This window comes from Siminovitchia terrae, assembly GCF_003605405.2.
GTDB lineage: Bacteria > Bacillota > Bacilli > Bacillales > Bacillaceae_C > Siminovitchia > Siminovitchia terrae.
Window position 1 is genome coordinate 1 of record NZ_QYTW02000015.1, and the last position, 57,250, is coordinate 57,250.

A 57,250-nucleotide genomic window follows, 5' to 3' on the forward strand; every position below is an offset into this window, starting at 1 on the left:
TTTCGTTTCGTTCAGTTTTCAAAGATCAAACTTTAAGTTGCTCTCTCGAGCGACTCCTCTATTTTATCACATTCGTTTTCGGTTGTCAACAACTTTTTTTAAATTGTTTTTCAACCTCTTTCGAAGCGACCTTTATAGAATAACATGTGTCCTGATAATCTGTCAACAACTTTTTTTAAATTGTTTTTAATGACGTTTAACTTCTCTATCGGACAGGTAATAATATATCACAGTATTTTAGAAGATGCAATAGTTTTTTAGAAAAATATCTTTTCATCTTCTGCAAAATCTGCACATAAATATAATAGCAGACATCTATTCATTTGGGAAGGTGATTATCATTTTAACTAGTATTGCTCTTACTATTTCTTTCTTAATGGCTCTTTATCTTTTTTGCTATTCTTACATTGAAGCAATTCGGATCAGTAACTCAGATGAAAAGGTTGAAGCTGGGACTTTCATTTTCATGTCTTGTATGGCATTTGTTTTTTCAGGCTTTACGTATGTCTTCATATAACCATTTATCTTCTTGTACCCTCGATAATAAATAGAGAGACACTTAAAATGATGATAATGCCCCCTGCTATTTGTGTAAAGAAAACTTTTTCTCCGAGTATGATATGAGCAAGTATTGTAGCACCAACGGGCTCAAATAATATAGCCATTGAAATGACAGTTGTACTAATCCATCTCAAGGCCCAGTTAAGTACAGAGTGCCCCAACAGGTTTGGTAAAATAGCCAGCAGCAAAAAGTAGATCCATTCTGAAGTTGGATATGGATACAACGGCTCTTGTATAATTAATACATATCCGGTTAAAACAATCGCACTGAAAAAGTAAACGATAAATGTATATGTCATCAAAGAAAGCTTCTTCCTAATCATCTGTCCAATCAGCAAGTAAGCTGTAATGAGAGCACAGGCTGCTAATGCCAGCATATCTCCAAACAGAGCGCTTCCGCTTATACGAAAGTCTCCCCAGCTAATAATGATGCTCCCAATGACAGCAATAGTAGCTGAAACGATTGCCTTGTAGGAAAACCTCTCTTTGAAAATAATGAACGTACCAAAGAAGGCGAAGAGCGGCTGCAATGTAACAAGAACTGTCGAACTTGCGACTGATGTGTATTCAAGCGATTCAAACCAAAGAATAAAATGAAATGAGAGAAAAATTCCTGCCAATGCAGAATAAAGCCACTCCCTTTTTGAAACTTCCTTTAGCTCTTTAACATATTTCAGGAAAAAGATCGGTGCCATAATCAAAAGTGAAAACCACATTCGATAAAAAGCAATCACCCCTGCCTCAGCTGTAGACAGCTTAACTAAAATGGCGGAGGTTGAAATAGAAATAACGGCCAGAATGACGGCTACATATGGATTGATTTTCGATGTTTCCATGTCGCATTGTTCCTTTATGTATTTAATTTGTATGATAAAGTGAGTTAACAATTATCTTTCTCATTTCCAAATCCATTCATATAAAAGATAGGAGAGATGATAATGGAAATGATAGACGTAGACCTACTAATAAAATTATGTATATCAGCGGCTCTAGGTTTAGTAATAGGGCTGGAAAGAGAGCTGAAAAGAAAGCCTTTAGGTTTGAAAACCAGTCTTGTCATTTCAATCATAAGCTGCCTTTTAACAATTGTCTCTATTGAATCAGCCTATCTTTTTCCTGGAAGCGATGATGTCAGAATCCAGATGGATCCGCTCCGACTAGCTGCACAAATCGTTTCAGGTATTGGTTTTCTCGGTGCTGGCGTCATATTGAGACGTGGGAATGACCATATTTCCGGACTTACTACTGCCGCAATGATCTGGGGAGCTGCAGGTATCGGGATAGCTGTAGGAGCCGGATTTTACATTGAAGCTTTTGCAGGTGTTATTCTACTCATTATTAGCGTAGAATTGATCCCTTTCGCTTTAACAAAGATAGGTCCGAAAAAACTTATGAAAAGAGACCTTCTTATTAAGATTAAAGTAAATGAAAGGAAAAGTATTGAGCACGTTCTTTTAAAATTGAAAGAAGAGAAGATCCACATCACCCACACGCGCATCAAAGATTTACAGGAACAATCCGCGCATTTATTAGAGTTAAAGACACGGGTTAACGCAAAGAGATCAATCACAGATATCTATTATACGATCTCTGAAATGAGTGATGTTCTCGAAATTGAGATAATCAATTAAAAATTCCTCTTGCACTTTTTATAAAAGTTTATATAATAGATAATGTGTTCAATTTTAACGGGGCATTAGCTCAGCTGGGAGAGCGCTTGCATGGCATGCAAGAGGTCAGCGGTTCGATCCCGCTATGCTCCATCCTTCAAAACGCTTGATCCATAAAGGATTGAGCGTTTTTTTTTTGCAAAAAATTTCTTCGTATGTTTCTAAGTGTCCCAGAAATAATATCATTCGAAAGGAGACATGAACATGGAAGAACAAAGTTTTACAAAAGCAGCATTGCAGGAATATAAGGATGGTATTGGTTTATTTACGAAAAAAATGCCTGAAATTGCAAAAGCGTATAATCATTTTACACAGGCCTGTTTCGAGGAAGGCAATCTTTCACAAAAAGAAAAACAAATGATCGCTCTGGGAATAAGCATTTATGCACAGGATGAGTATTGTATCATTTACCACACAAAGGGATGCCTTGACCAAGGATGTACCGAAGGAGAAATCTTGGAAACAATCGGTGTTACTGCTGCATTCGGAGGCGGTGCGGCAATGAGCCAAGCTGTCACACTCGTTCAACAGTCAATGGAAGAGTTACGCAAATCAACCCACTAATACTTGGAACTCATTAGGAAAAGCTGCCCTTATTAAGGACAGCTTTTTTTATTACTATTTAAATGCCGCAGGATAAACGGTCAAATCCAATCCCCATAAAACAGGAAGAATGAAGAATACGAATGCGACAATTAACATCAACACGAATATATTAACCCAAAACCCAACCCGGATCATTTCAACGATCTTTAATTTTCCAGTTGCAAACATAATCGCGTTAGGCGGAGTTCCTACTGGCAGCATAAATGCACAATTGGCTGCCATGGCAGCTGGAACCATTAGAGCAAACGGGTGAATGTTGATTGCAAGAGCCAATGAAGCCAAAACAGGCAAAATCATTGTAGCTGTCGCGGTATTGGATGTAAATTCTGTCAAGCCAAGCACAAGCGCCGTTGAAAGCAGGATAATCAGAATGAAATGAACTCCTTGCAGGACAGTCAGCTGGGTTCCTATCCATTCAGCCAGACCTGTATCAATAAAGCCGCCAGCTATTGATAAGCCGCCTCCAAATAATAGCAAAATTCCCCATGGAATCTCTTTTGCATTATCCCACTCAAGTAAACGTCCTTTCCCCCTTTGTGAAGGGATCAAAAACAATATGATAGCAGCAAGAATAGCAATTAATGTATCTGAGAGTGTGGTAATGCCTAAGACGTTCTCCCAAAGAAACGTTCTTGTAATCCACATGAACGCTGCAAATAAAAATAAAAGCAATACCATTGTTTCTTCAAAGCTGATTTTACCTAATGCTGTTTTTTCATCTTCAATCAGTTCTTTTCCGCCTGGCAGTTCCTTCAGTTTCACTGGAAAAGCGACCCTAGTGATATATAGCCAAGTCGAAATAATCATGATAATCACCACTGGTGTTGCAAACGCCATCCAACTCGCAAAAGAAATTTGAGCACCAAAAAGCTTATTAATTGTCGCTGCCAAAATGATATTCGGCGGTGTCCCAATCAATGTTCCAAGCCCGCCGATCGTTCCGGCATAACCAATTGCCAAAATGATGGCCTTTTCAAAATTGCGGTTATCATCAGGGTCTGTCTTTCCGCTTCCTTTCATAGCAGCAGTAGCCTGGTACACAATAGCGGTTCCAATCGGAATCATCATCATGACTGCAGCAGTATTAGAAACCCACATTGATAAAAATCCGGTTGCCACCATAAAGCCCAAAACAATTCTTCGTACGTTCGTCCCAATTAAAGAAATGATCGTCAATGCGATTCGCTTATGAAGATTCCACTTCTCCATGGCAATGGCTATAAAGAAACCACCTAGAAATAAAAAGATAATCGGATCACCGTATGAAGCGGTTACATCGGAGCCAGCCATGGCCCCTGTCATTGGCAGCAGAACAATCGGGAGCAATGAAGCCGCAGGAATCGGGATGGCTTCAGTAACCCACCAGGTTGCCACCCACAGTGTAACAGCAAGGACTGATTTCCCTTCCGGACTCAGTCCTTCAGGTGAAAAAAACAATTGCGTCAGAATAAATAATAACGGGCCTAGCACTAAACCGATTTTTTGAGGCGTTTTATAAGAACCCGGACCTTTTCCATCTCCTCTCTGTTCCCCCGCCGTATCATTTTGTTCTGATCTTCGAGAATATTTATCTGCAGCTTTTTTCCTTGGCATTGTAAACATCAAGAGATCCTTTGTCCGCTGATGCGCTTTCCACAGTGCCTCCCATGCAGATAGTACATGTGATCTTTCCATCGTCAACGTCTCTCCTTTAAATTAATAAAAAAAGCGCTTTCACTAAATCCAGGATAATCTTACATGCATTATCCCCATTAATGAACCCTGTTAAATTAATTTAAAAGTTTTGTAAGTAAAGTAAGCGAGACGTTACTTACATATACTGACTAATTATTTCCATATTCTCTTTTCGCAGACAATATTTGTTTGCAGGACGCCCCATTGTTCCATAATCTACCTTTACATTCAAAAATTGAATCTCCGATAAAAAAATTAAGTACTTCCTCATGGAAACCCGCGAAATTCCCACTTCTACAGCAAGCTCTTCAGTAGAGAAGAAGTGATTATTTTTCTCCAAAATCTGTATAATGATCTTTTTTAATGTCGCCTTTGTCAATCCTTTCGGGATATCAGTAAAACCGGACTTGTTTCCCTCCCGCTTAAATAACTGGTCGATTTCAGCCTGTTGCAGCTTTTCCTTACGCTCATTTAATAGTTGTTTGTTTTTCTCATATTTCCTTAATGAAGCCTGGAATCGTTTAAACTCGAATGGTTTGATTAAATAGTCAACAACCCCGAGATGAAGAGCCGATTGGATCGTATCAATATCACTCGCAGCAGAGATAATGATCACATCAATGTCTTTTCTGCTCGCCCTAATTTGCGACAAGAGCTCCAATCCCAATTCCCCAGGCATATAGATATCCAATAATAACAAGTCAGCATCACTCCTTTCCAACACTTTCAATGCTTCTTCTACATTCGCAGCAATTCCAGAACATGAAAATCCAGACACAGCTTCTAAATATCTTTTATTTATCTCTGCTACCATCGGGTCATCTTCTACGATTAAAACACTACTCAACATCATCCACCCTCTTCTTTATACGGAAACCTCACCATGAATGAAGTGCCTGTTTCATCCGAATCAAATGTGATTATTCCTCCCAATGCTTCAACGCTTTGCCGAACATTATATAGTCCAAACCCTTTATCCGGACCTTTTGTGGATTTGGCTTTTTGAAAAATAGTCCCTCTTATGTCCCCTCTAATCCCTTTCCCGTTATCTTTGATTGTAATCGTACAATGGGAATCATCGTATTCAATATTAAGAACAACCCTTTTTTCGACATTTTTCCTTACCGCATCAAACGCATTATCAATCAAGTTTCCTATAATCGTAATCAAGTGATGGGAGATATTTGGATCCGCTGATTCCGGTAATGGCTTATTTGCTGAAAAAGACAGCTTGACCTGATTTTCTCTCGCGTAGCTTCCTTTGCTCAGCAAAAAGCCAGCCATCACCGGGTCCTTAACAATATTGGACACCGATCCTGTTTCCGCTTGAAAAAGCTTCGTTTGTTTTCGCAAATAATTCTCCAACCCGTCATACTCCTTGATATGCAGCATACCAGTGATGACATGAAGGATGTTCATGAATTCATGAGTTTGGGCACGCAATGCCTCCGCATATGTCCGAATACCTGTGAGTTGTTCGACCAACGTCTTCAATTCAGATTTGTCGCGAAAAGTGGAGATAGCGCCCACAACCTGACCGTTAACAGTAACCGGTACGCGGTTCACGAGTATAGGCAGACCATTAATATCGCTTTCCTGATCATATTCCGCTTTATTGGATTGTAAAATTCTTATCAAACGGCTGACAGGCAAATACTCATCAATCTTCCTTCCTATCGGGTCAGGCGGAAGGCCGGCTTTTTGAAAAATCCTTATTGCCTCAGCATTGGCCACCACAATGTCATACTCGGGATTTACAGCGATAATGCCTTCCCTGACCGATTCAAGCATGGCGTTTCGTTCCTCAAGTAGATTAGCAATTTTGTAGGGTTGCAACCCAAATAAAATCCGATTGATTCTTCTTGCTAAAAGAACTGCACCGACAACTCCTATTACTATTCCAACACCCATCCCGGCATAAATAATATAATTGCTTTTATTGACGGCTTCCTTCACGTTTTTCAGGGAAATCCCTACTGAAACAGCCCCAATCTGTTTCCCTTGATCATTATAAACGGGATGAAAAGCACGCAGAGAAGGACCTAACGTCCCCTCGGCAATGGACGTGTATCGCTTTCCTTTTAAGACCGGAAGTTCGTCCCCTCCAACGAACTCCTTCCCAATTAACTTGAAATTAGGGTGGGTCTTTCTCTTTCTATCCATATCCATGACCACGATAAAAAGCATATTTGTATCCTGTCTAATTTTTCTTATGAAAGCCTGAACATCCTCTGTTTGTGCATCACCTTCCAAAGATTGTTTGACAATAGGAACTTCACTGACCGTTTGCGCTATTCCCATCGCCTTTTCAGCCTGATGCATTTCAATATTATGAGCAGTTGTATTAGCCAACAGGATCCCAGTTACTGATAACGCAACAACTACAACGGTTACAACAAAAATGATAATGGCTGATTGAAGTGATATATATTTTTTGCCGAAGTTCATGATCTTTCCCCGCTTTGTCGTAAAAATAACTGCCTAATGATGCGATTTATCCCTTAATCTAAAGTTTCGAAAAAGTTAGTTCTCCAAATTAGTAGCAGGACAATGCTTAGCTTAGCAAGCTAAAGCCAAATCACCTAAAAAAAAGCCCTTCGCTTCCCGATTTTTCCCATGGAAAAGGCCGGCAAACGACGCCGGCCTTTTATTTCTATTAAGCTGAATGCCTAACTTTCCTTTTGGCTTGTCCTCTTTTGTTCACCATATATCCCGCCAATAGAATGAATGCAGTGATTCCGATAGTTACAGAATAAACCTCAAACTTATCCGATATATTCGTAATGCTTTGGATGTATTGATCCTTCAGGATCATTTCTCCAGCAGTCCAAGCTAGGATTCCCGATCCAATATATGCGATCCACGCGAACCTTTCCATTGCTTTTACAATAAAAACTGATCCGTATATCATAACCGGTATGCTGATGGCGACTCCAATGGCCACCATTGCAATCTGTCCATTTGCCGCACCCGCAACTGCCACCACATTGTCCAGACTCATGATAACATCAGCCAATATAATGGTCCCTACCGCATTTAAAAAGGAGCTATGGGCCGAAACTGTTGTCGCGTCATCTCCACCAACAAGCACTTTGAATGCAATCCAAAGAAGAAGCATTCCCCCTACAAGCTCAACAAATGGAATTCTCAACAGCCAGACAATGATCACTGCAAATAATATTCTTAAACCCACAGCGCCTGCAGTTCCCCACACAATCGCCTTATTGCGCAGTTCCCTCGGAAGATTCCTTGTTGCCATGGCAATGACAACAGCATTATCTCCCGAAAGCACGATATCAATGGCGATGATCTTCAATAAAGCAATCATGGCGGCCGATGAAATTGTGATACCGAATATTGTTGTGGCTATTTCCATAATGCTTCCTTCTTTCTTTAACATGTTCTACATAATCCATTTATTATAACACAACCTTATATAGGCGTAATCCGACAAAGATAAGATTACTACTAGACTATATTGTTACAAAATGTTCGTTTTCATCAGAGTATTTGTCCAATCAGCTAGCTTAGTACATCAATATATTAATAACAAAAGGTTAAAAGCCTTTAAACTAATATAAGGAGTGGTAAATGTGCGCTTTGAAGTAGGTGATTTCGAATTGGAAGGATCACGTAGACATAGGAGAAGAGACGAATTTTGCGATTGCGGGGATGTGAGATGTGATTGGGATTGGGGTGATGATTGTGATTGCGATCGTGACGAGCGCCATGAGCATCATCACGAAGGAAAACGCGAGCACAGACATTGCAGAAGCTGCATTTGCGATCGAATCAGAAGATTGGAGTTTAACGAGAGAGTGACTTTGTTTTTAAAGAGTTCAAGCAAGATTGAAAATGTAAGATTCGTCTGCTTTAAAGAGAAAGATTGCTGTGCAGAATTTGTAAAACATCATGAAGGCCACGATGAACTGTTTTTAGTTAAGTGCAAAGATATTGAGGCAATTCGAATTAAATCAAAACATTAAATCTGTAAGTATTCATAGGGTGTGCTTTCCGTCGCCACCCTCTCAATAATTACTCCCACATTCCTGATCGGAAAGCTTGCTCCATGCTTTTTCAACGGGGTAGTATATACCTCGTTCTTTTGTTTTTATATAAAAGGTAGCAAGCAAAAATACTGGACCTTTCGGGGGAGGGCATTCCTTTCTTCCCTGGGAGGTTCACTTAAATAGAAAGCAGTGTTTCCAGATTTCGTACAAGCTCTTTTCCCTTTTTAATATACTTATCATCCACTGCCCCATCCGGATCCTCCGGCTCAGCAAACTGATTGAAAGAAGCTGTCATATTTCCTGGATCAGGGCCATCGTCCAGACCTTCTTGATATACGTGATTAAGTACAAACGGCTTGCCCAGTTCAACGACGGCACCACTTTTATCAAGCTGGCCGTCGACAGCCGTAAAAGGGATACGTAAAAATTGATAGCCATCATCATTTGCCATTTTATAATCAAAAAAACCTTTATCATAGTCCCAATTCCCACCAATCGTATAACCACGCGGTTTGAGCAGTTGCTCCAATTTATACAGGTTAAAGCGTCTTCCCTCAATTGCAGAGTCAATTTGGATCATTATTTTCACTCCCATGGTATGTTTTATATTATTGTTCCTAAGAGTGGGACAGATATACTAAAAAGACTGCCGATACAAATATGCAGCGGCAGTCTTTTTGAAAAAATGTATAGTTTTTACACCCATCCCCTGAAGCGGGACGCTTCAGCAACATTACGAAGTCCGAGCATGTACGCTGCAAGGCGCATATTGACTCTGCGGCTTTGGGAAAGGTTGTAGACATTGTTAAATGACTCAACCAACTTCTCCCTTAATCTTTCATTGACTTCTTCTTCTGTCCAGTAGTAGCCCTGGTTATTCTGCACCCATTCAAAATAGGATACTGTAACCCCACCAGCGCTTGCAAGCACATCCGGAACAAGCAAGATTCCACGCTCGGTCAGAATTTTTGTTGCTTCTTCTGTTGTCGGGCCATTGGCTGCTTCCACCACGATGGATGCCTTGATGTTTGGCGCATTTTCACCAGTGATTTGATTGGCTACTGCAGCCGGAACAATAATATCACAATCAAGTTCGAATAATTCCTTATTCGATATTGTATTTTCAAATAAAGTAGTCACTGTACCAAAGCTATCTCTCCGGTCAAGCAAGTAATCGATATCCAGTCCGTCCGGATCATGCAATGCACCGTAGGCATCGGAAATGCCGACAATTTTTGCACCAGCATCATAAAGGAATTTCGACAGGAAACTTCCTGCATTACCGAAGCCCTGAATAACAATTCTAGCATCTTTCAAATCGATGCCGCGTTTCTTAGCGGCTTCTTCAATACAAATGGTTACACCTTGAGCGGTAGCTTTTTCTCTTCCTTGAGACCCGCCCAGGACAATTGGCTTACCTGTAATAAAGCCAGGAGAATCATTTTCACGGAGACGGCTGTACTCATCCATCATCCAAGCCATGATTTGGGAGTTTGTATATACATCTGGTGCCGGAATATCTTTTGTTGGACCGACAACCTGGCTAATCGCCCGAACATATTCACGGCTGAGGCGTTCAATTTCGCCCATTGACATTGTGCGCGGATCACAAATGATACCGCCTTTTCCACCGCCATATGGCAAATTTACAATTCCACATTTGATGGTCATCCATAAGGACATCGCTTTTACTTCTTCCTCTGTCACTTGCGGATGATAGCGTACCCCACCTTTTGTGGGACCTACAGAATCATTGTGCTGTGCACGGAAGCCGGTAAAAACTTTGACTGACCCGTCATCCATCTTTACAGGTATTCTGACAGTAAGCATTCTAATTGGCTCTTTCAGCAATTCATACATTTCCTCGCCAAATCCAAGCTTGTTAAGGCTTTCTTTTATAACCTCTTGTGTTGATGTAAATAAGTTCAGATTTTCTGCCATCGTTTTTTCTCGCCTCTTTGTTTTGTAATCAACTAACATTATAACACTAGGACAGGACTTTTTTAATACGCTCCAACGCCCAATCTGCTTCTTCCCGGGTTATAACCAGCGGGGGTGCGAATCTAATGACATTCTCATGAGTTTCCTTACACAAAAGACCTTCGTCTTTTAACGCCTCGCAATATTTTCGGGCTCCCTCATGCAATTCCACTCCAATGAACAATCCTCTCCCTCTTATTTCCTTTATTATAGAATTATTAATCTCTCTTAATTTTGACACAAAATAGTCACCAAGTTCAAGTGAATGATCAGAAAGATTTTCATTTTCAATTACTTCAAGAGCAGCGACCGACACCGCACATGCCAAAGGGTTCCCTCCAAACGTCGATCCATGTGAACCTGGATCAAAAACTCCCAGTATATTTTCATTGGCACAAACGCATGAAATCGGAAATACTCCGCCGCCCAGTGCCTTCCCTAAAATATACATATCAGGATCGACTCCCTCCCAGTCACAGGCAAACATTTTTCCGGATCTTCCAAGGCCCGCCTGAATCTCATCCGCTATGAATAACACGTTACGTTCTTTACACGTATCATAAGCATCCTTTAAAAATCCTTCAGGCGGAATCACTACCCCTGCTTCGCCTTGAATGGGTTCTATTAGAAATGCAGCGGTATTTGGAGTAATAGCCTCCTTCAAAGCCTCTAAATCTCCGTATGGAACCAGTTTGATTCCTGGTAACAACGGGCCAAATCCGCGTTGGTACTCTTTTTCCGAAGAAAGAGACACTGCTGTCATCGTCCTGCCATGAAAATTCCCTTCACACGCGATGATCTCCGCTTGGTTATCAGGTATTCCTTTAACATCATAGGCCCAGCGACGTGCCGCTTTGAAAGCCGTTTCCACTGCCTCTGCACCAGTATTCATCGGTAGTGCCATTTTTTTGTTAGTCAGCTTTGTAATTTTTTCGTACCATCGTCCCAGCTGATCATTGTGAAAAGCTCTCGAAGTCAAAGTGACCTTATCCGCCTGGTCCTTTAAGGCCTGAATTATTTTGGGATGTCGATGTCCTTGATTGACTGCCGAATAAGCACTCAGCATATCCATGTACCGATTGCCTTCCGGATCATGGACCCACACACCTTTCGCATCCGATATGACAATTGGCAAGGGATGATAATTCCGTGCTCCATATTTTTCAGTCTGCTCAATAATCTGATCTGTTTTCTTCATGATCTCAACCCCTTAAAAATATTAAGAAAAACACAAGCGCAAGACGATTCCTAAGAAAGCAGCTTGGAAACAACTTGATCCTTTCCAGAGTTAGGCCTTAGACCTGAACAAAGCACATACGTATTATTTATTAAAACTCTTAAGTGAAAGCCCAGCTGTATAGTCTCTCGATAACAAATTTCAATTCTGATTTTTTCCATGTTTCGGAAGTTGCAGGAGTACTTTCCATAGCCTTATGAGCTAGTTCCCTGGCAGCTTTTATACATGTCAAACAACATTTTTTCTGTCCGCCAAGTTGACGAAGATAATTTTATCAACAGTCGTCTTTCAATTTTCCCTGATTACAAGAAGATTAAAACCCGTAAAAAATCAAATTATTCCCTCTCTATAATTATTTTATTAGGTTGCCTAATAGCTTGAGATATAATCGCAGGAATTAATGTTAGACTCTTACACATATAAGGATGAAGAAAGTGATGGTATTTTTCAAGCTGTTTGATCGTTAATTTTAAAAATTTCAAAAGTTTTTTGATAAAGATTTACTGGGCCCAAGGCTCAAAGGTGTTACATCAAGCCGAGCATAGCAAAATATAATTTTCCTAAGCCTTGCTCATTTATCCACAAAAAAGCTGAATCCCTATTGGAACTCAGCTCGCTTAGAAATTGTTATTTTTTAATTAAATCATCACGCTCAGATTTATCAATCCACTCTTGTAACTTGTCTTTTAGTGTATTGAATCCTTCCTGATCCACTTCGTCAAGCTTGACGCTGCCCTGTCGGCGCGCGCGTGGCTTCTTTGTTGCTTCTGCAGGAGGTTCCTCTTGCAATGCTCTGATAGAAAGGCTGATTTTTCCTTGCTCTTCGTTGATTTGAAGGACTTTTACTTTCACTTCATCCCCGACAGAAAGCACATCATTAATGTCTTTGACAAATCCGTGTTTAATCTCTGAAATATGGACAAGGCCTTGAGTCTCCTCGTCGAGCGCTACAAATGCCCCATACGGTTGAATGCCTGTCACCTTTCCGGTCAGTAGGTCACCTTGTTTATACTTTACAGTCATGAAAACACTCCCAATGTATATTTGATTTTCTCCTATGAACGCAATTGAAAATATTAACATAAAACAAAAAAAAAAGCAAAAATTGACTATATCTTCTACTTTCCCCAAATTGAACAGGATCAACTGCGCCTTGGCGTATTTGCGCCCAGATTTTATCGAGCTCCGCTCGATAAATTTCCTCTGAAAATCTGATGCATCCGCCGGAGGCTTTAACTTTATTCAGCCGGGGTTTAAACCCCCACTGATTGGAATACCAATAGGCATTCATCTCACCACTTACTGAAGTGGGTGACTTCTGCTGAATGAAGTTAAACTTTCAAGAAACATGAAATCATGTGTTTAAAATAACTAAATAGGGGCAATACTTAATGTAGGACATTCCAATATTCCCCCTTTTTTATTAAATGGTCGTGGCTTTTTCAAGCCACGAATTTTTCTTTGTTAAAAAGCAGGTTCGACATACAGAAAGTACAATTGAAGCAGTCATCCAGACTTCATTTGCGAAAGCAGCTGAAAATTTGCCACATCAACATTTACCTCGCGTTTTTTCTATTTTCGTGGGCCTATCAAGGAGGGAACTAGTTTGCAAGGAAAAAAAGTATGGATCAACGGCATACGTCTGTATTATGAAGAAAGTGGAAGCTCCAGCACTGCACAAACAATCGTTCTTCTACACGGCTTTTTATCATCCGCCTTCAGTTTCCGCATGCTTGTCCCTTATTTAGAAAAAGACTTTCATGTTCTTTCGATAGACCTCCCTCCTTTTGGATACAGCGACAAAACAAAAAAGTTTCATTACTCCTATAAAAACATGGCAGCGACAGTTTTACGGCTGCTCGAGGTAGTCAATGTGGAGCGTTTTTCAGTGGCTGGACATTCGATGGGAGGACAGATTGCCCTGAACATGATACTACAGTCACCAAAAAACATCGATAAAGTCATCCTTCTTTCAAGCTCCAGCTATTATTCACGGGCAAAAAGGCACCATATACTCGCTTCTTATCTACCTTTTTTCCCCATCTTCATCAAGCATTACTTATCAAAAACGGGTGTGATTGGTAATCTTAAAAGTGTTGTCTATGACCAGACTTTAATCGACAGCTCCATGATCGAAGGTTATGCACAGCAATTTGAAGATACGAGGATTTTTCCTGCACTGGCCAGACTACTCAGACATCGGGAAGGCGATTTGTCAATAAAGGCTCTTCAGAGCATCCAAACACCTTGTCTATTAATTTGGGGAGACCATGATAAAATTGTTCCCTTAAACATCGGAAAAAGGCTTGCACGGGATTTGCCACATGCTCGGCTCGTTGTTTTAAAAGAAACAGGACACCTCGTTCCAGAAGAAAGACCAAAGGAAGTTTATCAAGAAATCCAATTTTTTCTCAATTTGAGTACTTGATAGCTGACACTCTTGCTACAAATAGCTATAATTGGGGCTAAAATGAGCAGGAGAGGTGTTCGACGATTGATTAACTTTAATGAAAACATCGACCGAAAAAATACTCGGTCCCTAAAATGGGACGGCATGAAAAATCTATTCGGCAGGGAAGACCTTCTCCCCATGTGGGTAGCAGATATGGATTTCCGCCCACCAAAGGAAGTTAGTGATGCTTTAAAAGAGAAAGTGGATCATGGAATATTCGGCTATACAATCGTCACTGAAAGTTTAAACGAAGCAATCTGCGATTGGACAAACACACGCCACGACTGGAGCATCAAACCTGAGTGGCTGCTATACAGTCCCGGCGTCATTCCATCCGTACATACAGCCATTCAGGCATTTACTGAGCCCGGCGATAAAATTCTGGTCCAGTCACCTGTGTACACACCTTTTTTCCATATGATTGAAAGAAATTCAAGAGAGGTGGCTATTTCACAGCTTATTTTGAAAAACGGACGCTATGAAATTGATTTCGACGATTTCGAAAAGAAACTCGGAAGCGGAGTGAAAATGTTATTATTAAGCAGTCCGCACAATCCTGCTGGAAGAGTTTGGGAAAAGGAAGAATTGATCAAAATAGCAGAGCTTTGCAAGAAATATAATGTATTGATCGCTTCTGATGAAATTCACGCTGATCTTGTCCCAGCACCTCATAAGCATATTCCAATTGCTTCATTAGATGAGTCATTTGCCGACATCACCTTGACATTCATGGCTCCGACAAAGACCTTTAACCTGGCTGGAGTTCAGGCTTCTTTTATGGTGGTACCCAATAAAACACTGCGAACGAAAATAGCGGCTGTTCAGGCAAGCGACGGCTTTTCCATGCTGAATACATTCGGCTCGATTGCAATGGAGGCCGCATACAGGCATGGGGGTGCTTGGCTTGATGAAGTTTTGGAATATATCCGTTCCAACATTGATTATGTGAAAGAAACAATCAGTTCTCAGCTTCCTGATTTAGATGTGATTGATCCTGAAGGGACCTACCTCGTTTGGATCGACTGCCGCAAACTCGGACTTTCTGATGCAGAACTAAAGAAGCGCATTCTAGAAAAAGGAAAACTAGCTTTGAATTTCGGGCATGCCTACGGTCCTGGAGGAGAAGGTTTTGTCCGGATGAATGTAGCATGCCCTAAAGAAACAGTGATTGAAGGCGTGAAAAGGCTCCAAATGGCATTAGGCAAATAAGTTTGACAGGGGTTGTCAAGAAAATCATAAAAATTGATTTTGTATGACGGCCCTTTTTTATTTTCTAAGAACGTTCTTTTTCCCCATCTTTATTTCGCCGGCTTTTTGTTTTTCGTTATTTCCCCACAGGCTATCCTGTACCCTGAGCTTCCGGCGGGCTGAGACATTCCGTCATCAGCTTGTTCATGTATAACAAGCGAAGTCCCGTCTTTTGTATAAAGAGAGGTTTTCTTTTCCTCAAAGGTGACAGCATTCGCTGTCATATTCACCTTGGCTGTACCGTCCTCGTCCACTATGAGATTCGGCAAATCTCCTGCATGCGATCCCTTTTGATTGAGCAAACCATGCTCTTTTTTATCCGGATTAAAATGGTCTCCTGCTGATTCAAAATCTGGCGGCTCACATGTTCCTTTTTCATGGATATGCATGGCAAGCTCACCCGCAGGCAGTCCTTTTAATTCGCCTTTCAGTTTTATCCCCTTTGCCTGCTCTTCAAAATTGATTTTTCCAATCGAATCGCCATCCGAATTTTTCATATCCACATCAAATTTCTTTGGCGGCTGATTCATACATCCTGCCAAAATAAAAAAAGCAAAGATCATAAAGCCCAGTATTCTCATAGTCTCCCTCCTGCCTCTTTTTTCCCATTCTTTCCATTGCGCAGAAGGTTTATTCAGGGATGACAGAGGGTGTACAGAGTACTCAAAGCCATCTGTAGTGAATAAACTGTACCCTCGTTCAAAGTTCACCTACATTGAAAAACATAAGCAGTTTCTCGTTTTCAAATGAAAACCTCTCCCATTGATTTGGATTGAACAATAGGATACTTTTTATATGCTGGGTTCTCCATGGTAAATAAATTTACCATGGAGGGCTTTTTTATGCCGCCCAATTCGATAAAAAAAAGCACCAATATGGTGCTTATATGTGCTTGTGCTTGCTGTTTCTTTCGCGATTAATCTGTTCTTCGATCTCTTTCGTTTTTAGTTCCTGCTTCTTTGATACTTTTTTGATCACGATAAAAGTCAAAACACAGGCTACGCCAAAAATGGCCATTGAAATAGCTGCTGGAATATATTCCGATTTGTCTTCCGGAAAATATAAAAACGGCATGTATAATACAAATGACTGTAATATGGACAGCACGTTAAACATCCCTTCCTCTTGATTGCATTACTTTCATTATACCCATATAACAGCATCACTTCCAATAGAGGAAAGGTGGCAAAAGTGTGAAAGCCGCCAAGCGGCGGCTTTATCAAAATATGCGTAAAACTTTGGGACAAGCCTCTGCCCTCTCTCAATTGAGCGAAATCTGAGATAATCGTGCGAAATCGCTCATTCGTTGTGCAAACACCTTCCGAACATTATTCTTTAATGATATCGATACTTTCGATTGCAACATCTTCGACCGGCTTGTCTGCCATGCCTGTTTTTACATTGGCAATTTTGTCAACGACATCCATGCCCTCGATGACTTGTCCAAAAACTGTATGGCGATGGTCAAGATGCGGTGTTCCGCCATGTTCCATATAAGCATCGACGATTTCATTCGGAAAACCAGCCCTCTCCATTTGCCCCTTCATTCCAGGATCCATATGGCTGTTTTGGACGATAAAAAATTGGCTGCCGTTTGTTCCCGGTCCAGCATTTGCCATTGAAAGTGCTCCGCGAAGATTGAAAAGGTCCACAGAAAATTCATCTTCGAAAGGTTGGCCGTAAATGCTTTCTCCGCCTCTTCCTGTACCGGTCGGGTCACCGCCCTGGATCATGAAATCTTTGATAACACGATGAAAAATGATTCCATTATAATATCCATCTTTACTGTGCTTTATGAAGTTTTCCACTGTTTTAGGAGCTTGTTCAGGGAACAATTTTATTTTGATTGATCCAAGATTCGTATTCATTTGAACGACTTTCTCATTTTCTGCAACTTCTGTTGTCAATTGCGGGTAAGCAACTTGTTCTGACATGTTTATATCTCCTTTTCTCTTTTCTATTTTTTCTTTTTGGCCACATCCGGCCGCCAAAAAGAAAATTATCCAACAAATCATTAAAAGATTCCACTTTTTCAACTTACAAACCTCCATTGATTACTTTACAGTATATAAGCTGAAAAATCATCATTCTTTCATTTTGACCATATGTCAGCCATAATAGTAACATAGAGGTGATCATTACATGGAAAATGGACAAATTGTCAGAGCTTTTAGAAAAACAGGGGCGTACATAGGAGAACTTACTAAGGTCCAGCAAGATGTCTGTATTGTGCGTGTACTGGCTGTTTTAAAACATCCGATGCAAGGCAATCTCCATCATCCGCGAGAAGTGGAAGTCCCTTTCTTTCATGAAAGGAAAGCCCATGCCTTTCGAGAACAGATCCAGGTTCCATCCAATATGGTTCGGCCATATGAAGATGATATTCCCAAGTACGAAGACAGTTTGCAGGACGCAGTGCAAAAACTCCATGATGAACTGGCCTCCAAACCTGAAAATCCCTTCAGCAAACGCAGTCTTGAAGCCTTAAAAATTTTAATTCCCGAATATGAATTAATGTATGGCATTGAATGGCCGAACATTGCCAAAAGCTGAATCTGTCGATTCGGCTTTTTTTCATGGTTTCGGAGAATGTCCACCCAGCATGCGTCTAAGTTGAATATTTTAACAACTAAAGTATACTATATTTAGATACACGAAATAAATAACAATGAGAAGGTGTTATTATCAGTATCGAGAAACGCAATTTATGGATCATGTGGATCTGCAATTTTATTATTGCGGCCAGTATGACGATGGTATTGCCTTTTCTTTCGTTGTATATCAGTACATTCGGAGACTTCAGCGCCGAATATGTTCAGCGTTGGTCAGGTTTTATTTTCGGAGTTACATTTGTCACAGCTTTTTTTATGTCTCCTATTTGGGGACGAATTGGGGATAAATACGGATTCAAGCCGATTTTGATCATTAACGGCCTCGGAATTGCATCAAGTATTTTCTTAATGGGGTTCATGCATCACGTTCATGGACTTTTTTTATTGAGGCTGGTTATGGGAATTGTCACTGGTTTCATTCCAACTTCCATCGCGCTCATCGCGAAACAAACACCGAAAAAAGAAGCGGGTGAGACGCTCGGAACCTTACAGATGGGGACTGTATCCGGAACTCTTTTCGGCCCCCTTATCGGTGGAGTAATGGCAGATTCATTCGGCTTCCAATATACGTTTATCATCACTTCCTTGTCAATTGTTCTAGCGACGATGGTCGTGATTTTTGGAATTGTTGAAAAGTCAAACGGTTTGAACAAAGTAAAAGAAAGACCTTCTAGAAAAGCTGTCATCCAGCTAATTTTACAGCGAAGGATGCTTGTTAGCGTCATGGCAATTGCGTTCATAGTCCAAGCAGGATTATTCAGCATACAGCCACTCCTCTCTCTTTATGTAAGTCAACTGACAAAAGCGGACAGTGTCGCCTTTTTATCCGGACTTGCCTTTTCAGCAACAGGATTCGGCAACTTGCTTCTCACGAGGAAATGGGGAAAACTTGGCGATGAAATCGGTTTTGATAAAGTATTGATGATTTTGCTCGTACTGTCCGCTGTGCTGATCGTTCCACAAGCTCTTGTCACGGATCTTTGGCAGCTGGTTATTTTGAGATTCCTTTTTGGAATGGCTGTCGGTGGAATGCTTCCATGCATTACGGCTTACATTAGAACCGAAGCACCTTTTGAGCTTCAAGGAGAAGTCCTTGGTTATAATCAAAGTTTCCGATTCCTGGGTAATGTGGTTGGCCCGGTAATCGGCGGTGTTTTGTCAGGATATATAGGCATTTCCTCCGTTTTTTACGTAACCGGATTTTTATTTCTTCTGGCTTTCGGAGTGTTATGGTGGAGCGCTAAACAAAGCGAGGCAAAAATAAAGGAAATATATTAAAGAAAAGCGAAAGGCGCGCAGCTTAGGCGACAAGCACAAGGCGAATTGCGAGGAGGCAGTTCTTCAGCCACCACAGCAATTTGACTTGTGACCTCGAGCCGATGGCGCCTGTAGCTAGACATATTAAACCTTAATGTGAACAAAATATTTCATCTAATTTTATACTTTATTAATTGCTTAAAGAAAAGGGGAGCATCCTAAAAAAAGATGCTTCTTTTTTTGTCAATATATCTGCAATTTCCGGTGAAATTCCCCTTTTTTATTTGTGAACATTTTATGACATTTTCAGATAGTCAGATGCATCTCTACCTATTTAATATCTTCAGAAGCAAAAAAATGCTTTTCAACTGACAGCCATGAAACAGGTAAATAACTACGCTATAATTTCTGTGAGTCAATATTTGTGACATTTCAGGTTTATATGGAACTGAAGGGGGAGATGTTTTGTCACTTTTACATATTGCAATCTTTGCACCACTGCTGTTTGCAATTTTCATTCCGTTTCTATTTAAAAGATTGCGCCTCATACACACAGGCTGGTTCGTCTTCGGTCTATCCATCATCCTATTCATTTATTTTTTGCAGTTTTTGTCAGATATTCGAGACTATGAAATACAAGAAACTATAGATTGGATTCCTTCACTTGGCATCAATTTTACTGCCTATGTAGATGGGCTCAGTTTATTATTCGCCTTGCTGATTACAGGCATCGGCTCATTAGTTGCTCTTTATTCCATTTATTATCTTTCAAAAGAAAAGGAGGATTTGGGGAGTTTTTACGTCTATTTACTCATGTTCATGGGGGCCATGCTTGGTGTGGTTCTTTCGGACAATCTGATCGTCCTTTATACCTTTTGGGAGCTTACTTCCTTCTCTTCATTTCTTTTGATTGGTTATTGGTACCATAAAGAACGTTCACGTTATGGGGCACAAAAGTCCATGCTGATTACTGTTTTCGGAGGATTGGCAATGCTTGGAGGCTTCCTGCTTCTCTATTTGATGACAGGCACCTTCAGTATCAGGGAGATCGTCTCCATGACATCGGATATAACTGCTGATCCATTTTTTATCCCTGCATTAGTTTTAGTTTTATTAGGGGCTTTCACGAAATCCGCTCAGTTCCCATTCCATATTTGGCTGCCAGATGCAATGGAAGCACCAACTCCGGTAAGCGCCTACCTCCATTCAGCAACAATGGTAAAAGCCGGCATCTACCTGGTTGCCCGTTTAAGCCCGATTTTTGCAGCACAGGGAACATGGTTCTGGCTTGTGGCCGGTTTCGGTATTTTCACTTTAACGTGGGCTTCTTTTAACGCAGTAAAGCAAACTGATTTAAAAGCAATTTTGGCCTATTCAACAGTGAGTCAGCTCGGATTGATCATGTCTCTTCTTGGAGTAGGAGCTGCTGCTCTCCATTACAGTTTTTTGGATGACAATTTATATATGGCCGCTACTTTTGCCGCCGTATTTCATTTGATCAACCACGCTACTTTCAAAGGCAGCCTGTTCATGGTTGTTGGGATTGTGGACCATGAAACAGGTACACGCGATATAAGGAAGCTTGGCGGTTTGATGCAGATTATGCCCATCACTTTCACTATCGCATTGATCGGAACCTTTTCCATGGCCGGACTGCCTCCTTTTAACGGATTTTTGAGCAAAGAAATGTTTTTGGCAGCCATGGTGAATGTAATTTCGCTTGATATTTTCAACATGGAAACGTGGGGTGTATTGTTTCCTGTAATTGCTTGGATTGGAAGTGTCTTTACATTTGTTTACAGCATGCTGCTTCTGTTTAAAACGTTCACTGGAGACTTTAAACCGGAAAAACTGGAAAAGAAGCCGCATGAAGCACCATTTGGCATGCTTCTCCCACCTATTATTTTGGGAGCGCTTGTCGTTGTATTCGGATTTTTTCCAAACATCCTTTCGGCATCCATCATCGAGCCAGCGGCTAAAGCCATCGCGCCAGTACTAATTGATGCAGGGCAGGAATACAATTCGCACATCAGCTTTTGGCACGGTTTTACTCCCGAATTGTATATGACAATAGGCATCATTATTTTTGGAGCTTTCTTATATGTGACACTGCCCACATGGGGAAAAATATATAGGCGGTTTCCGGAGAAACTGTCAATTAACTATTTTTATGACCAAGGTCTTATTCGGGCTGAAAGCGGATCCCGCGGTCTGACTAATTCTTATATGAACGGATCCATCCGAACGTACATGATCTATATCCTTATTTCCTTTGTCGGAATACTGACGTTTTCTATCATAAGAAAAGATGCCTTTTCCTTTACGACAGAAGGCTTGGCGCCCATTGGGTTATATGAAGTGGTGCTCGGGATCATTATTTTTGGTGCATCTATAACAATTCTAGTAGCCAAATCAAGATTAACGTCGATTATTGCTTTGGGAGCCGTTGGCTATACTGTCGCACTATTCTTTGTGCTGTTCAGAGCGCCGGATCTTGTGTTAACACAGCTTGTCATTGAAACTATTTCCGTCGCGTTATTTTTGCTCGCATTTTATCACTTGCCAAAAATCAACCGTAAAGAGGAACGGATCGGTTTCAAACTGACAAATGCTCTTGTAGCAGCAGGCGTCGGAGTGATTGTTACGATCATCGCCTTTTCAGCATTAAGCAATAGGCTATTTGAATCAATCTCTCAATACTATGTTGAAAATACCGCGGAAAAAGCAGGCGGATTCAATATGGTCAATGTCATACTTGTCGACTTTAGGGGATTTGATACCATGTTTGAAATTGCCGTTCTCGGCATCGCAGCCCTCGGTATTTACGGCATGATTAAGCTCCGCCTGTCTAGGAGGGAAGACCTGTGAAAACGAATGACATCATCTTACAGACGGTGACTAAAATTGTTTCCTTCATCATTTTGATGTTCGCCCTTCATATATTTTTTGCCGGGCATAACAATCCAGGCGGCGGTTTTGTTGGCGGGCTCCTGACCTCAGGAGCTATCGTTCTACTGCTGCTCGCTTATGATATAAAGACAGTCGCTAACAGCCTGCCAATCGATTTTAAAATAACGGTGGCTGTCGGACTATTGTTCGCGGTTGGAACCGGACTTGGTTCTTTTCTTTTCGATGTTCCATTTCTAACACATGCATTTGGTGAATTAACCATTCCAATCCTTGGCGAGTTACACCTCAATACTGCGGTATTGTTTGATATAGGAGTATATTTAGCTGTCGTCGGCTCAACAATGACCATTATCCAAACGATTGGGGAGGGAGAATAATGGAAATATTCATGTCAGTATTAATCGGCTTCTTATTCGCGAGTGCCGTTTATCTAATGTTATCTAAAAGCCTTCTCCGCATCATCATCGGAACTGGTCTATTAAGCCACGGGGCTCATTTGATGCTTTTGACAATGGCCGGCTTAAAAAAAGGGACTGTGCCTCTTCTTGGTGAACAGGCGAAGGCTTATACAGACCCTATTCCGCAAGCATTGATCTTAACAGCGATTGTCATCAGCTTTGGCGTGACAGCCTTTTTCCTAGTTCTGGCCTACAGAGCTTACCAGGAGCTGGGGACAGATAACATAGACGAGATGAGAGGGACAGAATAAATGATTAACTTGCTCATATTACCCATCATCATTCCATTCGTAGCTGCCGTTATATTAATCTTCTTCAAGAAAGATATTGTTGTCCAACGGTGGATTTCCATAATCGCAGCGGCAGGAGGCCTGGCGGTATCCATTATTCTTATTCGTACGGTTTACAATGAGGGGATCCAGACAGTGAACCTAGGAAGCTGGGAGGCACCTTTTGGAATCACACTTGTATCCGATATGCTGTCTGCTCTTCTTGTGACAGCTACGTCCCTGATTACACTTTGCTGCATCCTTTTTTCGTTTCGGTCCATTGGAAAGGAAAGGGAAAGCAGCTTCTACTATCCTGTTGTCCAATTCCTTGTTGTGGGGGTGAATGGAGCCTTTACAACGGGAGATATATTTAACATGTTTGTCTTTTTCGAGGTCATGCTCATGTCTTCATACGTCCTCCTAGTGATTGGAGGAACCAAAATCCAACTTCGAGAATCGATCAAATATATTTTGGTGAATATTACTTCATCGGCTTTATTTGTCATTGCTGTCGCCTATTTGTATTCCATTGTCGGGACACTGAACATGGCGCATATTTCACAGCGGATTGCCGAAGTGGATCAGCCTGCTATTTTAACGGTCCTTGCTGTCCTCTTCCTCATCGTGTTCGGCCTGAAAGGAGCCATTTTTCCGCTGTTCTTTTGGCTTCCTGGTGCGTATTATGCACCGCCCGCTCCGATTATGGCATTGTTCGGAGCACTGCTTACGAAAGTGGGAGTCTACTCCATTTTAAGGACCTATACACTGTTTTTCTACCATGATACAGGGTTCACCCATGAAATATTGACCATCCTGTCATTAATCACTGTTGTTCTCGGATCGATTGCGGCCATAGCCTATAAAGATATGAAAAAGATTGTTATCTATAACATTATCATTGCCATCGGGGTCATCACTTACGGGATCGGAGCAATGAATGCTGACGCCCTCACTGGCTCTGTTTTTTACCTTATTCATGACATGCTCATCAAGGCAGTACTCTTCCTTTTGGTGGGGCTCATCGTTTTTATTACCGGCTCCACCGATTATACGAAATTCAGTGGATTGATCAAACATTATCCGCTGCTGGGATGGTCCTTTTTCATCTCTGTGCTGGCTCTCGCCGGAATCCCGCCGCTCAGCGGATTTGTCGGTAAAATTCTGATTGTGAGTGGCGGTTTTTCAAAAGGAGATCTTGTGGGAGCCTTGATTATCTTGATGTCCAGCCTGTTCGTTCTCTATTCACTGATGCGAGTGTTCATCAACGGATTTTGGGGCGATCCTTCAGGTAGTATGAAGAAGCCGGAGTTAAAGATCGGAAGCATGTTATTTCCGATTATCATTCTCGTCATATCATCCATTTCGTATGGGGTCTTCTCTGAATGGATGAATATGTACATAACTCAAGCTGTTGAAGTATTGATCGATCCAACTGTGTACATCGATGCTGTTTTAGGAAATGCGCAAGCGCCTTGATCCTTGAAAGAAAACAAGACCCCATTCCCTATGAAGTGAAAAGGGTTAACCCAATTCGTACTGAACTAGGGGCTGGCTAGCCTCAAATCACCACGGCCTGGGGTTTTGGCAGGCTCAGAACGCGACAGTCTGTCACTTCATCTGGACTTCCTGTCAATCGGGGCTCGATCATCATGTTAAATAAATTTCGGAATGACCACGCAAAGGAGGAAGAGTGTCCCTTGGCATTTCAAATACTACTGAACTTTTTGCTTGCTGTTACGTGGATGTTTTTTGAAAGCTCGATGGAATTGTCCACTTTTATCGTTGGATATCTGCTTGGCGCGCTTGTCATATTTTTTATGCGCAGATTTTTTTCATCAAGATTTTATGTATATCGCCTCTTTTCCATTATCAAGCTAATGCTAATCTTTCTAAGGGAGCTGCTATTATCTAATCTGGCTGTGCTGAAAGTGGTGCTAAGTCCGAAGCTCGATATCCAACCAGGAATTTTTGCAATGGAAACAAGGCTGACATCGGATTGGGAAGTCACTTTACTGGCGAATTTGATTACATTGACGCCAGGGACACTTGTAGTGGATGTGTCCTCAGATAATAAAATTCTTTATGTGCACGCCATGGATATAGAAGATGCAGAAGAAGCGATTGAGGATATAAGGAGTTCATTTGAAAAGGCAATTATGGAGGTGAGCCGCTGATGCTGGAAATCATAATCAAAATAGCTCTGTTAGGGTTTGCGGTGTCTTCCTTCATACTATTAATTCGTTTAATTAAAGGCCCCTCAACTCCAGACCGGGTTATTGCATTGGATTCCATGGGAATCAATTTGATTGCTATTACGGCACTCATGTCAATGCTGCTTGCGACAAGCGCCTATCTTGATGTCATCCTTCTTCTGGGAATTCTTTCTTTCATCGGAACAGTAGCTTTCTCGAAATTCCTAGAGAAAGGAGTCATCGTTGAATATGAGCGTAACCGCTGAAATCATCATAGCCGTGTTCATACTGATTGGTATGGTTTTAAGCCTTGTTTCTTCTTTTGGAGTCATGAGACTTCCGGACGTATACACTAGAAACCATGCCGCCTCTAAATCAACAACGCTTGGAGTGATGTCCACCTTGATAGGTGCCCTTCTTTTCTTTTACCACCATGAAGGTGTCATTCATTCTCGCATTTTGCTCGGAATCGTTCTGATATTCGTTACCGCTCCTGTTGCAGGACATGTAATCAGCCGGGCAGCATATAATACTGGAATCAAATTGTCGGAACGAAGTGTACAAGATGATTTGAAAAGAGACAAATAGATATCCCGCCTATAACCGGTAAAAGGCTTATGGGCGGGATCATTTTTTTTATCAAGGCTGCTCCAACAACGAGGCAAAGCGATAAATATTCGCCTCATCGAAAGCTTTTCCGATCAGTTGAATCCCGATTGGAAGTCCAGTTTCCGAAGAGCCGCATGGCATGGATAGACTTGGCAAACCTGTTAGGTTGAACGGACCGGTAAATCGATTAAGTACCTGACTGCTATGAATGGTTGAACCGTTCATAGTGATTTCACGCTGGCCGATATCTACTGGGAGAATGGGGACAGTTGGAGTAACAATGATATCTGCCTCTGTAAAAATCTTCTCAAAACCCCTGATAGCTTGTTTTTTGATTTGCTGTGCCGCTATATATTGTGTAGCATGCGTATCTTGAGCTGTGAACAAACGTGCCCTGACTTCGTCATCCCACTCACTTGAATAATCATGCAACCTTTTTTCATGGAGGGTATAGGCTTCGCTTGTTAAAGTTGTCCTAAATGCAGCAAGTATTTCCTCCATATCAGGAAGGTTAACCGATTTGATTTCTGCACCAGCTTCTTCAAGCTTTTTAATCGCCTTTAGATAATGCTCCTCAACCTCCGAATCCACTCCCTTGAAGAAATCTCCTGAAGGAATTCCTATTACCGCTCCTTTTATGTCCGTTCCGATTAATGCGGTGTAGTCTTCTGTTGGTATATCGATTGAATACGGATCGTTTTCATCATATCCTGCCAGCACATTCATTAAAATAGCATTGTCACGAACGGTCTTACTCATTGGTCCGACATGATCAAGTGTCCAAGCAAGAGGAAAAACACCAAAGTTGCTCACTCTTCCAAATGTCGGCTTCATTCCAACAATCCCGGTAAATGAAGCTGGAATCCTAATAGATCCTCCTGTGTCTGTTCCAAGCGCTCCAAAACAAAACGAAGCAGCTAAAGCAGCTCCTGAACCACTGCTGGAGCCTCCTGTAATTTTATTAGTGTTGTGGGGATTTTTAACAGGTCCTACAAACGATCGGTCTCCCGATGTCCCATAAGCCACTTCGTGCATATTCAATTTCCCTAAAAAAATCGCACCGGCTTCTTTCAGCTTTTTTATCACCGTAGCATCGTGGTCAGGGGTATATTCTTTAAAAATGGCTGAGCCCATTGTAGTTGTAATACCCTCAGTATAGATATTATCTTTTATTGCAATGGGAATTCCATGAAGGGGGCCTCTTAATTCTCCATCCTTGATTTCACGTTCAGCCTTTTTCGCCTGCTCCATCGCTTCTTCGGCTGTCACAGTGATCAAAGAATTGAACCGTCCATCCTCTTCTTTAATCTTTTTCAGCAGCTGATTCGTTACATTAACCGGTGATAGTTGTTTATTTCGGATTGCCTTAGAAAGTGTTGCCAAATCCCTATTTATAAAATCTTCTTCATGTGTATGGGTCAATCCATGTTCCAGTTTCCTCACCCTTACCTCCACCCTTCCAAAAAGCATGTAATTAAATTATATCAAGTGATGAGTTTATTGCTAGGGATAAGAAAAACGCAGGCTCCTTGATCATCGATGTGCAGACTGGAGTGCTTCTTACGAGATAATTGGAGAGTGCCTGCTTATCGCAAAGCTAGACGAGCGCTGCTGAAAGGCGTAGTTTGCCTTCAGCAGCGCTTGGCTTAATCCTTACGCCGATTGCACCCGGCTGGCTCAAGCAGCAACATCCTGCCGCTTCGCCTGCACTAGCACATCCCTGTGCGTCACAGCCAGACAACACGGCGACGATAGGCGCTGGAGCTGGACAACAAAGCACTTTGTTCAAAATGATCAAATGCGCCTTGGCGTATTTGCGCCCAGATTTTATCGAGCTCCGCTCGATAAATTTCCTCTGAAAATCTGTGGCATCCGCCGGAGACTTTAACTTTATTCAGCCGGGGTTTGAACCCCCACTGAATGGAATACCAATAGGCATTCATCTCACCACTTACAGAAGTGGGAGACTTCTGCTGAATGAAGATCAAATGCGCCTTAGCGTATTTGCGCCCAGATTTTATCGAGCTCTGCTCGATAAATTTCCTCTGAAAATCTGTGGCATCCGCCGGAGGCTTTAACTTTATTCAGCCGGGGTTTGAACCCCCACTGATTGGAATACCAATATGCATTCATCTCACCACTTACAAATGTGGAAGACTTCTGCTGAATAAAGTTAAACCTAAAAAACTTATACTTTATCTTTCAAAAAAACCCACTATAAAATGGAAGACTTGTATTGTTAACCATACAGCTGCTCTACTCTCCTATAAACAGCAATCGTATTTGTGCCAAAATGGCACACTCTTTCCCAGACTATAACTAGATTTACATTTTGTGATGTAGCTGGGAACCAAAATGCTGCTGGTGAAAATTCAGCGAAGTCTTTGATTCACTAACTCTCGGTCAATCATCTTTGCCATAACCTAAAATCTGTAATCTCATGTCATAATCCATTTTTCCTTCGTACAGTCTTTTTTAGCATCCAGGGCTAATTCTTACCGTGGCATTGCCTATTCCTGGCTGGGCAGTTCTTTAGGCACGATGGCCACTGTACATCTCGAGATACAAATTAGGCGATTTTCTTCATCCTTTATCCGAATATCCCAAACCATGGTGGTTTTCCCACGATGTACTGCCTCGGCTATGGCTGTCACCAGACCGCCCCTTTTAGGGCGTACGTGATTGGCGTTGATTTCCAAACCAAAGCACACCTCTTTTTCAAGGTCAATCAAGGCAGCAGTCCCAACGCTAGCCGCCGTTTCCGCCAATGCAACAGATGCGCCGCCATGTAAATATCCATAAGGTTGCCTTGTACGTTCATCAACTGGCATTGTTGCTGTAACTCTTCCATCTCCAATTTCAACGAGTTCTATTCCCAAAGATTGATGCAATCCTATATGTCTCATCTGGAGTCCCCCAAATATATTCTCATTCTTAAATTCTATACCGATATAATCCTTTTTTAAAAGAAGAAGCCCTCCGGCTTTTTTACCGATGGGCAAATAAGATATCATAAGACTGCCAATCGACAGTTATAAATCAAAAATATGGGGATCCGAATGGCGCTCCATATCCGTAAGGTGCACCATAGCCAAACGGGGCTCCCCCGTAAGGTACCGGGCCATAGGGATAAAATGGACGGGGCCTGAATATAGCGTTCCCGATACCGGCACCGATACCGCCTCCTATTAAACCGCCGATAAAACCGCCTAGTAAGGGAGCGCCGAAGAAAAAGCGGCTTTCGGCATAAGGGTCCACATTTCGATAGTACATCATACAGGTAGCCTCCTTTTATATAAGAGCTCAAAGCTCCTCTATACTTGTGTATGCGGCAAATGTACAGATGACATGGGCAAATTTCATACAAACAAGCCCGTTCCGTCCATTATCCTTGCGTGTTTTCTCCTATTGCAAGCATGGCGAGAGTCCGTACCATCACTCCGGTAGCTCCTGAAGGCCCGAGATCGCTTTCCCCGTCGGATGTTGCAGTTCCAGCAATATCCAAGTGAACCCACGGAGTATTTTCCACAAATTCCCCGATGAACGCTCCACCCATGATAGCATGCCCTTCCCTACCAGGAGAATTATTCAAATCGGCAATCTTGCTGGAACGTACCCTTTTCTTATCATTTTCTGTGTAAGGCAATGGCCAGATAAACTCTCCAGTTTTGTTAGACGCTTCTTTCACTTCTTGATAAAATTCCTCATTATTCGTGATTGCTCCCGTTTTATCAAGACCGAGTGCAATGATGACTCCGCCGGTCAAAGTAGCCACATCCACCAAGCGGTCCGCACCATGCATTTTCGCATACGTGACCGCATCCGCCAGAACGAGGCGCCCCTCCGCATCTGTATTCAACACCTCAATTGTTTTTCCGTTCATTGATGTGATTACATCGTCCGGCTTGAATGCTTTTTCACTGATCACATTATCAGTGGCTGGAATGACTGCAACTACATTCCTTTCAGGCTTGATACGGCCAATCACTTCCATTGCTCCCAGTACAGAAGCTGCACCACCCATATCCGTTTTCATCCCGACTATTCCATCCTTCGGCTTGATAGAATAACCGCCAGTATCAAATGTTATCCCTTTTCCTACCAGCCCGAGAACATCCGTCCAGTCCGCTTTTCCTTGGTACTTCAATACAATCATAAATGGCGGTTCTTCGGACCCCTGATTTACCGCAAGGAATGCTCCCATTCCAAGCTTCTCAATTTCCTCTTTTTCCAAAAGTTCTATTTCAAAGCCATATTCATCTGCCAATTTAGCAGCGTATGCAGCCAAATCAGAAGGCTGCAACAGGTTACTTGGTGTATTTACAAGCGTTCTTGCATGGTTTACCCCTGTACCGAATACCCATCCTGTCTTCACAGCAGGGTCGATTTTCTTTTTATCTTCATTTGTAAAAACAGTTATGGTATCAATAATAACTTCTGGTTTATTGGATTTTTTCCTATAGCCGGCAAATTCATATGCCGCCATGGTATAGGCTTCACTCACAGTCCAGGCGGCTTTTTCAGCAGAAATGTCTCCTGCGATAAATGTGTCCAAGGCGATGGAAAATGATTTCACTCGTAAATCTTTTAATTTCTTGGAAGCCTTTCCGACCGCTTCCCGCAGCCTTTCAACTGTCAGCTCCTTTTCTTTGCCTAACCCGATAAAAATAAATCGTTTAACAGGAGTATTGCCTAAACTATGTAAGACCGTGACTAATTTATATTTGGCAGAAATATCACCTGTTTTAACAAGCTCTGTCAGTTTCCCCTGAAACGCATCATCAAGCTGCTTCAATCCTTCTAAAAACTTTTCCGGCTGATCCAGCAAACCGATCAACATGCATTCCTGTTCACTCTCATATGGATTTTCATTTGAAATATAAAACATTTGCGAACCACTCCTTTTGTTAAAATTATAGAGGAAACATTCAAGGCTTTCGAGTTTTCTAAAAGGATGATTTCTTTTTAAACTGTTGTGGTAATATAGAAAAAGAATGGTCAATAAGAACAAAAGCGAATGTCACTCGTACAGACTGGAATGCTTTCGACAAGGCCAAGTGATAAGGAAGTGCGAAAGTTACCTGCTAGCTAGACAAGAGCTGAAGAAAGCGTGCTTTGTCTTCAAAAGCCCTTTTATCCTTTGACACTAGACTAGCAAGGACACCCTCGTCCTATCGCTTCACCTGCATTGCCCTTCCTTTGCGTCGCAGCTGGGAACACTCGGCCGCTTCAAAAACCGCATCTGTGGCGTTAAGCTCCGGACGCGACATGCTGTCCGTCAGAGCTAGACATAGCATACATAATAAAACAATCAAAAATATTAGGTGTTTTATTGTTTCCTCAACAAGAAAGGATGTCAATTGATGGATCTGTTTTTAAATTTCCCTCTTTGGTTTGCTCTCACAGCAATCTTCTTTGCTCAATTTGTGAAAGTTCCCCTTCATTTCATCGTTACAAAAAAATGGGATTGGTCCTTGCTGACTTCTACAGGTGGAATGCCCAGTTCCCACTCTGCAGCAGTAGCTGCCCTTTCTACCGGGATTGCTCTCCAGGAAGGACTTGGGTCACCATTATTCGCTGTATCTGCTGTATTTGCCATAATTGTTATGTTCGATGCAACAGGAGTACGAAGACAGGCTGGAGAACATGCGATTGTTTTAAATCAGCTCACTTCTGACTTTCAGCGTTTTATAGAAGAGGCAAAGGATTGGCCTGAAAAACCCGAACATGAAAAAAGGGATGAATTAAAAGAGTTGCTTGGACATAAACCAGTGGAAGTATTTTTTGGAGGATTGACTGGAATCGGACTCGCACTTATTCTTTATTATTTTTTGAACCTGTAATTAAACCTAGGCCACATCACATTACAAGATCATGCAATCAAATGCGCCTTGGCGTATTTGCGCCCAGATTTTATCGAGGTCCGCTCGATAAATTTCCTCTGAAAATCTGCGGCATCCGCCGGAGGCTTTGACTTTATTCAGCCGGGGTTTGAACCCCCACTGAATGGACTACCAATATGCTTTCATCTCACCACTTACAGAAGTGGGAGATTTCTGCTGAATGAAGTTAAATTATCCAAAAAAGAAGAAACTAGTTCCACCCTTTTCAAAAGACACGCTCAAACACAGAAATGGATCTGATTAAAATCAGATCCATTTTTTTAATTAGTAACTAAATTTCTTTTTTTAAATCCTACTGAAATAGTAACGATAATACTACAAATACTAACAATAGTACCTACAACACCAATAACAGTTACCCAAAGACCAGGAACTATAAAACCTACTGGGACAAGAACGATAAAACTAAGAACTATAAATGCTTGATAAATCGCAGAAATAATTTTCACAGCAAGATTATTAAAGAATGATAAAATTAAAGGTGGTAAAAATAGTACTGCTATTATTCCAATAGATAACCATAAAATTGCTGGCTCATCGAACGAGACAGTATTAGGCCCTGTTGGATTTTTAGCGGCTAATAATACAGCGATGACAGCTAATACCATAGTCAAAAACACTATAGAAAACCTTTTAACCATAACAAAACTCCTTTTCAGTTAAAACATAGGTGAAAAATCCTGTATTGACTGATCAAATGCGCCTTGGCATATTTACCCCTAGATTTTATCGAGCTCCGCTCGATAAATTTCCTCTGAAAATCTGTGGCATCTGCCGGAGGCTTTAGCTTTATTCAGCCGGGGGTTGAACCCCCACTGAATGGAATACCTACCAATATGCTTTCATCTCACCATTTATAGAAGTGGGAGAATCCTGCTGAATGAAGTTAATTGTTATAAATCTTGAGATAAGCGGACCATATCTCTGCATTGTATTCCAGATTCAAAAATCTCTTCTGTGTAGCGCCTAATAAAAAAGTCTATATCAACACCAGTAATTCTGAAACCACATTTTTGGTAAAAAGCCAATTGCCCTATGCTTGAGTTTCCAGTACCTACTTCTATTGTTTTGTAACCTTTTGATTTTGCTATTTGAATAGCATTCATCACTAATTGTTTCCCAATTCCTCTGCCATGATGGTCTTCCAAAACGGCAACATTCACTAACTCCACCGTTTCAGGCCTTGTCGGAAGAAGTACATACACCCCAATAGTTTCACTGCCAATCTTGGCTATAAAGCATTCTCCCCTTTCCACATATTCCTGAACGTGTTTTTGAGAAGGATCAGCTAATAACAACAAATCCATGGGGGGTTCTTCATCCATATTTAATTTTCGAATATCCATAATCGCTCCTAGTACCAAAATGTATTTCCTTTTATTTTACCATTCTTTATTGATGAATAAAGCTTGTTCACATCAGCTTTTTCATGGAAGAAAACATAGAGCATTTATACTTTTTGATGTTATGTCCGAGAAAGCACCTCATCCATCATGATTAAGTCGCTCAAATAATGAAAGAGCGGCCGTTGCCGCCCTTATCATTAAAAATTTTTCCACACGGGCTCTTCACAAACTTCAGCCTTCCATCCAGTTCCTGTCTGTTCGGCAAATTCATTTCTATTCCCCTTAATATGTGCCATGTTAAGGGGGCATTGTTATTCAATCCCGCCCTTAACAAAGTACACAATTCTTGCTGTGGAATTGCATCTACCGAAGAACGATGACTAGGGAAATTACCGAAAAAACGGAACTTCTTTGACACCTGCCATACGTGCGTATACAAAAAGTTGACCTTTATGGTGAATCTCGTGATCATACATTGCAGTAAGGTATCTTTTTTTGGGACCTTGAAGTTTCGGATGCAATGAATTATTTTCGTCCTCTAACTCTGCATCAGTCAATAATTCGTATGCAGCCTTTGTTTTTTCTGTGAACGCCTTTACCGTTTCGCGCACGTCTCCCATCGTCTTATATTCAGGAAAGTCTGGCGGGGTTAATTCCTCCGTCTTAACCATTGAAACGAACACATCATTCCATCCTGCAACATGCAATGCTAGTTCACCAAGTGTCATAGCATCTTCCCACGGTATCAAATGCGCCTTGGCGTATTTGCCCCCAGAATTTATCGAGCTCCGCTCGATAAATTCCCTCTGAAAATCTGTGGCATCCGCCGGAGGCTTTAACTTTATTCAGCCGGGGTTTGAATCCCCACTGAATGGAATACCAATAGCATTCATCTCACCACTTATAGAAGTGGGAGATTTCTGCTGAATGAAGTTAAATGAAGTTTGTCGAATAGTACTGGCACCAAAAAGGCTGCGGATTCAATTATCCGTCAGCCCTTCATTCTAGTCTTCTGTTTTCAAATAAGACTGCCTGAACACTTGCATTGTCTCATCCTCATTCAGGGCAGTCAATTCATCTTCCGTTATTTTTCCGGATCCCCTTTTAATGATATGTACATCCAGCGTTCGTTTTCCCCAATTGCTATATACTTCATCAACAGTTTCATAATAAAGATCGAGTTTATTCCCTTTAATGGCTGAACCTGTATCGGCAACGACACCATATCCATATCCCGGAATAAATAAAATGGTGCCAATCGGAAATACCTTTGGATCCGCCGCTACTGTTGAATATAAGTCTCTTTTCACTTTTACCCCTGAGTATGTAATGCCATAAGACGGATGTCCAGGCTGTTTTCCTGTAGATTCTTCTCCCGCTGTATATCCAGTAGCAACAACCTTTTTCGCAGGATATCGAGACCAATCGAATGCCTCCTCCAATGGTCGTGTTTCTTCCTCAGCAAGTTTCCCCACTTGAATGGCATCAGATACTGGCTCATCTTTCAACTTTTTTGAATCTGACAATATCATTTGGGCAGTCGTTCTTAAATCCATGCCCGACAACGATTCAAACGTTGCTCCTATTGCCGCTGTAAACAAAAGCAGCATCAATAATCTCCTGATATATAGGTAACGCGTAAACATTCATTCACTCCTCTCAGGGTTATTGTTTCCCTTTTGAGGAGGTTTATTCATTTAATGGAAAAAGGAAGCCAGTATTCCAGGATACGATTTAAGCGACGAAAGTAGGCCTTTAGGTCAGCTTATCCCAATCAAACACGCCTTGGCGTATTTGCGCCCAGATTTTATCGAGCTCCGCTCGATAAAATCTGTGGCATCCGCCGGAGGCTTTAACTTTATTCAGCCGGGGGTTGAACCCCCACTTAATCGAATACCAACAGGCATTCATCTCACCACTTACAGAAGTAGGAGACTTCTACTGAATGAAGTTAGAAGCAAACAAACGCCTGGATAAAATTCCTGAGGCGTTTGTACAAATTAAAACATTCGATATCCTTTTTTACGCAAAACCCGCATTGTAAAGCCTGCTGCGACAGCTCCTACCAAACCGCTTGACAAAATGATCAAATCAGCTGCGGCAAGATTGGAAATACTTGTTCCCAGACTTGAAAAAGAAGCTGATGGAGATGTGAAATAATCTAGCAATTTCACTTTATCCACAATTAATATGGCGACAAGCGGATAAATAAACGCCATAATCCATGTCATCCTCAGCAGCATATTAAGTAAAAATCCAATCCCAAAAAATAGGACAAAAAATAATAATATTGATATTAACAGGACTGGAAGTGGCATAGCTGTTTTCCCCCTCGATTTCACTTTCATACCAAGTTTACTGAATGGTTGATAGAGCGTCAATGCAAAGACTCGGACGAATTCATGACAATTATGAAGAAATCAGAAGCGTCTTGATTAGCCTGAGCAAATAAGACTATTCGAAGAGTGCAGTTCTTCAGCCATCACAGAAAATGTGGCTTATAGCTTCGGAAGGATTAGAACGAAACTGATCGGACCCTTTTAGAGAAATAATTTATATGTTGTATACCCAAATTGATTGCCCGGGTTAATGGCATTCATCTCTTTTTGAAGAGGTCCGTATCCTCCTTTTATTAGCTCCGTAATCATAACAGAGGTCTGCTTGTCATCAAGAAGACTATCAGGTGTCATCCAACAGGCCTCTTCAAGCTCTTTCTCTTGAACGAGGACCGTTGTATTTTTCGGGTTGCAGGCAAAGATCATCATATTATCGCTGATAGAGGATTGCAATACTCCTGTCCTTACGCCAAGCAGACCAGCCACCGTACACATGATCCCTGTTTCTTCAAGTACTTCTCTTTCAACCGCTTCATCCAGCGTTTCACCAGGTTCGACAAATCCTGCAGGTAAAGTCCACTTTCCCTTGGCTCCGCCGTATTTTTTTTTCACAACAAGCCATCGTCCATTCTGATCAATGACCACTCCACAAACGGCCAGCCAAACCTTTCCTCGGTCTTGGCTCATCCTCATCTCCCCCACACTTTCTATGAAAAGCAATTTCCAGAAACGATACGATTTTCCCCTATGTATTCTCTTAAAAAAGGCAGAATCCAAATAGATTCTGCCTTCATTACTCATTACTTAAGCAAATTGAATTTCCCTTTTTTCATTGTCAGCGGAACACCGCCAATCATATAAAGGGCACGGTTGTCGATCATTTTCTTCATAAATGAAGCTTTTGTTCCTGTAACCTTTTTGCCGAAGACAACACCAATAGCATCATCATCACCAAGGGAACAAACAGTTCCTTTGTTATCAAAAATAAAGTTGTTAACTGGTGTTTTTCCGTTAAGAAGGTTTACCAAATTATTTGCAACAAACTCACCTTGCTGCATCGCAATTTGAGCAGTTGGTGGATAAGGGCGATTGATTTCTTCGTTGATGACGAGCGAGCAGTCGCCAATAACGAATACATCGGATAAACCAGGTGCACGAAGGTCTGGCTCAACTTTTACCCTGCCACGCATATTTTCAATGCCTGATTCCACAATAATCGGGTTGCCGCGCACTCCCGCTGCCCAAACCACTGTACTAGCTTTGATTTCCTCTGTTTCGTCTTCACCTTTAGCAACAACGATTCCTTCTTGAGTTGCTTCTTTGATAGCAGTACCAATACGAAATTCTACATTTTTTCTTTCAAGCAATGCGGTTGCATATGCAACAAGCTCAGGATCGAAGCCAGGAAGAGCTGTAGGAGCAGCTTCCACACAGACTACTTTCACCATATCTTTTTCAATATCATATTCCTTACAAAGTTCAGGAATGCGGTTGCCTATCTCTCCAAGGAATTCAATACCTGTAAAGCCGGCGCCGCCGACAACAATTGTCAAGCGCTCAGGTTTTTGATCAATTTTATAAGTCGCAAATTGATATTCAATATGTTCGCGGATTTGTCTAGCTGTATCTACATTCGTAATCGAAAATGCATACTTATCAAGCCCTTGAATTCCAAATGTTTCTGGAGCTCCACCTAAAGCGATTACGAGGTAGTCATAAGAAAGCTCATTCCCTTTTTCAAGTTGGACTGTTTTAGCTTCAGTATCAACTTTTAAAGCGGTGTCTTTTACGAAATTAACTTTGCTTCTGTCGACAACATTTGCAATATCATAACGGACCTGATCAGGAGACAATGTACCGGCAGAAGCTTCATGCAACCATGTTGTTTCATAATGGTAATCATTTCTATTGACTAAAACAATGTCGGCATCGTTACTTCCGAGCTGTTTTTGAAGACGTGTCACTGTCATTAATCCGCCGTAACCAGCGCCTAATACTACAATCTTTGGCTTTCTCAATCTAATCACTTCCACCTTTTCGTCTTATTATTAAACATTTGTACAGATGAAATGCATATTAGGAAAGTAATAATAAATTATGTGATGCACTTCACGTACACAAGCAAAAAAATGTCACAAAAAATAGACATATGTCTCAATACATCATATGGCTTTTATATTCTTTTTTCAAGCAGTTTTTTGGAAGAATAACAATTCTGAAATTTACAAAATAAAAACTGTTTACACTGCTTTTTTCCGCTGTCCCTAGGCCATTTTATATGACAAGATTATGCATTGTATGGCACAATAGGTACGTGTTAGGATGACATAATGAAGTTGTTTATGAACTTAGGAGGGGTTTTCTTTGAAAGAAGATCAGCAAGTTTTTGATATGACCATCATCGGGGCAGGTCCTGCCGGGATGTTCACTGCCTTTTATGCTGGGATGAGGAATTCATCGGTTAAAGTGATAGAAAGTCTTCCACAACTCGGGGGGCAATTGGCAGCCCTATATCCGGAAAAATATATATATGATGTGGCCGGTTTTCCAAAAATCAAGGCACAGGATCTGGTCAACAACCTAAAGGAGCAGCTTAAGCTATTCTCTCAAACCATTTGTCTTGGACAATCCGTCCAAAATGTTGAAAAGCTGGAAGATGGAACTTTTAAACTGACAACAGACAAAGAGATCCATTATTCCAAATCAATTATCATTACTGCAGGAATCGGCGCCTTCCAGCCAAGAAAGCTTGAAGTGGAAAAAGCTGAACAATACGAAGACAAAAATCTACACTATTTTGTAGATGTCATGAAAAAGTTCGAGGGGCAAAGAGTCGTCATCTTAGGTGGAGGAGATTCCGCTGTTGACTGGGCATTGATGCTCGAACCGATTGCTGAGAAGGTGACACTTGTCCACCGCAGAGATAAATTCCGTGCTCACGAAAGCAGCGTTAACCAACTGAAAGAATCTTCGGTTGAAATCAAAACACCTTTTGCCGCTTCAGACATTATTTGTGATGAAGAATCTATCAAAAAGCTTGTCATCCAGGAAGTCAGAGGCGATGCCGTGGAAGAAATCGAATTGGATGCTCTCATCTGTAATTACGGATTTGTTTCATCACTCGGACCAATTAAGGACTGGGGCATTGAGATTGAAAAGAACTCCATTGTTGTCAACTCCAAAATGGAAACAAACATTCCGGGAATCTATGCCGCCGGCGACATCACAACATATGATGGAAAAGTAAAATTGATTGCTACTGGATTTGGTGAAGCACCGACAGCCGTCAGCAACGCAAAAGCTTACATCGATCCAAAGGCAAGAGTGCAGCCAATGCATAGTACTTCCTTATTTGATAAGTAAATAAGAAAAGCGCAAGCGCCTTGCTCATCGACGTACAGACTGGAGTGCTCTGACGAGATAAAGGATAAGGAAGTGCGAGAGTGCCTGCTTATCGGCGACAAGCATAAGACGGGCGCTGAAGAAGGTGTAGTTTGCCTTCAGCAGCGGTTGGCTTATGTCCTCGAGCGATGGCACTCGCAGCTGGACAACACGGAGACGAAGGCCGCCTCAAGCCGCCGGCTTCGGTGGCACTAGTACTTCCTGTACGTCGGCAGGCTCAGGACGCGACGTCCTGTCGCTTCGCTTGCACTAGTACTTCCTGTACGTCGAAGCCGATGTAGACTACGTAGGAAGAAGCGCGAAGTCTGCTAGTCGATAGGCGCGGGAGCTGGACAACAAAGCACTTTGTTCAAAATGTTAAACCTTTTCTTATCTTGAAAATATAAAGCCTGAACAGAATTTCTGTTCAGGCTTTTTAAAATTAACATTCTTCCGGCGTTCCCGACACTTTAGCAGTCCGGAAGGATGAACCGCACCCACAAGATACAAGTGCGTTCGGATTCTCTATCGTAAAACCGCCGCCCATTAGAGACTGTTTAAAGTCAATGACAGTACCAGCGACAATCGGCGCAGTCTCTTCATCAATGACAACACCTATTCCGTGTTGCTCGAAGAATGTATCCTTTTCGGCTCTTTCATGGTCAAGACTCATGCCGTATGATAAACCACTACAGCCGCCACCATTAATGGAAAAACGGAAATTGGCTCCTTCTTCTCCATTTTCTTTCATCATTTTTTTGATCTGCACTGCAGCTGATTCGGTCAATGTAATTAGATCACTCATGAATCTGCACCCCCTCTTGCGAGAAATGAAGTCCTTCCTTTATTATAAACCTAGAAGGGTCTATTCTCAACCAATCGGTTTCAATCAAATACGCCTTGGCGTATTTGCGCCAAGATTTTATCGAGCTTCTCTCGATAAATTCCCTATGAAAATCTGTGGCATCCGCCAGAGGCTTTAACTTTATTCAGCCAGGGTTTGAACCCCCACTGAATGGGAATACCAATGTGCTTTCATCTCACCACTTACAGAAGTGAGAGACTTCTGCTGAATGAAGTTAAAACATCGGATTATCCTCTATATATTGGTAAATGTTTTTGACCAAATCCTCAGGATTCTCCCCAGTGACCACTTCTCCATTTACAAGTGCATACAAAGTTTCATCGCACAAATCGCAATGATCTAGACAGCCATATTCCATAATGTCCAAGTCCGGATCTTCTTCTAACTTTTGCATTGCTTCATACCCGCCCATGCCAAGGTTACTGATGCAAAATTCTATGATAGGATTCATTTGCTTCACCTCATTACCAGTCCTTATCCTACTCTTTTCGCACGGGTTAGTCAATTTGAAAGGCTTCTTAGTCCAGCTCAACAGACCGAAACATATTAATCCTGTTGTATATCAAGGTAGATTCCGCTATACTGTACGTTGGATATATAACTCATAAAACGACATATTTTTTTGTTTTTTCTTTACTATAGGATAATTAGACGGCAAAAGGAGATTGTTTGCATGAAAAAATTAGTACTGCTGGGCGGTGGGTATGGAAATATGCGGATGCTGCACCGTTTGCTGCCAAATAACTTACCAGAAGATGTATCCATCACCTTGATTGATCGAGTGCCATACCACTGTCTTAAAACAGAATACTACGCATTGGCTGCAGGAACAGTTTCAGATCAGGAAGTCCGTGTACCTTTTCCTGAACATCCGCGCCTTGAATTAAAATATGGTGAAATCACAAACATTGACCTTGAGAACAAACTGGTTCATCTGGATGAAGGAGAGCCTGTCCCATATGATGATCTGGTGATCGGTCTTGGATGTGAAGATAAGTATCATAATATCCCTGGAGCCAAAGAACATACACATAGTATTCAAAATATAGAAAAGGCCCGTGAGACGTATCAAACCTTAAACAATCTGCCAGCTAATTCTGTTGTCAGTATTGTAGGCGGAGGCCTGAGCGGAGTGGAGCTCGCAAGTGAACTCAGAGAAAGTCGCGAGGACTTGGTCATCAAACTATTTGACCGTGGAAAGATCATTCTCTCTGCATTTCCAGAAAGAGTAAGCCGCTATGTACAAAATTGGTTCCAAACAAACGGTGTTGAAGTCATTAATGGAGCGAACATTACAAAAGTGGAAGACCAGACCCTTTTTAATCATGATGAGCCGGTTCATACAGATGTTATTGTTTGGACTGCCGGTATCCAGCCAAACTGGATTGTGCGTGAATTGGATGTAGAAAAGGATAAGCAAGGTAGGGTCGTATTGACAAAGCATCATAATATTCCAGTTGATGAGCATGTGTATGTTGTTGGAGACTGTGCCAGCCTTCCTTATGCCCCTAGTGCTCAGCTCGCGGAAGGACAAGCAGACCAAATCGCTCAAATCCTTCAAAAGCGCTGGAGCGGACAAGAACTCCCAGCAGAATTGCCTACCATTAAGCTCAAAGGTGTCCTTGGCTCACTTGGTAAAAAGCAGGGCTTTGGACTAATGGCGGAGCGTGCTATCACCGGACGTATCGCTCGTATTCTGAAATCAGGAATTCTATGGATGTATAAATATCACAACGGATAAAAAAGCATCACGCACGAAAACCATGGAATAAAAATATAGTCTAATTCATTTTATCCTTAGTCGGAATCAGTTTTTTCTGATTCCGACTATCTATTTATTCTGAGCGATAACCGTATTCTTCCATCTTCTGGTACACATCTTTTAACCGAGGATTCCCCTCTCCAATTATTTCTGCGTCCATCGTTACAACAGGATAAAACAAATCTTCGTCGATTACCCGCTCTGCAAATTCTTTTACTGATTCCTCATCAGGAGGGTTAAAAATATCGATATATCGGATTTTAAAAGGCTGTTCCGGAAATTTTCGCGAAATCGCTGCTTCCAGCCACTCATATGTTTCCATCGAGGATGGCAAGTTAACGCAGCTTGCACAAATCTGCTTAGCCCCGTAAACAAATATTTCGGCTTCTTTCTTCATCGCATCCACACTCCTTTTCATTCATTGTACCCTTTTTAAAGAAAATTCCCAACGAGAGAAGCCCGTTCATAAAACAGTCGAACATTGAAAAACACGCCTGGCCGTACCCACAAATTTCAGAATAGACTCAGGCATTGAAACCGGATTTTGATGTTTCTGCAAATTGATCCTTTGAAGTCTCTCCCTCAATATAGCACTAAACACAGACTTTAATCATGTCCAAACATAGCCATAGATTTTTTTTGCGTTTCTGATTATAATGGGATAAGGAAGGGAGTAGATCTGAATGTCTGAACAAGCAATGTACAGTCAAGTTCAAGAAGTACTCGATAAATTACGGCCTTTTCTTCTTCGTGACGGCGGTGACTGCGAACTCGTGGATGTAGATGAAGGGATTGTAAAACTTCGTCTTTTGGGGGCTTGCGGTACATGCCCAAGCTCTACAATTACATTGAAAGCCGGTATCGAGCGGGCATTGGTTGAGGAAGTGCCTGGCGTCGTTGAAGTAGAACAGGTATTTTAATTCGCGATTCGGATTTTTCCGAATCGCTTTTTATTATGAAGTTAAGCAACATCCTCAAAGCCAATCAACTGCTGGCAGCTTTTTTTTCACCCCCGCCATCGAATAAAAAGAACGAAGAAACCGTTCATAATCCTGCGTATCCCTTAAATATTTGGCCAATGTCTCTTCTAGCTGCTTTTTTCCCGATTGTAAATTTGTATTGTAATATTCCTCCACACACACAAAGTAATGAAGCGGAAATAACAATCTTGCATAGATAAGTCTCCAGGCAAACGGTGATATCGATGATAGAGATTGGTACTCGTTTAAAAAATTTGTCATGTCCGGGTAAAGTGTCCGGCTGCTTCTGAAGTAACGATCTCGAATCCATTCCGAAATGTCCCTTGACGGATGGTCAAAGACCCAATCGAAAGGGTTCCTGATTTCTTGTTCGTCCTTCCATAGATCATCATAAAATCGTTCATGGCAAATCGTTCCATAATCAAAACGATGAAGCTGCTCGTCCAGCTCAGTATCTGTCACGTATTGAATAGCATTCTCGCACAACCCCATATAATATGGGAAAGATTCAATGAACATCTTGTCAAATTCCTCTCTTGGCGGCTCATGAAGCAAACCTGTCCATACTTTCTCCATTTGATCAAGCCTAACAGCCCAATAGTCCTTCCACTCGCCTACTCTATTCAAATTAGTAATGGGAGCCTGCAGGCTTTTTCCCCTGTTATGAAATCTTGCCAGTTGACGACCAGTCTTGAGGTTTCGATTAGCCCCATGAAATTGATTTTGAAGAGCCACATAATCCTCATTTTCATGTGTGACCAAATACTTTCCTTCCTTGCTTGCTACAAACCTTGACACTTTTTTATCTGAATGCTTTGCCATGTGCTCTGACATTTCATATAATTCTATTAGAACCTCCTGTTCCACATGAGTCACAGAAACAATAGTATACAACAAACCGTTTGAAAAAAAGCGGGTTTGTCGTCCAATTCGGATTGATCGATCTGCTTTGATGTCAAAATACTTCTCCAAAATATCCATAAGCATAAAAACATCCCTCTCTTATCACTTTTTCCCCTATATAAGTATATGAGCGAGATTGGTTATTTTGCTGAAGGTTTGTTTTTTACATGGAAATTGCCGGGGAGGAAAAAATGAGATTCAGACAGAACTACATGACATAAAGGGTGAGAAGAAATGACCTCAGAAAGAAAAATGACAAAGCTGGAACAGACTGCACGTCGCTTATTGAATGAGCGCGGCGTTACCATCGAAGATATTGCGGAACTTGTGATGTACTTGCAAAAAAAATACCATCCCGACCTCACAATCGAGGAATGCATATTTAATATCGAGCGTGTCCTTCGTAAGAGGGAAGTGCAAAATGCCATATTGACCGGTATTCAGCTTGATATGATGGCGGAACAAGGGAAGCTGGATGAACCGCTTCAAACTATTATCGGTACAGATGAGAGCATGTACGGAGTAGATGAAATTTTAGCCTTCTCTATAGTCAATGTCTACGGCTCGATCGGGTTTACTAATTATGGTTATATTGACAAGCAGAAGCCAGGCATTTTGGAGCATTTGAACGACCATTCTACAGGAGAAGTTCATACTTTTCTCGATGACATCGTCGGCGCTATTGCTGCAGCGGCCTCCAGTAGGCTTGCCCACAGTGCTAAAGGCGAGGAATAAAGCTATAGAATAGGGGACAATGATGAAAAAAAAGGTCCCAACCTGCCAATAGGCAAGTTGGGACCTTTTTACAATCAAATGCACCTTGGCGTATTAGAGCCTAGATTTTATCGAGCTCCGCTCGATAAATTTCCTCTGTAAATCTGTGGCATCCGCCGGAGGCTTTAACTTTATTCAGCCGGGGTTTGAACCCCCACTGAATGGAATACCAATAGGCATTCATCTCACCACTTACAGAAGTGAGAGACTTCTGCTGAACGAAGTTAAATGTTCCATTCTTCAAGAGTATCCAGTACATGTGTCGGTTGACTTTTCTTTTCCTTTAATGCTTCCCTTGTCGTTACTCCCGTATGAACGAGGAGCGTGTCCATTCCAATATTAATGCCCGCCAAAATATCCGTGTCGTAATTATCTCCAACCATCAGAGTTTTTTCCTTGATAGATCCTAGCACTTTTAAAGCCTGCTCCATGATGATGCGATGTGGCTTGCCTATAAATATGGGTTCCGTTTGAGTCGAAATAGATACGACCGACGTAATTGCTCCGTTACCTGGAAGCAATCCCTTCTCCGTCGGCAGCGCTATGTCCCCATTCGTGGAAAAGAACATAGCTCCTTTCCTAACAGAAAGGCAAGCTTTCGCTAGCTTTTCATACGTTATTTTCCGATCTATTCCAATAATAACCGCTTCTGGATCCTCGTCTGTTAACTTAAGACCTCTCTCTTCCAAGGCAGACATAAGCCCTGTTTCTCCAATCACATAGATTGAAGTATTAGGATGATGATCATACAAATAGTTGGCCGCTGCCATGGAGGTTGTAAATACCTCTTCCTCTTTGGCTTCCATTCCCAAATGATTTAAATGTTCAGCCACTTGCCTAGGGGTTTTCGAGGAATTATTAGTTACAAACAAAAAAGGAATATCTTTTTTTCTCAAGCGAGCTACAAACTGGACAGCCTCTGGAATGCTCTCTTTGCCTCTGTACATCGTACCATCCAAGTCAATCAGATAGCCTTCATACTCCTTCACCGGACATTCCACCCTTCCAAACGTCACTTCTTAAATGCCGATACAGGTCCCAACTCGTTTGTTAAATAATCTCTTACTTTTGGCGCAAATTTTTTAAGGGCACTGATCTCTTCTTTCAACATTGTCTGAACCTGTTCATGGTTAACCTCAATATATTGTTGTACGAGCATTTTTCTAAAGCCAATAACAACCTTAAGGCTGTCGCTCATGTCATCTGTGACAACTTTTTCATCAGTAAGAATATCAATGATATCGTCATAGCTCCCCGGATCTCTCATGATAAAACCATCAATCATAGCATTGCCAGTATCAAGAATGGATTCAATGACGGTCTGTGCAATTCTTTCCAGTGCGGCCTTTTCAATCATTGTCTCCCATTCATTTTTTTCTTCAAAAAACAGTAGTTGTTTTTCCATATACGCCAAAGTTTTTTCTATTTTTTCGCGATCAACAAAGTACACAGTTCTGATTACCTCCATGAGTTGTTGTTACTATCTTATCAAATAAATGGTCTATAGACGAATAGATGCAATGATTGAGGGCATTTTAAACATAAAAAAGGTGGTAGTCGTATGGATGAAACAAACCGGGATCATCTTGATAAAGAGGAAATCACATATACAGATGTATCCAATGTGGAAACCCAAAGAAATTTCCTTATTCCAGAGGAGCTTCCCGAAGGGTCTTTGGGTTCGCCGAGAGGAAAGGTTACACGCGTGGAAAATAAATCCACTCCATGGAAAGAAGGACAGCGCCATTACAGTGCTTTTAACTACGAATTCAAATCAATGCACCAAAACAGACCCCGCAAGTTTCCTGGTGCCCATCCGACACATGATGATCCGAACCAAGACACAGAGCCACCATATCAAGACAGCTAACCCCGTAAAAAAATGGCCAAAATTATTATGCTTGGCTATTTTTTATGGGGTGCGTTGGAATTAACAGGCGTTTTCGCTTTTCTATTGTCAAGCTACAGATGGCTGAGGCTCGAGGTCGCTTCGATCCATCCATTAAAAGTCAAAGGACGACTTCATTGGATGGCTCTCCGACGGACAGGATGTCCTAGTGCCGCCGGCGCCACAGGACGTGGCCACATTAGACGGCCTGCGCTTGTCGCCCCTGCGCGGCCGTCTTCCGCTTTTCTATTGTCCAGCTACAGACGGCTGGGGCTCGAGGTCGCTTCGATCCATCCATTGAAGTCAAAGGACGACTTCATTGGATGGATCTCCGACGGACAGGATGTCCTAGTGCCGCCGGCGCCACAGGACGTGGCCACATTAGACGGCCAGCGCTTGTCGCCCCTGAGCGGCCGTCTTCCGCTTTTCTTATTTATCAATCTTTTTCAATACAAAGTACGCACAGCCGAAGTTACAGTACTCATATAGATATTCCGACAAGGTACTGATTTTTGTATCGAATGATGCCTTATGATTGTCGTCTGAGAAAAAGCCCTTCAGGCGTAGCTGACCATATCCCCAGTCACCAACAATGTAATCATACTTCATCAATATATCGCTGAAGCGGGCTTTCAATGCTTCCTCATTGAAGCCGTCCCTGAATTCTTCAACGAGCTCATATTGCTTATTCTGTATCGCAACCAATTATCTCACCCGCTTAAATTTTTCAACTTCTTCCTTAAATTATAACTCAAACGGCAACAATTTCTAGTAAAAAAACCTTCTTAACGTACATCCTACTAAAGAGGAGGTGTATTTTTGAAAACAGCAAGGGTTGCATCGATTGTCTTAAGTGTCATGATATTGGGTGCCTGCGCAGCTAATGAGCGCCAGACCGCAAAAGATGATGGAGTTTACAAAGAAAGCGGGAACACAATCAATAGAGATGACCGGCACGATTTATATAACCGTTCAAATAACAATCAAAATTATGGCTTTGTGCGTGAAGTTAAAAGCCCTGTTCCTGACGAAACAGCGGATTTCGGACGCGGTGATGCCTTGGATAGGGAAAAGACCGCCAGTATAATCAGCAAAATGACCGTTGCTCTACCGAATGTTCTCGACAGCAGTGTAGTGGTAACAGATGCCGAGGTATTAATTTCCTATAAATTAAGCGAAACGGATAATAAAACGAGATTTGAGACAGCTGACCAAGTTAAGAAAACTGCAATGTCCGTTGTACCACGCTGGTATCACGTATATGTTACAGACGACCCGGCCTTGAAGCAGAACGTTGAAAACATTGGCTCTATGGACCCTTATTCATCAAATAAGGATAATGCAATCAAAGACACCATCCGCATGATGAAAGAGAGTTCACCGCAAGGCCGAAAAGTGAGTGAAACGGAAAATGAAAATGGCGAATCAAAAGAAGATCGCATGATCAATTCAAGATAGCCGTGCAGCATTAAAATTATCGGCCCGTGATTTTTCATGGGCCCTGCTTATTTTTTTACATGTGGCGAAGGAGGTGACAGCTATTTGAGAATAATCTTACTGTTGGCGATCATGATATTTTCTTCCGGAATATCAGTTAAAGCCAACGAAATGACTCAGTCTGAGATGAACGAAAAAAGAATGGAACTTTATAAAAAGACAGAAATAGCTACTGGAGTCCCATGGTTTTATTTGGCCGCAGTCGATCAATATGAGCGGAGCATCCGGAATGTCAGAAAAGATTTGCCGAAACCCAATGGCCTGCTGGGGATATATATTCAGCCAGAACATTGGACTGGTATAACTAACCCTGATAAAAAGGACGTCAATCCAAAATCCATTAGTTTTTTCAACGGACTTGGCCAGGATGGAACTGGTGATGGAATTGCAGACCCAAATCATACAGAAGACGTATTGTTTACAATCGGAAATTACATTGCCCAATATGGTACAGACGATACCAGATTTAGGCTAGCTTTATGGAATTATTACAAAAGAGATAAAACCGTCGGTGCCATTATGTCTAATACACAAGTTTATAGGAAGATGAATCGAATTAACTTGGATGAAAAAGCCTTCCCTATCCCAAAGGGATACAATTATTCTTATCGCGATACTTGGGGGCATCGTCGAGGCTGGGGAGGCCGAAGAATCCATGAAGGCACCGATATTTTTGCTGGGTATGGAACCCCTGTCCGAGCCGTTGCTTACGGTGTTGTGGAACTTAAGGGATGGAATAAATATGGTGGATGGAGGGTTGGCATTAGGGATTTAAATAACACTTATCATTACTATGCTCACTTGAATGGCTTTGCCAAAGGGTTGAAGATTGGGGATGTTGTTCAGTCTGGGGAAGTTATTGGCAATGTCGGAAGTTCTGGTTACGGTCCTCCAGGGACCTCTGGAAAATTCCCTCCACACCTTCATTTCGGGATGTACAAAGACGATGGCATAAAGGAATGGTCATTTGATCCTTATCATTATTTAAAAGTGTGGGAAAGAACTGAAAGAAAAAAATGAAGCTTTGGGATGTGTTCCCAAAGCTTCATTGAAGATTTAAACTTTTCTTTTTGCTTCTTTTGACTTGGAGATGGCCAATGCGACACTCGCTCCAAAGCCGCCCCAAATAATGATAACACCGATAATCATCATTGCAATCGCGCTGCCGCCCATTATCCTACCTCCCTTTCATCAACTGAAGACTCATAATCAAGATCCTGATTTTTCCATGGTTTTAAGGACATCAGAATACCAAAGAACATGGCTCCAAGTGCAACAGTCCATCCGTATTTAAACAGGAATTCACGTGGGTAGTCTCCGCCGCCATAATCTCCGACTAGATTTTGGCGCAAATTATCAAACATCATATAACCAAGAACAATTGGAGTGATGACTGATAATGAAATTCTCCACCAGACTCCAAGTCTGATATCTGAAACAGAATCTGCATAAGATTGAAGCGGTTTCAACTGTTTGGCAAACCATGCGATAAAGATTACCTCAAACAGGCCAGCCATCGCAACTCCAAATTGGTTTATGAAATAGTCAGCAACATCAAGCAAGTTCAAACCGTTTTGTGTTGCGAAGACAAGGGAGACGATTGCTGTCAACCCGCCTCCGAATGTAACTGCCTTTGTTCTGGAAACATTGAATTTTTCCTGAATACCAGCCATATATGTCTCAACAATGGAGATCAGTGATGTCAACCCGGCAAGTGTCAGTGATATGAAGAACAAAATACCAAAAATTTGCTGGAACCCAGGTAATTCATTGATGATAGTTGGAAAGACTGAAAACGCAAGAAGCACTCCGCCTTGTACAACCTCATTGACACCAACACCTTGTTGTGCTGCCATGAATCCCAAGGCCGCAAATATGCCGAAACCGGCGAGCAGCTCAAAACCTGAGTTCGCAAAACCTGTAATAAAGGCGCTGTTTGTGATGTCATTTTTCTTTGGCAAATAACTTGAATAAGTAATCATAATGGCAAAACCGATTGATAAGCTGAAGAAAATCTGTCCATATGCCGCAACCCATACTTTTCCGTTTCCGATCGCACTCCAATCAGGTTTAAAGAATTGATTTAATCCTTCAACCGCCCCATCTAATGTAAGGGCACGTATGACAATTACTGTGAACAGAACGACAAGCAATGGAATCATGATTTTGTTTCCTGCTTCAATACCTTTTTTAACACCTGCAAATAAAATTCCCAATACAATGACCCAAACTAAAATGAGAGGAACTAGGACTCCGGGAACAAAGCTGCCGAAGGAAGCCGTGTCGCCCACTTTCAAATAATCGGCGACCAAGAAGTTCGTTGTATCACTGCCCCAGTCCAATTTAAAGGAAAAATAGGTATAGGCCAATGCCCATGCAATGATGACCGAATAATATGTTGCAATAACAAATGAAATACCGATTTGCCACCAACCGATCCACTCTCCACCTTTTCTGATCCTAGCCAACGCAAGTGGTGCCGATCCCCGGTATTTATTACCGATGGTAAACTCCAAAATCAGCAATGGGATTCCTGCTGTCAGCAAGGCAAACAAATAAGGAAGAAAGAAGGCCCCTCCTCCATTATCATACGCAACGGCCGGAAAACGCCAAATATTGCCCAGTCCAATCGCTGAGCCAACAGCAGCAAAAATAAATCCAGCTCTTGAACCAAATTGCGCACGATTCTCCATTTAAATCCCCCCTCTTTAAAAATAGTAGTTTTTTGCAGAAAAGTATGAATATTAATTAATTAGCATAGTTACTCATTCTTATTTTGTCAAAATGGAGTTATGCGTAAATTCTATAAAAAATTTAATTGAAATTATTTAAAAATAAATAAAAGACAGCCGAAAGCTGTCTTTTATCTCCCTGGATTTTCTTCCATCACCGTCTGTTTTTGTGAAACCTTATTTTTTCTTGTAGTCAGAGCGAAAATCCCCAGTAGTATGGCTACTGTAGCTAGTCCCAGCAATCCATTGTCCGTCAATCCCATTACAACAAACCCGATACCTGCAATCAATGCCGATGTCAGAGCATATGGAAGCTGGGTGATCACATGATCCATATGATTACATCCTGCACCAGTTGATGAAAGAATCGTGGTATCCGAAATAGGCGAACAATGATCTCCAAAGACGGAACCTGCAAGGACGGCTGCGAGCGCCGGCAGCATCATGGACATATCAGTTGCAGCGACCACCTGTCCAGCAATCGGCAATAAAATACCGAAAGATCCCCATGACGTACCCGTTGCGAATGCCATCAATCCGGCAACAGCAAACATGATGACTGGTAAGAAGGAAATATTCAGCTGCGAGTTTTTAACGACATCTCCAAGAAATACACCCGTGCCCAACTCTTCAATCAAAGTGATGATCGCCCAAGCAAATACCAAAATCATGACAGCTGGCAGCATAGATTTCATTCCTACTCTGATCCCTTTAAATAGGAGTTTGGCATCCATGGAATCATTGATTGCTTTTTGGCGAAGAAATAAAATAGCAGCAACAATTAAACCAAATAAGCCGCCAAAAATAAGAGCAAGCGCCACATCAGCGTTGCCGAAAATGTCCATGATAGTTGCTCCACTTTTACTTTCTTTTAAGCCACTCCAAATAATAGCGGCAATCGTTCCGGCAAAAAGAGCCACAATTGGCCAGACGAGATCTCCTACTGTCCCATTTTCACTGGAAGGCAGATCTTCTTTTATTTCACCAGGTATCGCTTTGTTAGGATCATAAGGAATACCTGTTTCCAACGTGCGTTTTTCATGTGTTCTCATGGCTCCAAAGTCAGCGTTTCTTATGGCAATAATAAAGACAAGCCCAAGAGTCGCCCACACATACAAGTTCATCGGAATGATTTGAAGGAAAGCTGTAAACGCAGAAATCTCAGTAATATTATGCGTTGCAAGAACTGTCCCTATGATTCCGATAATGAAAGCCCCCCAGCTTGAAATAGGTGAAATGACACAAATTGGCGCTGAGGTTGAATCAATCAGATAAGCCAGTTTTGCCCTGGATACGCGATGGCGGTCCGTTATAGGACGTGCCACCTGACCGACTGCAAGGGCATTGAAATAATCATCAATAAAAATAATAATGCCAAAAATCGCGGTTAAAATTTGTGCACCCGTACGGCTTTTTACTTTCGTCATCGCCCATTCTCCGAAGGCCCTGCTTCCACCCGCAATATTAATAAGTGCGGTTATCGCCCCTAACAAAAATAGGAAAGCTAATATACATATGTTCCAAGAATTTAATCCGCCGTCTTCGACAAAAATTCCTTTGACTGCATCCCATAAATAAGAAAGGGATTGTCCAACATTGCCTTTACCCAATAATAAGGCTGATACAATGATACCTGTCCCTAAAGAGAGCAACACCCTGCGTGTAAGAATGACCATCAATATCGCCAGTAACGGCGGCAATAGCGAATAAATCGATTGCTCCATATTTTCCTCCTGTTCCGACACAGACCTCATTGCTGTGCACTGCTGCCTAAGCTACCATTATACTTTATAATAGAAAAATAGTTTTTCCAAACCTCAAATTTTAGCAACACCTGTGTTTACATAGAAAAAACCACACACATGTGGCTTCGACAAAACAGCACTAGCAAAGCTTCTACAATATATATTTTTTCAAAATCTGTCGTTTTTTTCCACTGCCTCCATCTCGTCCACCTCTTTGAAAAGGTTTACATTATTATTATATAAGTATAATATCATTAAAAATTATGGTTGACAATACTACGGTGTATTCTGCGTACCTGGAACTTGGATGGATGGGTTCATTGTCCCAGTATTATTATAAAATTGAGGGACATCCCCGGGATATAAGCCGATTGCAATAGGTACTTCTTGTTCCACTTTCGCCAGCTCTGTGCCGAATGGGATAATAATTTGAACGTTAACACTGACACGTACAGACACTGTTACAAACATATTATTGATCGGATATTGCTCCACCTTCGTTTCCACATTTGTGTTTACGCTACCCACAGGAGTGAACCTGATGGGAATCCGTGGACCAAGATTTCCGAGTAAAGCATTGTGAGTTGCTTGACCTAATGGAAATGAATATACGATTCCTTCTCCTTTTGCAGATTGATCATATGAAAATTGTACGCCCGTCTCCTCATAAAAGGCAGCCAGATCTCCCGCTTCTGCTTGCCGTAAATTCATTTGGATTGCTTTAGAAATATCCGCCTGGGTTTCATTGATAATATCAGTCTTGAACTGAACACTCTTTCCACCAACTCCATCCGGAACAATCTCCGTAATCTCCCTTAAATCTTTTACTTCGGGAATGACGTCTTTGACCGCTTTGCTTACTACCATCGGCGCAATTTTACGGGTTTGGGACTCTGCATAATTCAATAAAGTCGGTTTAATCCCTTTATTCACAATCCACAGTCCAGCGGCTGTGGAGAAAGTAAAAAAAACAAAAGATATCAACAGAACATAACGGAAAGGCAGTGGCCCCCGCCGGTATTTACGTCTACGAAATCGAGCCAAAAATAATCCCCCCTTATACAAACATATGCGTACAAGGAGGGGATTAGCGCACGTTTATTAAATATCATTCAGGCCACTTAATTGTGTGCCATTAGGGTACACCCTAGATTCTGTCAAACCATTTTAAGCAAAGCTTCTCGCCCTTTCGTTCCCGGAGTAATGCCAAGCTCCGCAGCAGCAATCGTTACAGATTCCAGCGGTGCATCAAGCAATTGGGCAATCGTCCTTACGCCAACCGCTCTTCCGGCAATAATCCCCCGGTCTTTCAGCTTGCTGTTTAACAGCCCAACATCAAGAGCACCGCACATAATGTATCCTCGGTCATTTGATACAGTCAGTAACGTTGTTTTCGGCAAACAAACAGTGGAAGCGACAAACATATGCCCTTCAATCATTACCGGCTCAATACTAACCATCCATTCCACCCCTCCCGATTCCCATTATATGAAAGTCGGGATCATTAGTTGCCCAAAGGCAGGGCGTAAAGATTTAATAACCGCGTTCAAAAGCTCCGCAGCAGAATAACCGGTTTGTCGACGTTAAAAGAAGTGGTTCATATCATGATCAAGCATATCGGTTCTTCAATTCCCATTCCATCAGATCGCGGACAAATTCCGGTAAATAGTATATCTTCCTCCGTGCATTTTTTATTGGTGGGAGAAATACACCAAAAGTGAACATATCCAAGGTTGCCAGTTCATATATTCTCTCCCGGTCCAATGGCTCTCCGGCAATCTTGATAGATCCGCTTTCCTTGTTGTATTCTATTTCATGGTAAACAAATTTTCCCATCATCACTCCCCTGAATCCAAGCCCTTGAAACTCAAGCTCAGATAAGCCGCTTTCTTCAGCTTTCAGGAGTACCTCTTCAAGCTCTGTGCCTGAAAGTTCTACGACGCATGGGTTGATCGGATGCGGAAGCATGCGATGCAAATCATACTTCGTCACCTTTCCTTTCTCAAGCGCTGAAAGGACAAGACCAGAATTGACAAGAGCGCAATCCGCTTTGCACCATTTGTATAATGCTTCACACAGTATAACCGGTAACTCGGACTGTTCCAGCCAAGAATAATTCAGCGGTTCAGGGAGTGTGACCACCTCGGTTTGCAACAAATCTTTTCCAATTTCATCCAAATCTTTAATGTATTCCGCTGCATTCGGAGGATTATCCAAAACGGCTGTATCGAAAAGGATAGCCGTATAATTTTTCCATAAAAATGGCCCAGTATCTACTTCGGCCTCTATGTAACCGATATACTCCCCATATCTTCCCGCAGCACCCAACGTAGTATAATTCACTTTCTTTCCATTCATAAAAACATGATGGGTATGACCGCCCAAAATCAAATCAACACGTGGGTTATTCTCCGCAACCACTTCATCATCATGCATGCCCAAGTGGGATAAAACAATAATGATGTCCACCTGCTTCTGTAATTCGGCAATTTGGCTCTCCAGCTCAGAAAGTGGTTCAGATAGTTCCCAGCCCAGTAATTTGTATAAAGGCCGATAATAGGCAGTTGCTGCAGTAACACCAATTTTGGTTCCTTTTGAGGTTCTATATATTTGATAAGGTAGTGCCCATGAAGGTCTAGTCCCACCAGACAAATACAGATTTGCTGCCAATACATCAAATTTGGCATCATTATATAGTTGATTTAAAGCATCATGCGGTAATGTAAGTCCTTCATTATTACCTATAGTGACTGCGGTATACTCTGAATCATTTAAAAGCTCCACATTCCCCTTCCCAAGGGTCCCTTCCGTAAAAGAGTGCCGTCTGTCAACAAAATCACCACAATCAAAAATAAAAACGTCTTCTCCATTTGCTTCATGCAGAGATTTTCTTTCTTTCAAAAATTTTCTGATCCTCGGCCACTTTTCAAAATGGCTGTGGACATCATTTGTATGATAGATATGAATTTTTTCTCTCACAAATACACTTCCTTCAGTCATTAGAGAGGCGCAGGCGTTTTCTACTGTGCAGTAATCGTTTAACCATGACGAAATGCTTATTAGAACAAATCAAGCTGTTTGGCAGCAAGTCCGTCATACTCTATGTCCATCAATCGAATAAATTCCTTTGCATTACCAGCAGCATCACCGCCGGAATTATTATTGAATAGCACATAGATATCTTTCGTTTGCTTTTGAAGCTTTAGAATATTTTCCTTCCATTCCAGCAATTCCTCTTGATTGTAACGGTATAAATAGCGGACCTCCCGCCAATTTTTCCCATTGGGCTTCATCCATGCCGCGATATTTCTACCGTGCATGCGGACAAGCGTTTTTTCCTTATTGGTTGCCTGAAGTACTGTTGGAACTGATCCTTCTCCCGCCTGCGGCTCATCACAGATGCTGTGAATCCACCCTTCAGCTTCCATAAAGCCTAAAGTCTGTGAACGGAACCTGGCTGAAAACCAAGACTGGTTGCGAAACTCAAGGGCGACCGGATATCCAGTCATTTTTTCACGGCAATACCGCAAATAAGCAACGTTTTCCCTCTTGCAATCAAACCATGGGGGAAACTGAAAAAGGACCATCGCAAGCTTCCCGCTACCCTTACTTGGTGCAAGAGATTCCTTAAACGCATCAAACATTTCCTCTTTTGACGAAAATGGAATTTCTCCCCGCTGATGCCCCGTCATTCCTTGAAAAGCCTTGATGACAAACTGAAAATCAGCGGGCGTATCTTTGACCCACTTCTCCATATTGCTAGCAGATTGAACCGCATAAAAAGACGAATCCACTTCCACTGTTGGAAAGTGCGCTCCATATTCCTGTAATTTATCACTTGTCGCTGTTCCTGTTGGGTATATATTATGGTCACCCCATCCAGTTACTCCTATATAAATCATATTCTCACCTGCTTTCAGTGTAGCATGATTCAAAGTTCGTCGACCAATACTTCATCTCATTATAATCCCTTTTGGATGAAATAAAAAATTGGCTGGATGAGATTTTGAACTCTAGAATTTGTGCCTATGCCGCCCCTTAAATATAAGCACATATCTGTTTGTACTCTTGATTCGAAGGATTTTCATCCCTTTGAGCTTCATAAAAGGGGCTCATAAAATTCTCTCCATTAAGATAAAAAATGATAAGTGTGGGACAAGCTGAAGCATCCACCTCTTATTCTTTGATTACATTCCATCAAATGCGACTTGGCGTATTTGCACCCAGATTTTATCGAGCTCCGCTCCAATAAATTTCCTCTGAAAATCTGTGGCATCCGCCGGAGGCTTTAACTATATTCAGCCGGTTTGAACCTCCACAGAATGGAATACCAATAGGCATTCATCTCACCACTTACTGAAGTGGGAGACTTCTGCTGAATGAAGTTAAAATAAGTGCTGTTGAATATTTACTAAAAAGCTGGTAGAATTTTCTACGTATTTTTATTGAAAGGAAGGTGATTTCATGAGTGATTTAGAACAAATTAAACTCATGAAGCCACCATTTCCCAAGCTACGATGTTTTTCTTTCAAACCTATATTACCTAGGGAGGATTATTTTGAAGAAAAACATCGGAAACAAAACAGCGAGCTTATTATTACTGATTGTATTAGTAGGATTTCCACAAATTAGCGAAACCATTTTTAGCCCATCGTTACCTTCCATCGCGGAAGCATTTGAAACTTCTATGAGTGATGCACAGCTTACGATGAGTATATACTTTATTGCTTTTGCTTTCGGGGTATTTTTCTTTGGGCGTATATCCGATAAAATCGGTCGTCGCAAGGCTATGCTTTATGGCGTGTTTTTATATTTTGTTGGTAATGTGCTTTGTTTAGCAGCAAATGAAATGGTGGTTTTATTAGTCGCACGCTTTGTTCAAGCGTTTGGCGCAAGTGTTGGTTCTGTCATAACACAAACAATTTTACGTGAAAGCTTTTCTGGCGTTGAGCGTCATAAATTGTTCGCTCAAATTTCAGCTGCCCTTGCCTTCACCCCTGCCATTGGTCCATTAATCGGTGGCTTTACCGATTATTATTTTGGCTTTCAAGTCGTGTTTTGGGTGTTAGTCTCTATGAGCGTTATTGTATTTTTCTATGCTTTTTTACGCTTACCTGAAACAGCACCTTCTTCAATCGAAATGAAGCCTCTACTGCCGATAATAAAGGGCATGATTACAAATGCTCGTCTATGGCGCTATGGTGTATTAATAGGCGGTATTAACGGCGTATTATTTAGCTATTATACCGAGGCGCCGTTTATTTTTACGCAATACTTTTCACTAACAAGTGCGATGTATGGGTTTCTAGGCATTATCGTTGCACTCGCTTCTATTGCAGGTGCGATGCTGTCTAAACGTCTTGTTATCCGCATAACTCCTGAGAAGATTATCT

64 protein-coding genes, 1 tRNA gene and 1 pseudogene (1 of these 66 cut by a window edge) are annotated in these 57,250 nt (G+C 41.6%); 24 read left to right on the top strand and 42 right to left on the bottom strand.

Going from position 1 to position 57,250, the window contains the following annotated elements; translation table 11 throughout:
* Positions 1-521: 521 nt before the first annotated feature.
* Positions 522-1,397, bottom strand: a complete 876-nt coding sequence (locus D5F11_RS14600) for a DMT family transporter (RefSeq protein ID WP_120116861.1) — start codon at positions 1,395-1,397, stop codon at positions 522-524.
* A 102-nt stretch (positions 1,398-1,499) separates the two neighbouring features.
* Here D5F11_RS14600 and D5F11_RS14605 point away from each other — a divergent pair, with 102 nt between their 5' ends.
* The 3 genes from D5F11_RS14605 to D5F11_RS14615 all read left to right on the top strand — a co-directional run bounded on the left by D5F11_RS14605 (position 1,500) and on the right by D5F11_RS14615 (position 2,795).
* A complete protein-coding gene (locus D5F11_RS14605) occupies positions 1,500-2,192 on the top strand; it encodes an MgtC/SapB family protein (protein WP_120116862.1) in 693 nt (230 codons plus the stop codon).
* 59 nt (positions 2,193-2,251) lie between these two features.
* Positions 2,252-2,324: transfer RNA gene (locus D5F11_RS14610), tRNA-Ala, on the top strand.
* 111 nt (positions 2,325-2,435) lie between these two features.
* Entirely contained in the window at positions 2,436-2,795 is a 360-nt protein-coding gene (locus tag D5F11_RS14615; RefSeq protein WP_120116863.1) for a carboxymuconolactone decarboxylase family protein, read from the top strand.
* A 54-nt stretch (positions 2,796-2,849) separates the two neighbouring features.
* Here D5F11_RS14615 and D5F11_RS14620 read toward each other — a convergent pair whose 3' ends face one another.
* From D5F11_RS14620 to D5F11_RS14635, 4 genes are all read right to left on the bottom strand, one after another.
* Entirely contained in the window at positions 2,850-4,511 is a 1,662-nt protein-coding gene (locus D5F11_RS14620; RefSeq protein WP_120116864.1) for an SLC13 family permease, read from the bottom strand.
* Positions 4,512-4,647: 136 nt separating this feature from the next.
* Positions 4,648-5,361: a response regulator gene (locus D5F11_RS14625; protein WP_306428741.1), complete on the bottom strand. Its 714-nt coding sequence runs from the start codon at positions 5,359-5,361 to the stop codon at positions 4,648-4,650.
* The gene (dcuS, locus tag D5F11_RS14630) at positions 5,361-6,959 is read right to left on the bottom strand and encodes a DcuS/MalK family sensor histidine kinase (protein WP_120116865.1); all 1,599 of its coding nucleotides are present in this window, start codon (positions 6,957-6,959) and stop codon (positions 5,361-5,363) included. Before dcuS ends, D5F11_RS14625 begins: the two co-directional genes overlap by 1 nt.
* A gap of 208 nt (positions 6,960-7,167) precedes the next feature.
* On the bottom strand, positions 7,168-7,887 hold the full coding sequence (locus D5F11_RS14635; protein ID WP_120116971.1) for a TerC family protein: 720 nt from the start codon (positions 7,885-7,887) through the stop codon (positions 7,168-7,170).
* A 305-nt stretch (positions 7,888-8,192) separates the two neighbouring features.
* Between D5F11_RS14635 and D5F11_RS26550 the strand changes: the two genes are divergently transcribed.
* Complete coding sequence (locus tag D5F11_RS26550; RefSeq protein ID WP_185830711.1) at positions 8,193-8,333, top strand: hypothetical protein; 141 nt, start codon at positions 8,193-8,195, stop codon at positions 8,331-8,333.
* Positions 8,334-8,696: 363 nt separating this feature from the next.
* Here D5F11_RS26550 and D5F11_RS14640 read toward each other — a convergent pair whose 3' ends face one another.
* From D5F11_RS14640 to D5F11_RS14660, 5 genes are all read right to left on the bottom strand, one after another.
* Positions 8,697-9,101 carry a YugN-like family protein gene (locus D5F11_RS14640; protein ID WP_120116866.1) on the bottom strand — a complete coding sequence of 135 codons (405 nt, stop codon included), beginning with the start codon at positions 9,099-9,101 and terminating at the stop codon, positions 8,697-8,699.
* A 116-nt stretch (positions 9,102-9,217) separates the two neighbouring features.
* Complete coding sequence (locus D5F11_RS14645) at positions 9,218-10,462, bottom strand: Glu/Leu/Phe/Val family dehydrogenase (RefSeq protein ID WP_120116867.1); 1,245 nt, start codon at positions 10,460-10,462, stop codon at positions 9,218-9,220.
* 46 nt (positions 10,463-10,508) lie between these two features.
* The gene (locus tag D5F11_RS14650; protein ID WP_120116868.1) at positions 10,509-11,699 is read right to left on the bottom strand and encodes an ornithine--oxo-acid transaminase; all 1,191 of its coding nucleotides are present in this window, start codon (positions 11,697-11,699) and stop codon (positions 10,509-10,511) included.
* A 666-nt stretch (positions 11,700-12,365) separates the two neighbouring features.
* Positions 12,366-12,761 carry a S1 domain-containing post-transcriptional regulator GSP13 gene (gene yugI / locus D5F11_RS14655; protein WP_120116869.1) on the bottom strand — a complete coding sequence of 132 codons (396 nt, stop codon included), beginning with the start codon at positions 12,759-12,761 and terminating at the stop codon, positions 12,366-12,368.
* Positions 12,745-13,029 carry a hypothetical protein gene (locus D5F11_RS14660; RefSeq protein ID WP_120116870.1) on the bottom strand — a complete coding sequence of 95 codons (285 nt, stop codon included), beginning with the start codon at positions 13,027-13,029 and terminating at the stop codon, positions 12,745-12,747. The genes yugI and D5F11_RS14660 overlap by 17 nt, the downstream gene beginning before the upstream one ends.
* A 315-nt stretch (positions 13,030-13,344) precedes the next feature.
* Here D5F11_RS14660 and D5F11_RS14665 point away from each other — a divergent pair, with 315 nt between their 5' ends.
* Both D5F11_RS14665 and D5F11_RS14670 read left to right on the top strand, forming a co-directional pair.
* Positions 13,345-14,166, top strand: a complete 822-nt coding sequence (locus tag D5F11_RS14665; RefSeq protein WP_120116871.1) for an alpha/beta fold hydrolase — start codon at positions 13,345-13,347, stop codon at positions 14,164-14,166.
* A 69-nt stretch (positions 14,167-14,235) separates the two neighbouring features.
* Complete coding sequence (locus tag D5F11_RS14670) at positions 14,236-15,399, top strand: MalY/PatB family protein (RefSeq protein WP_244861999.1); 1,164 nt, start codon at positions 14,236-14,238, stop codon at positions 15,397-15,399.
* Between the two features lie 89 nt (positions 15,400-15,488).
* Here D5F11_RS14670 and D5F11_RS14675 read toward each other — a convergent pair whose 3' ends face one another.
* From D5F11_RS14675 to D5F11_RS14685, 3 genes are all read right to left on the bottom strand, one after another.
* On the bottom strand, positions 15,489-16,019 hold the full coding sequence (locus D5F11_RS14675) for a superoxide dismutase family protein (RefSeq protein ID WP_120116873.1): 531 nt from the start codon (positions 16,017-16,019) through the stop codon (positions 15,489-15,491).
* Positions 16,020-16,320: 301 nt separating this feature from the next.
* Positions 16,321-16,554, bottom strand: coding sequence for a hypothetical protein (locus D5F11_RS14680; RefSeq protein ID WP_185830713.1), 234 nt, complete (start codon positions 16,552-16,554; stop codon positions 16,321-16,323).
* Positions 16,555-16,766: 212 nt separating this feature from the next.
* Complete coding sequence (locus tag D5F11_RS14685) at positions 16,767-17,372, bottom strand: peptidylprolyl isomerase (protein ID WP_120116973.1); 606 nt, start codon at positions 17,370-17,372, stop codon at positions 16,767-16,769.
* Between the two features lie 208 nt (positions 17,373-17,580).
* On the opposite strand from D5F11_RS14685, the gene kapB reads away from it, so the two are divergent.
* The 9 genes from kapB (at position 17,581) to mnhG (ending at position 25,724) form a co-directional block, all read left to right on the top strand.
* Positions 17,581-17,991, top strand: a complete 411-nt coding sequence (gene kapB / locus D5F11_RS14690; protein ID WP_120116874.1) for a kinase-associated lipoprotein KapB — start codon at positions 17,581-17,583, stop codon at positions 17,989-17,991.
* A 131-nt stretch (positions 17,992-18,122) separates the two neighbouring features.
* Positions 18,123-19,328 carry an MFS transporter gene (locus tag D5F11_RS14695; protein ID WP_120116875.1) on the top strand — a complete coding sequence of 402 codons (1,206 nt, stop codon included), beginning with the start codon at positions 18,123-18,125 and terminating at the stop codon, positions 19,326-19,328.
* A 444-nt stretch (positions 19,329-19,772) separates the two neighbouring features.
* A complete protein-coding gene (locus D5F11_RS14700; protein WP_120116876.1) occupies positions 19,773-22,175 on the top strand; it encodes a Na+/H+ antiporter subunit A in 2,403 nt (800 codons plus the stop codon).
* On the top strand, positions 22,172-22,594 hold the full coding sequence (locus tag D5F11_RS14705; RefSeq protein WP_120116877.1) for a Na(+)/H(+) antiporter subunit B: 423 nt from the start codon (positions 22,172-22,174) through the stop codon (positions 22,592-22,594). The genes D5F11_RS14700 and D5F11_RS14705 overlap by 4 nt, the downstream gene beginning before the upstream one ends.
* On the top strand, positions 22,594-22,926 hold the full coding sequence (locus tag D5F11_RS14710; protein ID WP_120116878.1) for a Na(+)/H(+) antiporter subunit C: 333 nt from the start codon (positions 22,594-22,596) through the stop codon (positions 22,924-22,926). Before D5F11_RS14705 ends, D5F11_RS14710 begins: the two co-directional genes overlap by 1 nt.
* Positions 22,927-24,420 carry a Na+/H+ antiporter subunit D gene (locus D5F11_RS14715; protein ID WP_120116879.1) on the top strand — a complete coding sequence of 498 codons (1,494 nt, stop codon included), beginning with the start codon at positions 22,927-22,929 and terminating at the stop codon, positions 24,418-24,420.
* A 221-nt stretch (positions 24,421-24,641) separates the two neighbouring features.
* Positions 24,642-25,118, top strand: coding sequence for a Na+/H+ antiporter subunit E (locus D5F11_RS14720; RefSeq protein ID WP_120116880.1), 477 nt, complete (start codon positions 24,642-24,644; stop codon positions 25,116-25,118).
* Positions 25,118-25,402, top strand: coding sequence for a Na(+)/H(+) antiporter subunit F1 (locus D5F11_RS14725; protein ID WP_120116881.1), 285 nt, complete (start codon positions 25,118-25,120; stop codon positions 25,400-25,402). Before D5F11_RS14720 ends, D5F11_RS14725 begins: the two co-directional genes overlap by 1 nt.
* Complete coding sequence (mnhG, locus tag D5F11_RS14730; RefSeq protein WP_120116882.1) at positions 25,386-25,724, top strand: monovalent cation/H(+) antiporter subunit G; 339 nt, start codon at positions 25,386-25,388, stop codon at positions 25,722-25,724. The genes D5F11_RS14725 and mnhG overlap by 17 nt, the downstream gene beginning before the upstream one ends.
* Before the next feature lie 51 nt (positions 25,725-25,775).
* Here mnhG and D5F11_RS14735 read toward each other — a convergent pair whose 3' ends face one another.
* From D5F11_RS14735 to D5F11_RS14755, 6 genes are all read right to left on the bottom strand, one after another.
* Positions 25,776-27,188 carry an amidase gene (locus D5F11_RS14735; RefSeq protein WP_120116883.1) on the bottom strand — a complete coding sequence of 471 codons (1,413 nt, stop codon included), beginning with the start codon at positions 27,186-27,188 and terminating at the stop codon, positions 25,776-25,778.
* Positions 27,189-27,472: 284 nt separating this feature from the next.
* Positions 27,473-27,688 carry a hypothetical protein gene (locus tag D5F11_RS14740; protein WP_120116884.1) on the bottom strand — a complete coding sequence of 72 codons (216 nt, stop codon included), beginning with the start codon at positions 27,686-27,688 and terminating at the stop codon, positions 27,473-27,475.
* A gap of 52 nt (positions 27,689-27,740) precedes the next feature.
* Positions 27,741-27,878 (bottom strand): hypothetical protein, encoded by a 138-nt coding sequence (locus D5F11_RS26555; protein WP_185830714.1) that lies wholly within the window; start codon positions 27,876-27,878, stop codon positions 27,741-27,743.
* A 377-nt stretch (positions 27,879-28,255) separates the two neighbouring features.
* Positions 28,256-28,651 carry a hotdog fold thioesterase gene (locus D5F11_RS14745; RefSeq protein WP_120116974.1) on the bottom strand — a complete coding sequence of 132 codons (396 nt, stop codon included), beginning with the start codon at positions 28,649-28,651 and terminating at the stop codon, positions 28,256-28,258.
* Positions 28,652-28,784: 133 nt separating this feature from the next.
* Positions 28,785-29,021, bottom strand: coding sequence for a hypothetical protein (locus tag D5F11_RS14750; RefSeq protein ID WP_120116885.1), 237 nt, complete (start codon positions 29,019-29,021; stop codon positions 28,785-28,787).
* A 109-nt stretch (positions 29,022-29,130) separates the two neighbouring features.
* Complete coding sequence (locus D5F11_RS14755; protein WP_120116886.1) at positions 29,131-30,633, bottom strand: leucyl aminopeptidase; 1,503 nt, start codon at positions 30,631-30,633, stop codon at positions 29,131-29,133.
* A 475-nt stretch (positions 30,634-31,108) separates the two neighbouring features.
* Between D5F11_RS14755 and D5F11_RS14760 the strand changes: the two genes are divergently transcribed.
* Entirely contained in the window at positions 31,109-31,588 is a 480-nt protein-coding gene (locus D5F11_RS14760) for a divergent PAP2 family protein (RefSeq protein ID WP_120116887.1), read from the top strand.
* A 320-nt stretch (positions 31,589-31,908) separates the two neighbouring features.
* On the opposite strand, the gene D5F11_RS14765 is transcribed toward D5F11_RS14760, so the two are convergent.
* The 8 genes from D5F11_RS14765 to D5F11_RS14795 all read right to left on the bottom strand — a co-directional run bounded on the left by D5F11_RS14765 (position 31,909) and on the right by D5F11_RS14795 (position 37,348).
* A complete protein-coding gene (locus tag D5F11_RS14765; RefSeq protein WP_120116888.1) occupies positions 31,909-32,289 on the bottom strand; it encodes a hypothetical protein in 381 nt (126 codons plus the stop codon).
* A gap of 252 nt (positions 32,290-32,541) precedes the next feature.
* Positions 32,542-32,994 carry a GNAT family N-acetyltransferase gene (locus D5F11_RS14770; RefSeq protein ID WP_120116889.1) on the bottom strand — a complete coding sequence of 151 codons (453 nt, stop codon included), beginning with the start codon at positions 32,992-32,994 and terminating at the stop codon, positions 32,542-32,544.
* Between the two features lie 389 nt (positions 32,995-33,383).
* Complete coding sequence (locus D5F11_RS14775) at positions 33,384-33,743, bottom strand: DinB family protein (protein WP_280519754.1); 360 nt, start codon at positions 33,741-33,743, stop codon at positions 33,384-33,386.
* A gap of 255 nt (positions 33,744-33,998) precedes the next feature.
* Entirely contained in the window at positions 33,999-34,604 is a 606-nt protein-coding gene (locus D5F11_RS14780; protein ID WP_120116891.1) for a 3D domain-containing protein, read from the bottom strand.
* Positions 34,605-34,749: 145 nt separating this feature from the next.
* Positions 34,750-34,905, bottom strand: a complete 156-nt coding sequence (locus D5F11_RS26560) for a hypothetical protein (protein WP_185830716.1) — start codon at positions 34,903-34,905, stop codon at positions 34,750-34,752.
* Between the two features lie 89 nt (positions 34,906-34,994).
* Positions 34,995-35,312: a YuiB family protein gene (locus D5F11_RS14785; RefSeq protein ID WP_120116892.1), complete on the bottom strand. Its 318-nt coding sequence runs from the start codon at positions 35,310-35,312 to the stop codon at positions 34,995-34,997.
* 222 nt (positions 35,313-35,534) lie between these two features.
* Positions 35,535-36,023 (bottom strand): NUDIX domain-containing protein, encoded by a 489-nt coding sequence (locus D5F11_RS14790; RefSeq protein WP_120116975.1) that lies wholly within the window; start codon positions 36,021-36,023, stop codon positions 35,535-35,537.
* Between the two features lie 107 nt (positions 36,024-36,130).
* The gene (locus tag D5F11_RS14795; protein ID WP_120116893.1) at positions 36,131-37,348 is read right to left on the bottom strand and encodes an NAD(P)/FAD-dependent oxidoreductase; all 1,218 of its coding nucleotides are present in this window, start codon (positions 37,346-37,348) and stop codon (positions 36,131-36,133) included.
* Positions 37,349-37,694: 346 nt separating this feature from the next.
* Between D5F11_RS14795 and D5F11_RS14800 the strand changes: the two genes are divergently transcribed.
* Positions 37,695-38,693 carry an NAD(P)/FAD-dependent oxidoreductase gene (locus D5F11_RS14800; protein WP_120116894.1) on the top strand — a complete coding sequence of 333 codons (999 nt, stop codon included), beginning with the start codon at positions 37,695-37,697 and terminating at the stop codon, positions 38,691-38,693.
* A 460-nt stretch (positions 38,694-39,153) separates the two neighbouring features.
* Here the strand turns inward: D5F11_RS14800 and D5F11_RS14805 are convergent, their stop codons facing one another.
* Together D5F11_RS14805 and D5F11_RS14810 are read right to left on the bottom strand one after the other, a co-directional pair.
* Complete coding sequence (locus D5F11_RS14805; RefSeq protein ID WP_120116895.1) at positions 39,154-39,516, bottom strand: HesB/IscA family protein; 363 nt, start codon at positions 39,514-39,516, stop codon at positions 39,154-39,156.
* A gap of 274 nt (positions 39,517-39,790) precedes the next feature.
* Entirely contained in the window at positions 39,791-40,027 is a 237-nt protein-coding gene (locus tag D5F11_RS14810; protein WP_120116896.1) for a YuzB family protein, read from the bottom strand.
* Between the two features lie 222 nt (positions 40,028-40,249).
* On the opposite strand from D5F11_RS14810, the gene D5F11_RS14815 reads away from it, so the two are divergent.
* Positions 40,250-41,317 (top strand): NAD(P)/FAD-dependent oxidoreductase, encoded by a 1,068-nt coding sequence (locus D5F11_RS14815; protein WP_120116897.1) that lies wholly within the window; start codon positions 40,250-40,252, stop codon positions 41,315-41,317.
* A gap of 94 nt (positions 41,318-41,411) precedes the next feature.
* Here D5F11_RS14815 and D5F11_RS14820 read toward each other — a convergent pair whose 3' ends face one another.
* Positions 41,412-41,735, bottom strand: coding sequence for a YuzD family protein (locus D5F11_RS14820; RefSeq protein WP_120116898.1), 324 nt, complete (start codon positions 41,733-41,735; stop codon positions 41,412-41,414).
* Between the two features lie 225 nt (positions 41,736-41,960).
* Here D5F11_RS14820 and D5F11_RS14825 point away from each other — a divergent pair.
* Positions 41,961-42,258: pseudogene (locus D5F11_RS14825) on the top strand (NifU family protein).
* A gap of 54 nt (positions 42,259-42,312) precedes the next feature.
* Here D5F11_RS14825 and yutH read toward each other — a convergent pair.
* A complete protein-coding gene (gene yutH, locus D5F11_RS14830) occupies positions 42,313-43,305 on the bottom strand; it encodes a spore coat putative kinase YutH (RefSeq protein WP_120116900.1) in 993 nt (330 codons plus the stop codon).
* A 150-nt stretch (positions 43,306-43,455) separates the two neighbouring features.
* On the opposite strand from yutH, the gene D5F11_RS14835 reads away from it, so the two are divergent.
* A complete protein-coding gene (locus tag D5F11_RS14835) occupies positions 43,456-43,956 on the top strand; it encodes a phosphatidylglycerophosphatase A family protein (RefSeq protein ID WP_120116901.1) in 501 nt (166 codons plus the stop codon).
* 100 nt (positions 43,957-44,056) lie between these two features.
* Here D5F11_RS14835 and D5F11_RS27795 read toward each other — a convergent pair whose 3' ends face one another.
* Genes D5F11_RS27795 through hepT form a run of 3 tightly spaced genes read right to left on the bottom strand, consistent with a single transcriptional unit; the run spans position 44,057 to position 45,445 of the window.
* Positions 44,057-44,179, bottom strand: coding sequence for a hypothetical protein (locus D5F11_RS27795; RefSeq protein WP_281277091.1), 123 nt, complete (start codon positions 44,177-44,179; stop codon positions 44,057-44,059).
* Between the two features lie 40 nt (positions 44,180-44,219).
* Positions 44,220-44,984 carry a TIGR01457 family HAD-type hydrolase gene (locus D5F11_RS14840; RefSeq protein ID WP_120116902.1) on the bottom strand — a complete coding sequence of 255 codons (765 nt, stop codon included), beginning with the start codon at positions 44,982-44,984 and terminating at the stop codon, positions 44,220-44,222.
* Between the two features lie 23 nt (positions 44,985-45,007).
* Complete coding sequence (hepT, locus tag D5F11_RS14845; protein WP_120116903.1) at positions 45,008-45,445, bottom strand: type VII toxin-antitoxin system HepT family RNase toxin; 438 nt, start codon at positions 45,443-45,445, stop codon at positions 45,008-45,010.
* 111 nt (positions 45,446-45,556) lie between these two features.
* On the opposite strand from hepT, the gene D5F11_RS14850 reads away from it, so the two are divergent.
* Positions 45,557-45,865: a cytosolic protein gene (locus D5F11_RS14850; protein WP_120116904.1), complete on the top strand. Its 309-nt coding sequence runs from the start codon at positions 45,557-45,559 to the stop codon at positions 45,863-45,865.
* Between the two features lie 447 nt (positions 45,866-46,312).
* Here D5F11_RS14850 and D5F11_RS14855 read toward each other — a convergent pair whose 3' ends face one another.
* A complete protein-coding gene (locus D5F11_RS14855; protein WP_120116905.1) occupies positions 46,313-46,588 on the bottom strand; it encodes a YutD family protein in 276 nt (91 codons plus the stop codon).
* Between the two features lie 114 nt (positions 46,589-46,702).
* Between D5F11_RS14855 and D5F11_RS14860 the strand changes: the two genes are divergently transcribed.
* Entirely contained in the window at positions 46,703-47,341 is a 639-nt protein-coding gene (locus D5F11_RS14860) for a YhcN/YlaJ family sporulation lipoprotein (protein ID WP_120116906.1), read from the top strand.
* 84 nt (positions 47,342-47,425) lie between these two features.
* The gene (locus tag D5F11_RS14865; RefSeq protein ID WP_185830717.1) at positions 47,426-48,400 is read left to right on the top strand and encodes a M23 family metallopeptidase; all 975 of its coding nucleotides are present in this window, start codon (positions 47,426-47,428) and stop codon (positions 48,398-48,400) included.
* A gap of 36 nt (positions 48,401-48,436) precedes the next feature.
* Here D5F11_RS14865 and D5F11_RS14870 read toward each other — a convergent pair whose 3' ends face one another.
* From D5F11_RS14870 to D5F11_RS14900, 7 genes are all read right to left on the bottom strand, one after another.
* The gene (locus D5F11_RS14870) at positions 48,437-48,553 is read right to left on the bottom strand and encodes a methionine/alanine import family NSS transporter small subunit (protein WP_120116907.1); all 117 of its coding nucleotides are present in this window, start codon (positions 48,551-48,553) and stop codon (positions 48,437-48,439) included.
* On the bottom strand, positions 48,553-50,073 hold the full coding sequence (locus tag D5F11_RS14875; protein ID WP_120116908.1) for a sodium-dependent transporter: 1,521 nt from the start codon (positions 50,071-50,073) through the stop codon (positions 48,553-48,555). Before D5F11_RS14875 ends, D5F11_RS14870 begins: the two co-directional genes overlap by 1 nt.
* Positions 50,074-50,243: 170 nt before the next feature.
* Positions 50,244-51,836: a Na+/H+ antiporter NhaC family protein gene (locus D5F11_RS14880; protein ID WP_120116909.1), complete on the bottom strand. Its 1,593-nt coding sequence runs from the start codon at positions 51,834-51,836 to the stop codon at positions 50,244-50,246.
* 297 nt (positions 51,837-52,133) lie between these two features.
* Positions 52,134-52,901: a sporulation protein YunB gene (yunB, locus tag D5F11_RS14885; RefSeq protein ID WP_120116910.1), complete on the bottom strand. Its 768-nt coding sequence runs from the start codon at positions 52,899-52,901 to the stop codon at positions 52,134-52,136.
* Between the two features lie 113 nt (positions 52,902-53,014).
* Positions 53,015-53,317: a YunC family protein gene (locus D5F11_RS14890; protein ID WP_120116911.1), complete on the bottom strand. Its 303-nt coding sequence runs from the start codon at positions 53,315-53,317 to the stop codon at positions 53,015-53,017.
* 148 nt (positions 53,318-53,465) lie between these two features.
* Positions 53,466-54,836 carry a bifunctional metallophosphatase/5'-nucleotidase gene (locus D5F11_RS14895; protein ID WP_120116912.1) on the bottom strand — a complete coding sequence of 457 codons (1,371 nt, stop codon included), beginning with the start codon at positions 54,834-54,836 and terminating at the stop codon, positions 53,466-53,468.
* An 80-nt stretch (positions 54,837-54,916) separates the two neighbouring features.
* Complete coding sequence (locus D5F11_RS14900; protein ID WP_120116913.1) at positions 54,917-55,759, bottom strand: DUF72 domain-containing protein; 843 nt, start codon at positions 55,757-55,759, stop codon at positions 54,917-54,919.
* 656 nt (positions 55,760-56,415) lie between these two features.
* Between D5F11_RS14900 and D5F11_RS14905 the strand changes: the two genes are divergently transcribed.
* A protein-coding gene (locus D5F11_RS14905; protein WP_120116914.1) for a multidrug effflux MFS transporter crosses the window boundary here: on the top strand, positions 56,416-57,250 show its 5' portion. 338 nt of this gene lie beyond the right edge of the window; only the first 835 of its 1,173 coding nucleotides appear in the window; the start codon lies at positions 56,416-56,418; its stop codon lies off the right edge, out of view.

Coding starts and splice junctions, on each gene's coding strand:
- D5F11_RS14645 (WP_120116867.1), bottom strand. CDS start 10,462: ATGGCAGAAAATCTGAACTTATTTACATCAACACAAGAGGTTATAAAA.
- D5F11_RS14780 (WP_120116891.1), bottom strand. CDS start 34,604: ATGCTGCTTTTGTTTACAGCGGCAATAGGAGCAACGTTTGAATCGTTG.
- yugI (WP_120116869.1), bottom strand. CDS start 12,761: ATGACTGTAAAGTATAAACAAGGTGACCTACTGACCGGAAAGGTGACA.
- D5F11_RS14760 (WP_120116887.1), top strand. CDS start 31,109: ATGGATCTGTTTTTAAATTTCCCTCTTTGGTTTGCTCTCACAGCAATC.
- D5F11_RS14810 (WP_120116896.1), bottom strand. CDS start 40,027: ATGAATCCTATCATAGAATTTTGCATCAGTAACCTTGGCATGGGCGGG.
- D5F11_RS14870 (WP_120116907.1), bottom strand. CDS start 48,553: ATGGGCGGCAGCGCGATTGCAATGATGATTATCGGTGTTATCATTATT.
- D5F11_RS14820 (WP_120116898.1), bottom strand. CDS start 41,735: ATGAAGAAAGAAGCCGAAATATTTGTTTACGGGGCTAAGCAGATTTGT.
- D5F11_RS14715 (WP_120116879.1), top strand. CDS start 22,927: ATGATTAACTTGCTCATATTACCCATCATCATTCCATTCGTAGCTGCC.
- kapB (WP_120116874.1), top strand. CDS start 17,581: ATGGAAAATGGACAAATTGTCAGAGCTTTTAGAAAAACAGGGGCGTAC.
- D5F11_RS14625 (WP_306428741.1), bottom strand. CDS start 5,361: ATGTTGAGTAGTGTTTTAATCGTAGAAGATGACCCGATGGTAGCAGAG.
- yutH (WP_120116900.1), bottom strand. CDS start 43,305: ATGCTTATGGATATTTTGGAGAAGTATTTTGACATCAAAGCAGATCGA.
- D5F11_RS14850 (WP_120116904.1), top strand. CDS start 45,557: ATGGATGAAACAAACCGGGATCATCTTGATAAAGAGGAAATCACATAT.
- D5F11_RS14600 (WP_120116861.1), bottom strand. CDS start 1,397: ATGGAAACATCGAAAATCAATCCATATGTAGCCGTCATTCTGGCCGTT.
- D5F11_RS14740 (WP_120116884.1), bottom strand. CDS start 27,688: ATGAATGCCTATTGGTATTCCATTCAGTGGGGGTTCAAACCCCGGCTG.
- D5F11_RS14890 (WP_120116911.1), bottom strand. CDS start 53,317: ATGGTTAGTATTGAGCCGGTAATGATTGAAGGGCATATGTTTGTCGCT.
- dcuS (WP_120116865.1), bottom strand. CDS start 6,959: ATGAACTTCGGCAAAAAATATATATCACTTCAATCAGCCATTATCATT.
- D5F11_RS14900 (WP_120116913.1), bottom strand. CDS start 55,759: ATGATTTATATAGGAGTAACTGGATGGGGTGACCATAATATATACCCA.
- D5F11_RS26560 (WP_185830716.1), bottom strand. CDS start 34,905: ATGAATGCCTGTTGGTATTCGATTAAGTGGGGGTTCAACCCCCGGCTG.
- D5F11_RS14710 (WP_120116878.1), top strand. CDS start 22,594: ATGGAAATATTCATGTCAGTATTAATCGGCTTCTTATTCGCGAGTGCC.
- D5F11_RS14805 (WP_120116895.1), bottom strand. CDS start 39,516: ATGAGTGATCTAATTACATTGACCGAATCAGCTGCAGTGCAGATCAAA.
- D5F11_RS14650 (WP_120116868.1), bottom strand. CDS start 11,699: ATGAAGAAAACAGATCAGATTATTGAGCAGACTGAAAAATATGGAGCA.
- D5F11_RS14725 (WP_120116881.1), top strand. CDS start 25,118: ATGCTGGAAATCATAATCAAAATAGCTCTGTTAGGGTTTGCGGTGTCT.
- D5F11_RS14675 (WP_120116873.1), bottom strand. CDS start 16,019: ATGAGAATACTGGGCTTTATGATCTTTGCTTTTTTTATTTTGGCAGGA.
- D5F11_RS14620 (WP_120116864.1), bottom strand. CDS start 4,511: ATGGAAAGATCACATGTACTATCTGCATGGGAGGCACTGTGGAAAGCG.
- D5F11_RS14755 (WP_120116886.1), bottom strand. CDS start 30,633: ATGTTTTATATTTCAAATGAAAATCCATATGAGAGTGAACAGGAATGC.
- mnhG (WP_120116882.1), top strand. CDS start 25,386: ATGAGCGTAACCGCTGAAATCATCATAGCCGTGTTCATACTGATTGGT.
- D5F11_RS14750 (WP_120116885.1), bottom strand. CDS start 29,021: ATGATGTACTATCGAAATGTGGACCCTTATGCCGAAAGCCGCTTTTTC.
- D5F11_RS14815 (WP_120116897.1), top strand. CDS start 40,250: ATGAAAAAATTAGTACTGCTGGGCGGTGGGTATGGAAATATGCGGATG.
- D5F11_RS14790 (WP_120116975.1), bottom strand. CDS start 36,023: ATGAGGATGAGCCAAGACCGAGGAAAGGTTTGGCTGGCCGTTTGTGGA.
- D5F11_RS14635 (WP_120116971.1), bottom strand. CDS start 7,887: ATGGAAATAGCCACAACAATATTCGGTATCACAATTTCATCGGCCGCC.
- D5F11_RS26555 (WP_185830714.1), bottom strand. CDS start 27,878: ATGAATGCATATTGGTATTCCAATCAGTGGGGGTTCAAACCCCGGCTG.
- D5F11_RS14745 (WP_120116974.1), bottom strand. CDS start 28,651: ATGAGACATATAGGATTGCATCAATCTTTGGGAATAGAACTCGTTGAA.
- D5F11_RS14785 (WP_120116892.1), bottom strand. CDS start 35,312: ATGCCACTTCCAGTCCTGTTAATATCAATATTATTATTTTTTGTCCTA.
- D5F11_RS14685 (WP_120116973.1), bottom strand. CDS start 17,372: ATGTCAGAACAAGTTGCTTACCCGCAATTGACAACAGAAGTTGCAGAA.
- D5F11_RS14605 (WP_120116862.1), top strand. CDS start 1,500: ATGGAAATGATAGACGTAGACCTACTAATAAAATTATGTATATCAGCG.
- D5F11_RS14880 (WP_120116909.1), bottom strand. CDS start 51,836: ATGGAGCAATCGATTTATTCGCTATTGCCGCCGTTACTGGCGATATTG.
- D5F11_RS14680 (WP_185830713.1), bottom strand. CDS start 16,554: ATGTTTAACGTGCTGTCCATATTACAGTCATTTGTATTATACATGCCG.
- D5F11_RS14615 (WP_120116863.1), top strand. CDS start 2,436: ATGGAAGAACAAAGTTTTACAAAAGCAGCATTGCAGGAATATAAGGAT.
- D5F11_RS14835 (WP_120116901.1), top strand. CDS start 43,456: ATGACCTCAGAAAGAAAAATGACAAAGCTGGAACAGACTGCACGTCGC.
- D5F11_RS14770 (WP_120116889.1), bottom strand. CDS start 32,994: ATGGATATTCGAAAATTAAATATGGATGAAGAACCCCCCATGGATTTG.
- D5F11_RS14660 (WP_120116870.1), bottom strand. CDS start 13,029: ATGAATGCCTATTGGTATTCCAATCAGTGGGGGTTTAAACCCCGGCTG.
- D5F11_RS14765 (WP_120116888.1), bottom strand. CDS start 32,289: ATGGTTAAAAGGTTTTCTATAGTGTTTTTGACTATGGTATTAGCTGTC.
- D5F11_RS14875 (WP_120116908.1), bottom strand. CDS start 50,073: ATGGAGAATCGTGCGCAATTTGGTTCAAGAGCTGGATTTATTTTTGCT.
- D5F11_RS14640 (WP_120116866.1), bottom strand. CDS start 9,101: ATGATCCAAATTGACTCTGCAATTGAGGGAAGACGCTTTAACCTGTAT.
- D5F11_RS27795 (WP_281277091.1), bottom strand. CDS start 44,179: ATGAATGCCTATTGGTATTCCATTCAGTGGGGGTTCAAACCCCGGCTG.